At 73.5% G+C, this 56,257-nt stretch carries 55 protein-coding genes and 2 tRNA genes (1 of these 57 running past the window's edge); 30 read left to right on the top strand and 27 right to left on the bottom strand.

The window, feature by feature from the left end; translation table 11 throughout:
- The first annotated feature begins 72 nt into the window (after window positions 1-72).
- From FHX44_RS25320 to FHX44_RS25295, 6 genes are all read left to right on the top strand, one after another.
- Entirely contained in the window at window positions 73-576 is a 504-nt protein-coding gene (locus tag FHX44_RS25320) for a 2'-5' RNA ligase family protein (RefSeq protein WP_147258077.1), read from the top strand.
- A 51-nt stretch (window positions 577-627) separates the two neighbouring features.
- Entirely contained in the window at window positions 628-975 is a 348-nt protein-coding gene (locus tag FHX44_RS25315) for a YbaB/EbfC family nucleoid-associated protein (protein WP_170309037.1), read from the top strand.
- Window positions 975-1,271 (top strand): type VII secretion target, encoded by a 297-nt coding sequence (locus tag FHX44_RS25310; protein WP_147258075.1) that lies wholly within the window; start codon window positions 975-977, stop codon window positions 1,269-1,271. The genes FHX44_RS25315 and FHX44_RS25310 overlap by 1 nt, the downstream gene beginning before the upstream one ends.
- Window positions 1,268-2,170: a WXG100-like domain-containing protein gene (locus FHX44_RS25305; protein ID WP_147258074.1), complete on the top strand. Its 903-nt coding sequence runs from the start codon at window positions 1,268-1,270 to the stop codon at window positions 2,168-2,170. Before FHX44_RS25310 ends, FHX44_RS25305 begins: the two co-directional genes overlap by 4 nt.
- 101 nt (window positions 2,171-2,271) lie before the next feature.
- Window positions 2,272-2,715 (top strand): SRPBCC family protein, encoded by a 444-nt coding sequence (locus FHX44_RS25300; RefSeq protein ID WP_147258073.1) that lies wholly within the window; start codon window positions 2,272-2,274, stop codon window positions 2,713-2,715.
- Window positions 2,712-3,704, top strand: coding sequence for a carbohydrate kinase family protein (locus FHX44_RS25295; protein WP_342793513.1), 993 nt, complete (start codon window positions 2,712-2,714; stop codon window positions 3,702-3,704). The genes FHX44_RS25300 and FHX44_RS25295 overlap by 4 nt, the downstream gene beginning before the upstream one ends.
- A 1-nt stretch (window position 3,705) precedes the next feature.
- Here the strand turns inward: FHX44_RS25295 and FHX44_RS25290 are convergent, their stop codons facing one another.
- The 9 genes from FHX44_RS25290 to FHX44_RS25250 all read right to left on the bottom strand — a co-directional run bounded on the left by FHX44_RS25290 (window position 3,706) and on the right by FHX44_RS25250 (window position 15,114).
- Window positions 3,706-4,785, bottom strand: coding sequence for a DUF1565 domain-containing protein (locus FHX44_RS25290; protein WP_147258071.1), 1,080 nt, complete (start codon window positions 4,783-4,785; stop codon window positions 3,706-3,708).
- A complete protein-coding gene (locus FHX44_RS25285) occupies window positions 4,785-5,603 on the bottom strand; it encodes a glycoside hydrolase family 16 protein (protein WP_170309036.1) in 819 nt (272 codons plus the stop codon). Before FHX44_RS25285 ends, FHX44_RS25290 begins: the two co-directional genes overlap by 1 nt.
- A gap of 56 nt (window positions 5,604-5,659) precedes the next feature.
- Window positions 5,660-6,685: a PHP domain-containing protein gene (locus FHX44_RS25280; protein WP_147258069.1), complete on the bottom strand. Its 1,026-nt coding sequence runs from the start codon at window positions 6,683-6,685 to the stop codon at window positions 5,660-5,662.
- Between the two features lie 426 nt (window positions 6,686-7,111).
- On the bottom strand, window positions 7,112-8,653 hold the full coding sequence (locus FHX44_RS25275; RefSeq protein ID WP_170309035.1) for a CYTH and CHAD domain-containing protein: 1,542 nt from the start codon (window positions 8,651-8,653) through the stop codon (window positions 7,112-7,114).
- Between the two features lie 31 nt (window positions 8,654-8,684).
- On the bottom strand, window positions 8,685-10,124 hold the full coding sequence (locus FHX44_RS25270) for an AMP-binding protein (RefSeq protein WP_147258068.1): 1,440 nt from the start codon (window positions 10,122-10,124) through the stop codon (window positions 8,685-8,687).
- A complete protein-coding gene (locus FHX44_RS25265) occupies window positions 10,121-11,512 on the bottom strand; it encodes an FAD-binding oxidoreductase (protein WP_147258067.1) in 1,392 nt (463 codons plus the stop codon). The genes FHX44_RS25270 and FHX44_RS25265 overlap by 4 nt, the downstream gene beginning before the upstream one ends.
- An 11-nt stretch (window positions 11,513-11,523) precedes the next feature.
- Window positions 11,524-12,519, bottom strand: a complete 996-nt coding sequence (locus FHX44_RS25260) for an NAD(P)/FAD-dependent oxidoreductase (protein WP_246170579.1) — start codon at window positions 12,517-12,519, stop codon at window positions 11,524-11,526.
- Entirely contained in the window at window positions 12,480-13,418 is a 939-nt protein-coding gene (locus tag FHX44_RS25255; RefSeq protein ID WP_147258066.1) for an o-succinylbenzoate synthase, read from the bottom strand. The genes FHX44_RS25260 and FHX44_RS25255 overlap by 40 nt, the downstream gene beginning before the upstream one ends.
- A gap of 235 nt (window positions 13,419-13,653) precedes the next feature.
- Window positions 13,654-15,114, bottom strand: coding sequence for a flavin-containing monooxygenase (locus tag FHX44_RS25250; protein ID WP_147258065.1), 1,461 nt, complete (start codon window positions 15,112-15,114; stop codon window positions 13,654-13,656).
- Window positions 15,115-15,184: 70 nt separating this feature from the next.
- Between FHX44_RS25250 and FHX44_RS25245 the strand changes: the two genes are divergently transcribed.
- The 3 genes from FHX44_RS25245 to FHX44_RS25235 all read left to right on the top strand — a co-directional run bounded on the left by FHX44_RS25245 (window position 15,185) and on the right by FHX44_RS25235 (window position 17,756).
- A complete protein-coding gene (locus FHX44_RS25245; protein ID WP_147258064.1) occupies window positions 15,185-15,781 on the top strand; it encodes a TetR/AcrR family transcriptional regulator in 597 nt (198 codons plus the stop codon).
- Window positions 15,778-16,521, top strand: a complete 744-nt coding sequence (locus FHX44_RS25240) for a siderophore-interacting protein (RefSeq protein WP_147258063.1) — start codon at window positions 15,778-15,780, stop codon at window positions 16,519-16,521. Before FHX44_RS25245 ends, FHX44_RS25240 begins: the two co-directional genes overlap by 4 nt.
- Window positions 16,522-16,640: 119 nt before the next feature.
- Window positions 16,641-17,756 carry an IS630 family transposase gene (locus tag FHX44_RS25235; protein ID WP_147256888.1) on the top strand — a complete coding sequence of 372 codons (1,116 nt, stop codon included), beginning with the start codon at window positions 16,641-16,643 and terminating at the stop codon, window positions 17,754-17,756.
- A gap of 63 nt (window positions 17,757-17,819) precedes the next feature.
- Here the strand turns inward: FHX44_RS25235 and FHX44_RS25230 are convergent, their stop codons facing one another.
- Window positions 17,820-18,791 (bottom strand): IS481 family transposase, encoded by a 972-nt coding sequence (locus FHX44_RS25230; RefSeq protein WP_147258062.1) that lies wholly within the window; start codon window positions 18,789-18,791, stop codon window positions 17,820-17,822.
- A gap of 150 nt (window positions 18,792-18,941) precedes the next feature.
- Window positions 18,942-19,889, bottom strand: coding sequence for a helix-turn-helix transcriptional regulator (locus FHX44_RS25225; protein ID WP_147258061.1), 948 nt, complete (start codon window positions 19,887-19,889; stop codon window positions 18,942-18,944).
- Window positions 19,890-19,984: 95 nt separating this feature from the next.
- Between FHX44_RS25225 and FHX44_RS25220 the strand changes: the two genes are divergently transcribed.
- The 3 genes from FHX44_RS25220 (at window position 19,985) to FHX44_RS25210 (ending at window position 23,713) form a co-directional block, all read left to right on the top strand.
- Entirely contained in the window at window positions 19,985-20,407 is a 423-nt protein-coding gene (locus tag FHX44_RS25220; RefSeq protein ID WP_147258060.1) for a VOC family protein, read from the top strand.
- A gap of 88 nt (window positions 20,408-20,495) precedes the next feature.
- A complete protein-coding gene (locus FHX44_RS25215; protein ID WP_147258059.1) occupies window positions 20,496-21,758 on the top strand; it encodes a bifunctional glycosyltransferase family 2/GtrA family protein in 1,263 nt (420 codons plus the stop codon).
- Complete coding sequence (locus FHX44_RS25210; RefSeq protein ID WP_147258058.1) at window positions 21,755-23,713, top strand: ArnT family glycosyltransferase; 1,959 nt, start codon at window positions 21,755-21,757, stop codon at window positions 23,711-23,713. The genes FHX44_RS25215 and FHX44_RS25210 overlap by 4 nt, the downstream gene beginning before the upstream one ends.
- Window positions 23,714-23,781: 68 nt before the next feature.
- Here FHX44_RS25210 and FHX44_RS25205 read toward each other — a convergent pair whose 3' ends face one another.
- Window positions 23,782-24,438 carry a DUF2461 family protein gene (locus FHX44_RS25205; RefSeq protein ID WP_147258057.1) on the bottom strand — a complete coding sequence of 219 codons (657 nt, stop codon included), beginning with the start codon at window positions 24,436-24,438 and terminating at the stop codon, window positions 23,782-23,784.
- Between the two features lie 138 nt (window positions 24,439-24,576).
- Here FHX44_RS25205 and FHX44_RS25200 point away from each other — a divergent pair, with 138 nt between their 5' ends.
- The 11 genes from FHX44_RS25200 (at window position 24,577) to FHX44_RS25150 (ending at window position 36,765) form a co-directional block, all read left to right on the top strand.
- Window positions 24,577-25,317 (top strand): response regulator transcription factor, encoded by a 741-nt coding sequence (locus FHX44_RS25200; protein WP_147258056.1) that lies wholly within the window; start codon window positions 24,577-24,579, stop codon window positions 25,315-25,317.
- Entirely contained in the window at window positions 25,314-26,726 is a 1,413-nt protein-coding gene (locus tag FHX44_RS25195; RefSeq protein ID WP_342792940.1) for a sensor histidine kinase, read from the top strand. Before FHX44_RS25200 ends, FHX44_RS25195 begins: the two co-directional genes overlap by 4 nt.
- A gap of 80 nt (window positions 26,727-26,806) precedes the next feature.
- A complete protein-coding gene (locus tag FHX44_RS25190; RefSeq protein WP_425469152.1) occupies window positions 26,807-28,756 on the top strand; it encodes an ArnT family glycosyltransferase in 1,950 nt (649 codons plus the stop codon).
- A 170-nt stretch (window positions 28,757-28,926) separates the two neighbouring features.
- Window positions 28,927-30,657 (top strand): ArnT family glycosyltransferase, encoded by a 1,731-nt coding sequence (locus tag FHX44_RS25185; protein ID WP_147258054.1) that lies wholly within the window; start codon window positions 28,927-28,929, stop codon window positions 30,655-30,657.
- Between the two features lie 41 nt (window positions 30,658-30,698).
- Window positions 30,699-32,348: an AMP-binding protein gene (locus tag FHX44_RS25180; protein WP_147258053.1), complete on the top strand. Its 1,650-nt coding sequence runs from the start codon at window positions 30,699-30,701 to the stop codon at window positions 32,346-32,348.
- A 13-nt stretch (window positions 32,349-32,361) separates the two neighbouring features.
- Window positions 32,362-33,234 carry a ferredoxin family protein gene (locus tag FHX44_RS25175; RefSeq protein ID WP_147258052.1) on the top strand — a complete coding sequence of 291 codons (873 nt, stop codon included), beginning with the start codon at window positions 32,362-32,364 and terminating at the stop codon, window positions 33,232-33,234.
- Window positions 33,235-33,281: 47 nt separating this feature from the next.
- Window positions 33,282-33,785 carry a DnaJ domain-containing protein gene (locus tag FHX44_RS44275; protein ID WP_147258051.1) on the top strand — a complete coding sequence of 168 codons (504 nt, stop codon included), beginning with the start codon at window positions 33,282-33,284 and terminating at the stop codon, window positions 33,783-33,785.
- Complete coding sequence (locus tag FHX44_RS25165; RefSeq protein ID WP_147258050.1) at window positions 33,779-34,228, top strand: Hsp20/alpha crystallin family protein; 450 nt, start codon at window positions 33,779-33,781, stop codon at window positions 34,226-34,228. The genes FHX44_RS44275 and FHX44_RS25165 overlap by 7 nt, the downstream gene beginning before the upstream one ends.
- 41 nt (window positions 34,229-34,269) lie before the next feature.
- Window positions 34,270-34,572, top strand: a complete 303-nt coding sequence (locus tag FHX44_RS25160; protein WP_147258049.1) for a hypothetical protein — start codon at window positions 34,270-34,272, stop codon at window positions 34,570-34,572.
- A 115-nt stretch (window positions 34,573-34,687) separates the two neighbouring features.
- Window positions 34,688-35,194 carry a PH domain-containing protein gene (locus FHX44_RS25155; RefSeq protein ID WP_147258048.1) on the top strand — a complete coding sequence of 169 codons (507 nt, stop codon included), beginning with the start codon at window positions 34,688-34,690 and terminating at the stop codon, window positions 35,192-35,194.
- Window positions 35,191-36,765 carry a PH domain-containing protein gene (locus FHX44_RS25150; protein ID WP_147258047.1) on the top strand — a complete coding sequence of 525 codons (1,575 nt, stop codon included), beginning with the start codon at window positions 35,191-35,193 and terminating at the stop codon, window positions 36,763-36,765. The genes FHX44_RS25155 and FHX44_RS25150 overlap by 4 nt, the downstream gene beginning before the upstream one ends.
- Window positions 36,766-36,774: 9 nt before the next feature.
- On the opposite strand, the gene FHX44_RS25145 is transcribed toward FHX44_RS25150, so the two are convergent.
- Window positions 36,775-37,707 carry a manganese catalase family protein gene (locus tag FHX44_RS25145; protein ID WP_147258046.1) on the bottom strand — a complete coding sequence of 311 codons (933 nt, stop codon included), beginning with the start codon at window positions 37,705-37,707 and terminating at the stop codon, window positions 36,775-36,777.
- A 166-nt stretch (window positions 37,708-37,873) separates the two neighbouring features.
- Window positions 37,874-39,421 (bottom strand): helicase HerA-like domain-containing protein, encoded by a 1,548-nt coding sequence (locus FHX44_RS25140; RefSeq protein ID WP_147258045.1) that lies wholly within the window; start codon window positions 39,419-39,421, stop codon window positions 37,874-37,876.
- A 102-nt stretch (window positions 39,422-39,523) separates the two neighbouring features.
- On the opposite strand from FHX44_RS25140, the gene orn reads away from it, so the two are divergent.
- The 3 genes from orn (at window position 39,524) to FHX44_RS25125 (ending at window position 40,418) form a co-directional block, all read left to right on the top strand.
- On the top strand, window positions 39,524-40,150 hold the full coding sequence (gene orn, locus FHX44_RS25135; protein WP_147258044.1) for an oligoribonuclease: 627 nt from the start codon (window positions 39,524-39,526) through the stop codon (window positions 40,148-40,150).
- A 39-nt stretch (window positions 40,151-40,189) separates the two neighbouring features.
- Window positions 40,190-40,265 (top strand) — tRNA-His (locus FHX44_RS25130).
- An 80-nt stretch (window positions 40,266-40,345) separates the two neighbouring features.
- Window positions 40,346-40,418, top strand: a tRNA-Lys gene (locus tag FHX44_RS25125).
- 493 nt (window positions 40,419-40,911) lie between these two features.
- Here FHX44_RS25125 and FHX44_RS42295 read toward each other — a convergent pair.
- The gene (locus FHX44_RS42295) at window positions 40,912-41,097 is read right to left on the bottom strand and encodes a sterol carrier protein domain-containing protein (RefSeq protein ID WP_170309033.1); all 186 of its coding nucleotides are present in this window, start codon (window positions 41,095-41,097) and stop codon (window positions 40,912-40,914) included.
- 28 nt (window positions 41,098-41,125) lie between these two features.
- On the opposite strand from FHX44_RS42295, the gene FHX44_RS25120 reads away from it, so the two are divergent.
- Window positions 41,126-41,533, top strand: coding sequence for a tautomerase family protein (locus tag FHX44_RS25120; protein ID WP_212612636.1), 408 nt, complete (start codon window positions 41,126-41,128; stop codon window positions 41,531-41,533).
- A gap of 79 nt (window positions 41,534-41,612) precedes the next feature.
- On the opposite strand, the gene FHX44_RS25115 is transcribed toward FHX44_RS25120, so the two are convergent.
- The 10 genes from FHX44_RS25115 to FHX44_RS25070 all read right to left on the bottom strand — a co-directional run bounded on the left by FHX44_RS25115 (window position 41,613) and on the right by FHX44_RS25070 (window position 49,655).
- Window positions 41,613-42,209, bottom strand: coding sequence for a dihydrofolate reductase family protein (locus FHX44_RS25115; RefSeq protein ID WP_147258042.1), 597 nt, complete (start codon window positions 42,207-42,209; stop codon window positions 41,613-41,615).
- A 9-nt stretch (window positions 42,210-42,218) separates the two neighbouring features.
- The gene (locus FHX44_RS25110; RefSeq protein ID WP_147258041.1) at window positions 42,219-42,611 is read right to left on the bottom strand and encodes a pyridoxamine 5'-phosphate oxidase family protein; all 393 of its coding nucleotides are present in this window, start codon (window positions 42,609-42,611) and stop codon (window positions 42,219-42,221) included.
- Between the two features lie 23 nt (window positions 42,612-42,634).
- Window positions 42,635-43,585 (bottom strand): NAD-dependent epimerase/dehydratase family protein, encoded by a 951-nt coding sequence (locus tag FHX44_RS25105; protein ID WP_147258040.1) that lies wholly within the window; start codon window positions 43,583-43,585, stop codon window positions 42,635-42,637.
- A 60-nt stretch (window positions 43,586-43,645) separates the two neighbouring features.
- The gene (locus FHX44_RS25100) at window positions 43,646-44,494 is read right to left on the bottom strand and encodes a helix-turn-helix domain-containing protein (RefSeq protein ID WP_147258039.1); all 849 of its coding nucleotides are present in this window, start codon (window positions 44,492-44,494) and stop codon (window positions 43,646-43,648) included.
- 117 nt (window positions 44,495-44,611) lie between these two features.
- Window positions 44,612-45,001 carry an SgcJ/EcaC family oxidoreductase gene (locus FHX44_RS25095; protein WP_147258038.1) on the bottom strand — a complete coding sequence of 130 codons (390 nt, stop codon included), beginning with the start codon at window positions 44,999-45,001 and terminating at the stop codon, window positions 44,612-44,614.
- Window positions 45,002-45,148: 147 nt separating this feature from the next.
- Window positions 45,149-45,745 carry a PadR family transcriptional regulator gene (locus FHX44_RS25090; protein WP_147258037.1) on the bottom strand — a complete coding sequence of 199 codons (597 nt, stop codon included), beginning with the start codon at window positions 45,743-45,745 and terminating at the stop codon, window positions 45,149-45,151.
- 57 nt (window positions 45,746-45,802) lie between these two features.
- The gene (locus FHX44_RS25085; RefSeq protein WP_212612635.1) at window positions 45,803-46,693 is read right to left on the bottom strand and encodes a TIGR03086 family metal-binding protein; all 891 of its coding nucleotides are present in this window, start codon (window positions 46,691-46,693) and stop codon (window positions 45,803-45,805) included.
- Between the two features lie 40 nt (window positions 46,694-46,733).
- Window positions 46,734-47,714, bottom strand: a complete 981-nt coding sequence (locus FHX44_RS25080; protein WP_147261446.1) for an ABC transporter substrate-binding protein — start codon at window positions 47,712-47,714, stop codon at window positions 46,734-46,736.
- A 142-nt stretch (window positions 47,715-47,856) separates the two neighbouring features.
- On the bottom strand, window positions 47,857-48,876 hold the full coding sequence (locus tag FHX44_RS25075) for an ABC transporter permease (RefSeq protein ID WP_147258036.1): 1,020 nt from the start codon (window positions 48,874-48,876) through the stop codon (window positions 47,857-47,859).
- On the bottom strand, window positions 48,873-49,655 hold the full coding sequence (locus FHX44_RS25070) for an ATP-binding cassette domain-containing protein (protein WP_246170578.1): 783 nt from the start codon (window positions 49,653-49,655) through the stop codon (window positions 48,873-48,875). Before FHX44_RS25070 ends, FHX44_RS25075 begins: the two co-directional genes overlap by 4 nt.
- Before the next feature lie 241 nt (window positions 49,656-49,896).
- On the opposite strand from FHX44_RS25070, the gene FHX44_RS25065 reads away from it, so the two are divergent.
- Window positions 49,897-51,057, top strand: coding sequence for a hypothetical protein (locus tag FHX44_RS25065; protein WP_246170577.1), 1,161 nt, complete (start codon window positions 49,897-49,899; stop codon window positions 51,055-51,057).
- A gap of 1,185 nt (window positions 51,058-52,242) precedes the next feature.
- On the opposite strand, the gene FHX44_RS25060 is transcribed toward FHX44_RS25065, so the two are convergent.
- The gene (locus FHX44_RS25060) at window positions 52,243-53,256 is read right to left on the bottom strand and encodes a TerC family protein (protein ID WP_147258034.1); all 1,014 of its coding nucleotides are present in this window, start codon (window positions 53,254-53,256) and stop codon (window positions 52,243-52,245) included.
- 127 nt (window positions 53,257-53,383) lie between these two features.
- On the opposite strand from FHX44_RS25060, the gene FHX44_RS25055 reads away from it, so the two are divergent.
- The gene (locus FHX44_RS25055; RefSeq protein WP_147258033.1) at window positions 53,384-54,301 is read left to right on the top strand and encodes a sucrase ferredoxin; all 918 of its coding nucleotides are present in this window, start codon (window positions 53,384-53,386) and stop codon (window positions 54,299-54,301) included.
- 197 nt (window positions 54,302-54,498) lie between these two features.
- On the opposite strand, the gene FHX44_RS25050 is transcribed toward FHX44_RS25055, so the two are convergent.
- Entirely contained in the window at window positions 54,499-55,608 is a 1,110-nt protein-coding gene (locus FHX44_RS25050) for an App1 family protein phosphatidate phosphatase (RefSeq protein WP_147258032.1), read from the bottom strand.
- Between the two features lie 62 nt (window positions 55,609-55,670).
- Here FHX44_RS25050 and FHX44_RS25045 point away from each other — a divergent pair, with 62 nt between their 5' ends.
- Window positions 55,671-56,257 carry the 5' portion of an HAD hydrolase-like protein gene (locus FHX44_RS25045; RefSeq protein WP_246170576.1) on the top strand. The gene runs 91 nt beyond the window's last position, so 587 of the gene's 678 nt are visible here — the first part of the coding sequence; its start codon is at window positions 55,671-55,673; its stop codon lies off the right edge, out of view.

Below are 56,257 nucleotides of genomic sequence, written 5' to 3'. Positions count from 1 at the left end.
CATCGGGTGGGCATCCCCACCCCGCTGCGCCCGTGGGGCCGGCTCCGGGCCTGACCGGCCTACCCTCGACACGTGCGCCTGTCCGTGGCGGTGCGGCCGCCCGCCGACGTGGTCGAGGTGCTCGGCCGGCTGCGTCGGGAGCCCGTCCGTGGCGTGACGTGGTCGGTGCCCGAGCAGTGGATCGTGAAGCTGCGCCCGCTCGGGCATGTGCCGGAACACGTCCTGGATCCCCTGGTCACGGCGCTGGCCGACGAGCTGGCGGGCGTGCCTCCGGTGCGCTGCACCCTCGGCCCGGCCACCCGCAGGCTGGGCGGGCAGTGGCTCGGCGCACCGGTCTCCGGGCTGGACGACCTCGCCGCGCTCGTGTTCGACGCGACGACCGGTCTGGTGCCGGTCACCCACCCGCAGCCGTTCGAGGCCGACGTCGTGCTCGCCAGGGGCCGGGTGCCGGCGGCGCTCGCAGGCGAGCCGGTGGCGGCGGAGTGGACGGCTCGCGAGGTCGCCCTCGTGGCGGACCGTTCCGCTCCTCGCAGGCCGCTCCTGGAAGACCTCACCGCGTTCCGGTTGACCGGCTGAGTTGTTCGAAACGGCCCCGCGGAGATGGGGTCGCCGCTTACCGTCCCACCCATGGACGGACGCGAGTGGCTCGACGACTACCGGAACCGCCTCGAGGACGTCCGGGCGCGGGCGGCCCGGGCCGAGCGGGCGCTGGCCGCCGTGGCGGGCGCGGCAACGAGCCGGGACGGGGCGGTCGTCGTCACCGTCGATCAGGCAGGCGCCCTGCAGCACCTCGAGCTCACCGAGCACGCCGAGGTCCTCTCCCGCAAGGAGCTCGCCGCCACCGTGGTCGACACCGCGCGGCGGGCGCGCGAGGAGGCCGCCCGGCAGGCCGAGGCGGCGCTGGTGCCCGTTTTCGGCGAGCGCAGCGCGGCCATGGAGGTGTTCCGCTCCCACCTCGCCCTGCCGGAGCGGTGATGGACGGCTTCCGGGTCGACGACGGGGCCCTCTCCCGGCACGCGCAGGACGTCGACGCGCTCACCGCCCGGCTGCGCAACGCCGCGGGCGCCGGCACGCCGCTGGGGCTCGGTGCCTACGGGTTGATCGGGCAGGTGTTCGCGGCAGCGGCCGTCGACGCCACCGCCACCGCGTCGCGGTCGGTCGCCCGGCTCGCCGAGGGGGGCCAGGCGATCGGCGACGGCGTGCGGGCCGCCGTCCGCGACTACCAGGAGGCCGAACGGCGCGTCGCGGCGCCGTTCGGCACGGGCCGATGACCGAGCAGCCGGGCGCCAACCCGCTCGTGGTGCTGCCCGAGAACGAGGACGCCCAACCGCTCGACAACTTCGAAGGCGGCGGGGTCGTGTCGAGCTGGGCGGACCTGAACGCCGCCCTCTCCGCCGAGCACGTCGACCCGCTCCAGGTGGTCTACACGGCCGCCGGCGCCGGCCTCGACACGCTCGGCGCGATCGAGAACCCGCTCGACAGCCTGTTCTCGGCCGGTGTCGGCTGGCTGATCGAGCACGTCTGGTTCCTGCACGAGCCGCTCGACGCGCTCGCGGGCGACCCCACGCAGATCACCGCGCAGGCCCAGACCTGGCACAAGGTCGGCGGCGAGCTCGGCGCGGTCGCGCAGGACCACCGCGCGGCCGCCGCGGCGATCAGCGCGTGGGAGGGCATGGCCGGCGACGGCTACCGCGGGGCCGTCGACCGGTTCGGTGGCGCCCTCGAGCAGGCAGGGCGGGACGCCACCCAGCTCGCCGACCTCATCCTCAGCACCGGTGCCCAGGTGGGCACCGTGCGGGCCCTCGTCCGCGACCAGATCGCGGCATGGGTGAGCGAGGCGATCCAGACCGCCATCTACGCGGGCGTCGCGGCGCTGATCAGCGCCGGTGGCGCGCTGGGCGTCGGCGCGGTGCGGCTGATCTGGAGTGCGCTCGACCTCGCCGACAGCATCTACCGGACGATCAGGCGGCTGCTCGACGCCATGACCCTCGCCGGTGGCACGGCGGCACAGCTCAGCGGCGCGATCCAGCAGACCGCTACCGCGGTCCAGGCGGCGATGCCGACCGTGAAGGAGATCAACGATGCCGCCGACGAGCTGCATGCCGGCGCCGTGATCGAGACCGGCAAGCAGCTCACGGGGGCCGAGCAACAGCAGCGTGGGTGGGGCTAGTGCTCCCCGCCAGAGGCACTGGCGCCGCGGTCGACATCCGCGGGACGCGGCCTCGGGCCCCGGCGTGACCCCGGGCGCGGTCCGGCGGCAGGATTGGCGCCATGGCACAGGTGACGGCGCGGACCGAGCGCACGATCGACGCCCCCGCTGAGCGGGTGCGCGCGGCGCTCGCCGACTACGAGAAGGTGCGGCGGGCGATCCTCACCGACCACTACCGGGACTACCGCGTGGAGGCGGGCGGCCAGGGCGGAGGCACTCGCGTGCACTGGCTCCTGCAGGCCACGAACAAGCGGGTGCGCGACCAGCTCGTGGAGGTCACCACGCCCGGCGACGACCGGATCGTCGAGAAGGACGCGAACTCGAGCATGGTCACCACCTGGACCGTCACGCCCGCGGGGCCCGACCGCAGCGTCGTCGCCGTCGAGAGCAGCTGGAAGGGCGCGGGCGGCATCGGCGGCTTCTTCGAGCGCACCTTCGCCCCCAAGGGCCTGCAGCGGATCCACGACGGCGTGCTGGAGAACCTCGCGACCTCGCTGCGCGACTGAGCCGAAGGGGACCCGCCATCAGCACACCGATCGAGAACGGGATCGTCGCCGTCGCGGGCGAGGCGCTCGTCGACCTGGTCCCGGCGCCCGTCGGCGACTACATCGAGGCCGCCCCGGGCGGGAGCCCCGCGAACGTGGCGGTGGCGCTCGCCCGGCTCGGGGTTCCTGCGCGGCTGCTCGCCCGCATCGCCGACGACATGCTCGGCCGCCGCATCCGCGAGCACCTCACCGTCAACGGCGTGCAGCTCGACCACGCCGTCGCCGCGGCCGAACAGACGTCGCTCGCGATGGTGGCGGTCGGGCCGGACGGCGGGGCGAGCTACGACTTCCGGGTCACCGGCACGGCCGACTGGCAGTGGACCGCCGACGAACTCGACGGGGCCCTCGACGGGCCGGTCGTCGCGCTGCACTCCGGCTCGCTCGCGCTCACCACACCACCGGGCGCGGCCGTGCTGCGCGAGCTGATCTCGCGGGCGGCGGCGTCGGTGACGATCAGCTACGACCCGAACTGCCGCCCCCTGCTCATGGGCGAGCCGGCCGGCGTGCTGCCGGGCGTGCACGAGCTGCTGGCCGTCGCCGACGTGGTGAAGGTCAGCGCCGAGGACCTGGAGTGGCTCGTACCGGGCACCTCGCCACAGGACGTGATCGAGGACTGGCTCGCCCGCGGCCCGGCGATCGTCGCCGTCACGCTCGGCGGGGAGGGTGTGCTGGCCGGCACCGCATCCGGCGTACGCACCCGGCGCCCCGGGGTGCCCGTCACCGTGATCGACACCGTCGGCGCGGGCGACACGTTCTCCGCCGCCCTGCTCGCCGGGCTGCACCGGCGCGGGCTGCTCGGCGCCGCAGCCCGCCCCGCGCTGCGTGGTGTCGACGCCGAGACGTTCGACGCCCTGCTCGACGAGGCCGCGCTCGCCGCCGCGATCACCTGCAGCCGCCGGGGGGCCGACCCGCCCACGGCGGACGACCTGCTCTCCCGTCGCCCCGGCTGACTCAGCAGGGCGCCCTGGGGTCGCCGATCGTGTCCTTGAAGGTGCCGACGGCGTCGCCGCCGACGTTGCCGCGCATCAGGTTGCCGCAGATCGTCCCGTGCGGCCCGAACTCCTGGACCTTGATGCCGCCGCGGGCGTTGTCGGTGATCACGTTGTGGAGGACGTCGTTGCCCACGGCGTCACCGGGCCGGTCGCCGCCGATGCGGACGCCGGCCGCGGCGTTGTGGTGGATGACGTTGAACCGGAACGTGTTGGACGGCCCGCGGGAGTCCATCGCGCCGGAGTTGCCGTTGCGCGGCCCCTGCCCCGTGCAGAGGTTGTGGGCGACGTCGTTGTCGCGCGCGGCCTCCTTGATGTCGACGCACTCGCCGGCCCGGGTGTCGATGGCGTTGCCGTGCACCGCGTTGCCGTTGCTCCCGTCCGGCTCGGGCGTGGGGTTGCGGTCGAGCTGCTCGGGGGCGGTGCCGATGTAGACGCCCTCGCCGTTCTGGCCGGTGCCGGTGTTCGGCACCGTGAAGTCCCACATGCCGCACGGCCCGATCGTGTTGCGGGTGACGAGGCTGCCGGTCGTGAAGTACTTCATGCGGACGCATTCGCCGCCGAGGTTCGCGAGGAGCATTCCGTCGATCGTGGTGCCGCTGAGTCCGCGATGCGCGACCGTGCTCTGCACCCAGATCGCCCGGCCGCGGAAGCACTCCTTGACGAGCGCGTCGCAGACCTTCCCGTCGATGGTGAAGCCGCGCAGTGTGGTGTCGTCGTGCTGGACCTCGAACACCCGCTGGGAGGTGTCCGCACCCCGCAGCACGGCGCTGCGGGGCCCGGTCACGGTGACACCGGGGCGCACGGTGACGACGTGCTCGTCGTACGTCCCCGGGCGCAGCACCACGGTCTCGCCCGGCTGAGCCGCCGCGAGCGCCCGGGCGATCGTGCGGAAGGGGGCGGCGACCGAACCCGTGCCGGTGCCGTCGTCGCCCAACGCCGGGTCCACCTGGTAGGTGCCCGGAGCATCCGCCATCACGGTTGTCGGTCCGGCGAGAACGCCGCAGAGGGCGACGAGCGCGATCGCCCCGATCCTGGTCATCACCGCAGACGTCTCGGGGCGCGTTCGGGGAAGTCGTCCGGCTGGCCGGTGGCCGGGTCACCGGGGGCGAGGGACAGCTCGGCCGGCTCGCTCTCCGGCAATGCCCACTGCATGGCCCAGTCCATGTGCATCGCGGCCGGGCCGCCTGCCGGCGGGAAGTAGTCCAGCTGCATGGTCATGTTCATCGGCCGGGGCGGGAACTTCTCGGTGTCGGTGTTGGCGTACCACTCCTCGCCGTTCACGTAGGCGGTGATCTTCTCCGGGGTCCATTCGAGTGCGTAGGCCGACCACTGCGTCGCGTCGTGCCGCACGGACCCGTGGTCCTGGTCGTTGTCCGGCCCGTAGTGCAGGAAGAAGTCGGTCTCCTGCCGGTCGTCGGACAGGATCTCCATCCAGTCGATCTCGCCCCCCACCGGGAAGTCCTCGGCGACCGGCCAGAGCAGCAGCAGCGCGTTCAGCCCGCCGGACGCCGCCTCGGAGCGCACGCACGCCTCCCAGCGCCCGTAGCGCTGCCCGGGGTGCCAGCTCATCGCGCCCGTCGTGCCGTCCCGGGTCGCGGAGATCGTGACGACGCCGTCGGCCACCGAGATCGCCTCCGGGGTGCGGATCCCCTTCTTGTCGTGGCCCGGCTCGGGGCCGTACGGGTGCCAGTCGCCGGGCAGACCGTCGGAGAAGTCGGAGCGCCGGGTCGGCTCACCCCAGCCGTAGCGCTCGGCGGCCGTCGTGGCGCACTCGGACGGGTCGGCAGGCGCAGGCTCGGCCTGGCCGGCAGCCAACACGGCGCACGTACTGACGATCGCCGGCAGCAAAACGGACATCTGCACCACTGACACCTCCAGCCCCATTGGAACCGGGCGGAGGGCGTGGCGCGAGATCAGCCACGCGTACGGGTGAGAAGCCTTTCCGCGGGCCAGGTGTTCATGATCCGCTCGGTGGGCACCTCGCACTCGGCGGCGCGCTCGCAGCCGTTGCGCAGCCAGTCGAGCTGGCCGGGGGCGTGGGCGTCGGTGTCGATCGTGAAGTGGCACCCGGCATCGAGCGCGAGGCGCAGCAACCGCTTCGGCGGGTCGAGCCGCTCCGGCCGCGAGTTCACCTCCACCGCCACCCCGCGCTCGGCGCACGCCGCGAACACCGCGTCCGCGTCGAACTGGGACTCCGGCCGTTTCCGGTTTCCGGTGACCATCCGGCCCGTGCAGTGCCCGAGCACGTCGACGTGCGGGTTGTCGATGGCGGTGAGCATCCGCTCGGTCATCTCGGCGCGCGGCATCCGCAGCTTCGAGTGCACCGAGGCGACCACGACGTCCAGCTGGGCGAGCAGGTCCTCGTCCTGGTCGAGGGACCCGTCCTCGTTGATGTCGACCTCGATGCCGGTGAGCACCCGGAACCCGGTACCCAGCTCAGCGTTGAGCTCCGCGATGTCCTCCAGCTGGGCCCGCAGCCGGTCCGCGGACAGGCCGTTCGCGACGGTCAGCCGCGGCGAGTGGTCGGTGATCACCAGGTAGTCGTGGCCGAGCGCCTGCGCCGTCTCGACCATCTCCCGCAGGGGCGACCCGCCGTCGGAGGCGTCGGTGTGGCTGTGGCAGTCCCCGCAGATCGCCTCCAGCAGCCCCTCCGCGGCCCGGTCGAGCGGCGACGGCTCGATCGCCTCGAGCTTCTGCAGGTACGCCGGGGGTTCACCGCGCACCGACTCCGCCACGCACTTCGCCGTGACCTCCCCGACCCCCTTGAGCCGAACCAGCTCCCCCGTGCGCACGAGTTGCGCGATCTCCTCCGGGTCACGCCGGCGCAGCACCGCGGCCGCAGTGCGGAAGGCCCTGACCCGGTAGGTCGACTCGTGCGCGCGCTCGAGCAGGAAGGCGATCCGCCGCAGGTCGGCAACGGCATCCCGGGTCTCGGTCACGCCCGCGATCGTCGCACGGCCCCCCGTCACCGCGTCCGAACGCCGGACTCACCGCGCCCGATCACAAGACTCACCGCGCCCGATCGCAAGACTCGCCGTGCGGGAACGCAAGACTCGCCGCGCAGGAACGCAAGACTCGCGGGCGAGTCCGGCACTCCAACACGGTGAGTCCGACGTCTCGACACGGCGAGTTCGGCGTTCCTGCGCGGCGAGTCCGACGTCTCGGCACGGCGAGCCCGGCGTTCCTGCGCGGCGAGTCCGACGTCTCGGCACGGCGAGCCCGGCGTTCCTGCGCGGCGAGTCCGACGTCTCGACACGGCGAGTCCGGCGTTCCTGCGCGGCGAGTCCGGCGTTCGTGCGTGGCGAGTCCGGCGTTCGTGCGTGGCGAGTCCGACGTTCCTGCACGCCTGGCGACGCCGTAGGTTGTCAGCCGAGCCAGCGGCGGTTGCGGGGGCGCCAGGCCGTCGCCCACAGGTCCGGCAGCTGCGCCTCGATCTCCGCGGCGCGGGCGGCATCGCGGCCGTGCAGGACGCCGAACGCGAAGCCGTTCTCCCCCTTCCCGGACGCCTGGGTGGCGAGCTCGCGGAGGGCGTCGCGGGCCACCACGGTGTCCTGGTGCTCACCGAGGGCGTCCTGGAACCCCTTGAGCTCCTTCGCGAACCGCTTCGCGTCCTTCCCGACCGCCGGCCGGGCGACCTCGGTGGCGTAGCGCAGCCGCTTGCCTGCCTTCCTGGCGTCGTGAACCGCGATGTCCCGCTCCTCGGCCGGAACGGCGGGATCGACCGCCACCTCTACCGCGCGGGACAGCCGCCGTGCCGCCCGCGCGACGTGCGCGGGCAGCTCCTTGCGGGCGGGTCGCGCCGCGCGCTTCGTGAGCGGGGGGTCCTGCAGCAGGTCGTCGAGATCGCGGCGCAGGCGGGCGTACTCGTCGCCGTCCAGCGCGCTGAGCACGGCCGCAGCGGCCTCCCCCTCCACGCGCGCGTAGTGCCGGGTGACCTGCGCCTGCACCGGCCCGAGCAGCAGCTCCGGTTTCAAGCCGCCGAGTCCGTCGCGGATCCGCTCGTGCAACACCTCGGCGTCGCGGGCCGGGGCGAGCGAGCGGGCGAGCTCCCGCAGGGAGTCCACGACCGGCTCGGTGCGCTCGCGGTCCACCAGCCGCCGGTAGGACTGCAGCGCGCTGCGCAAACGCCGCGCGGCCACCCGCAGCTGGTGCACGGAGTCCGGCTCGCCGCGCCGGGCACGCAGGTCCTCGGCGGCGAGCCGATCGACCTGCGCGGCCAGGTACTCGACGAGTGCCGCGCCCGCGGTCCCGGGCTTCATGCGCTTCCCACCCGACCCGCGCCGCTGCCGGGCGGGCGGGCGCAACAGGCGGTCCAGCTCGGCCTCCGCCGACGTCGTCGCGGGCTTCAGCCCGGCCTCGCCGAGCCGCCGCTCGAGCGCCTCGGCGAGCCCGCCGTCGGACATGTCGTGGGCGTGCACCTCGGTCCACGCCGCGCCCTCGGTGGACGAGCCGAGCGTGGCGACCGTGACGTGGTCGTGGACCACCGTGGCGAGCAGGCGGTCGTCCTCGCCCAGCAGCCGCGAACCCGTCCGCACCCGGCGGACCTGGCCGGAGGGGCGCAGCTCGCCGTCCCGCACGACGCCGCGCACCAGCTCGGCCAGCTCACTCGGCACGTCCGGGACCGGCGGTGCGTCGGGGGCGAGCGGGACGCGCAGCTCCTCGCCGCGGTCGTCGTCCGGGAAGTCGAGCCGCCAGTGCGGCTGCTCGCCGTCGGTCCGGTGCACGGCGAGCGTGATCCCGGCCGCGGCGAGCCGGTGGTCCGCGGTGTCGAAGCGCTCGACCTCGAGTACCTGCTGCGGAACGGCGTCCTCGCGGTGGACCCCGGGAAGCGCGTCGAGCCGGGGACTGCCGGCCTCGGCGGCTCCGCGGAAGGTGCGGCTCTCGGTGCGGGTCGTCGTGTCCGTCATCCGATCAGGGTGCCCCAAAGAGGCGGCCCAATCACTCCCGCGGAAGGCGGGACTTCTGCACCTTCCCCATGTCGTTGCGCGGGAGCGCCTCGGTGAACCGGACCTCGCGCGGCCGCTTGTGCGGCGCGAGCAGCGCGGCGACGTGGTCGATCAGCTCTCGCTCCTCCGGCGCGGTGCCCGCGGGCACGACGTGCGCGACGATCCGTTCCCCGAGGTCGGGGTCCGGCACCCCGACAACTGCGGCCTCAGCCACAGCGGGGTGCTCGAGCAGCGCGTTCTCGATCTCGCCCGCACCGATCTTGTACCCACCGGACTTGATCAGGTCGGTGGCGCTGCGGCCGACGATCGCGAGCGCGCCGCTCTCGGTCCAGCGGCCGATGTCCCCGGTGGCGAACCAGCCGTCCGCGGTGTGCGCGGCGGCCGTGGCGTCGGGGCGGTTGAGGTAGCCGGTGAACAGGCTGGGCCCGCGCACCTCGATCGCGCCCAGCCCGTCGTCCTCGCCGCTGCGCTGTCGGCTCGGGCCGCCGGGGCCGGCAAGCGGCGCGAGCCGGATCTCGGTGCCGCGCAGAGGCCGGCCCACGGCGCCGACCTCGGGCTCGTCGGCGGCCCGCGCCGCGGTGAGGATCAGCGTCTCGGTGAGCCCGTAGCGCTCGCGCACGGCGAGGCCGGTGGCACGGTGGATCCGGGCGTGGTCGACGGCCGTGAGCGCGGCCGACCCGGACACGAGCAGCCGCGCCCGGCCGATCTCCTTCGCCGACTCCGGGTCGGACTCGAGCTGGCCGGCGAGCCGGTGGTACTGCGTCGGCACGCCGAACACCATCGACGCGCCCGCCGCGGCCAGCACCGGCGCGTCGAGCCTGCCAATGTGGTGCAGGCTCCCGCCGCGCCGCAGCGGGCCGAGCACGCCCAGCACCAGACCGTGCACGTGGAACAGCGGCAGGGCGTGGGCGAGCAGGTCGTCGGACGTCCAGTCCCACGCCTCGGCGAGCGCGTCGAGGTCGTACGCCACGGCGCTGCGCGGCAGCACGGCGCCCTTCGGCGGCCCGGTGGTGCCGGACGTGTAGATCACGAGCGCCGGGACGTCGGGCGGCGGCTCGTGCGCCGGTACCGGCCCGGCCGCTGTGAGGTCGACGTCCAGCCGCGGCAGCGCCGCGAGCGGACCGGGCAGGGGCGCACCGGGCGCGGCCAGCACGAGGTCGGGCGCGCAGTCGCCGACGACGTGCCCGAGCTCCCGCTCCCCCAGCTTCGGGTTCACCGGCACCGCCGCGACGCCCGCGAGCAGCGCCGCCGTGACCCCGACGGCCGTGTGGATCGTCGGCGTGGCGTGCACGGCGACGCGCTGCCGCCCCGCGAGCGAGCCCGCGAGCGCCCCTGCGGCGCCTGCGAGCCGGCGGTAGGTCAGCGCGTCGTCGCCGAACCGCAGCGCGGGCCGGTCGTCCGGGTCGAGGAGGGCGGGGAACAGCGGAGTCACGAAACCACCTTGCCGGGGTTGAGGATCCCGTGCGGATCCAGTGCCTGCTTCACCGCGCGTTGCAGCGCGAGGACCTCGGGGCCGAGCTCGGCGCGCATGCCCGGCAGCTTCAGCAGGCCGACGCCGTGCTCCCCGGTGACGGTGCCGCCGAGGGCGAGCGCGGCGTCGACGATGTCGTCGAACGCGGCCTGCGCGCGCCGCTTCGCGGGCTCGTCGCCGTGCGGGGTGATGAGCAGCGGGTGCAGGTTCCCGTCGCCCGCGTGCGCGATGTTGGCGATCAGCACGTCGTGGCGCGCCGCGATCTCCTCGACGCGGGCGAGCATCTCGGCGAGGCGTGCGCGCGGGAGGCAGACGTCCTCGGTGAGCATCGCGTCGCCGCGCTGTTCGAGGGCCGGATAGGCCAGGCGGCGGGCGTCGAAGAGCGCGTCGGCCTCCACCGGGTCGGTCGAGAAGACCGCGTCCCGGGCGCCTGCCGCCTCGAACTCCGCGTGGATCGCCGCTGCCTCCTGCTCCGCAGCGGGCTCGGGGAGGTCGGTCTGGGCGAGCAGGAGCGCGGCCGCGTCCTCTGGCAGGCCTGCGTGCTTCCAGGAGTTGACGGCGTGCAGGCACACGCGGTCGATCAGCTCGAACGCCGAGGGCTGGAGCCCGCGCGCCGTGACCCGGGAGACCGCGTCGCCCGCTGCGGTGAGCGTGTCGAAGAAGCCGACGACCGTGCGCGGGGTGCCGGTGCGCAGCGGGCGCAGCCGCACGGTGATCTCGGTGATCACCCCGAGGGTGCCCTCCGAGCCGACCATCAGCCCGGCGAGGTCGTAGCCTGCCACGCCCTTCGCGGTGCGCCGCCCGACCCGCACCACGTCGCCCGCCGCCGTCACGACCTCGAGGGCGAGCACGTAGTCGCGCGTGACGCCGTACTTCACGCAGCAGAGGCCGCCTGCGTTGGTGGCGACGTTGCCGCCGATGGTCGACCACGGGGAGCTCGCGGGGTCCGGCGGGTACCACAGGCCGCGCTCCGCGGCGGCCGCGCGCAGGTCGTCGTTGACCACACCCGGCTGCACGACGGCGAGCCGCTCGGCCTCGTCGATCTCGACGATCTCGCGCATCCGCTCGGTGGACAGCACCACGCACCCGTCGACCGCGTTCGCCCCGCCGGACAGGCCGGTTCCGGCGCCGCGCGGCACCAGCGGGCGCACGTGCCGGGCGCACGCTGCGACCACCGCGGCGACCTCGGCCGTGCTCCGCGGGCGGACCACCGCAGCCGCCCGCCCGTAGGCGGCCCACTCGGCCTCGTCGTGCAGGAAGGGCGCCACGACGTCCGGGTCGACGAGCACGCGGTCGGCCGGGAGCGCGGCGAGGAGGTCGGCGACGAGTGGATCAGCAGGGGCGGGCACAGCTCAGCACGCTAACCCGCGGGACGGCCGCGCCGCACCCACTCGGCGAGCTCCGTTCCCAGCAGGTGGCCCGAGCGCCACGCCGTCTCCACGCGGGGGCTGCCCCAGCCGTCGCCCGCCAGCCCGATGCCGTCCGCGGTGAGGTGGAACGGCTCGTCGCGGGTCCCGTCCGGCGACGCGTGCGGCCAGTGGTGAGCCAGCGTCCACGCGGGCGCGCTGCGGACGCCGAGCAGCTCCCGCAGCGCGTCGAGCACGGGCCCGATCGCGCCGTCCGGGTCGGCCTCATGGGCGCGGGCGACGGCGGCCGTCGTGTGGGCGACCAGGACGGGGGCGCCGTCGCCGCGCCGCCTGCCGTCGTCGGCGATCAGGGTGAGCACCGGGTGGTCGTTGACGAACGCGGCGGGCAGCTCCGCCCACTCCCGAACGGCCCACCCGGCGGCGACCGCGATCGCGGGCCGCCACCCGCGTCCGGTCAGCCGGGCGGCAGCGGGGTGGCCGGGCTCGAGGAGCCGAAGCGCCTGCGGGTCGGGCATCGCGAGGACGACGGCGTCGGCGGGCTCGCCGTCGACGATCGGGCCGGGGCCGACCCGGCGCACCTCGCGGCCGAGCTCGACGGTGAGCCCGGCGGCCAGCTCGGCCACGAGCCCGCCCAGCCCGCCGGGAGCCGCCCACCGCTGCGGCCCGGGCGCGCGGTCGCGGGTGCCGCCGCTCAGCACGGCGAGCTCGGACGTCCACGGCCGGGCGAGCCCCGCGGCCTCCCAGCGCCGCACCACCTGCTCGAAGCCGGGGTCCCGCACCGTGAAGTAGGCCGCGCCGAGATCCACCGGGCGTCCGGCGACGACGTGGCCGCCCATCCGCCCGCCGACCCCGCCCGCCCGTTCCACCAGCCGCACGGGCACGCCCGCCGCCGCCAGCTCGGCCGCGCAGGCCGTCCCGGCGATGCCCGCGCCCACGACCACGACCGCCATCAGACCGCGGCGGCGACGCGGGCGAGCCGGTCCTGCCACCAACGCACCCGGTCCAGTCCGGCGGCGACGTCCGAGCGTCGCACGGGCTCGGGCGCGCGCCGGGGCACCGGCAGCCAGCCGTCGCGGGGCCGGATCGGGTCGTCGACGACGTCGGCGGTGAGCAGCGCGCCCGTGCCGAGACCGCACGCCATGTCCAGCCTCGGCAGCGCCCCGGCCAGCGCCAGCTCGGCGGCCATGCCGACGCTCGTCTCCAGCGCCGACGACACCACGCACGGCAGCCCGCACGCCTCCGCCACCGCGAGGGCCCTGCGCACGCCGCCGAGCGGGGCGACCTTGAGCACCGCGACATCCGCCGCGCCGGCCACCGCCACCCGCAGCGGGTCCTCGGCCCTGCGGATCGACTCGTCCGCGGCGATCGGCACGTCGACCTTGCGCCGGACCGCCGCCAGCTCGTCGACGGTCCGGCAGGGCTGCTCGACGTACTGCAGCCCGCCCGCCGCGCGATCCAGCGCGGAGATCGCGCTGACGGCCTCGTCCACGGTCCATGCGGCGTTGGCGTCCACCCGGACCGCGCCGGCCGGGCCGAGCGCGTCGCGCACCGCGGCCACCCGCTCCAGGTCGGCAGGCAGCGAGCCGGGCCCGTCGGCGACCTTGACCTTGGCCGTGGCGCACCCCGACGCCCGCACGATCTCCTGCGCCCGGTCCGGCCCGACGGCCGGCACGATGCAGTTCACCGGGACCCGGTCGCGCACCGGTTCCGGCCAGCCCTCCTCGGCCGCCTCCCGGGCCGCAGCGAGCCACGGTGCCGACTCCTTGTCGTCGTAGTCGGCGAACGGGCAGAACTCCCCCCACCCCGCCGGGCCCTCGATCAGAACGCCCTCCCGGACGGTGATCCCGCGGAACCGGGTGGTCAGCGGGATGGCGTAGACGTCGAGCACCGCCCGACCCTACGTGCGCCCAACCCCGGCCCGCGGACTCACCGCGTCGGAACGCCCGACTCGCCTGTCCGAACGTCGGACTCGCGGTGTCGGAACGTCGGACTCGCCGTGTCGGAACGTCGGACTCGCCGCATCGAATGCCCGACTCGCCAGCGAGTCCTGCGTTCGAGCACGGCGAGTCTCGCGTTCGAGCACCGCGAGTCTCGCGTTCGAGCACCGCGAGTCTCGCGTTCGGCTACGCGATCAGCTCGTGGTCGGACGGGCGGACCTTGCGGGTGCGGCGGCGGAAGTCGAAGGTGTAGCCCGGCCAGAGGGTGCGGTTGCGGCCGTCGTCGTCGAGGTACCAGCTGGCGCAGCCGCCCGCGGCCCACACCGACCCGTCGAGCCGGCCCTGCAGCCTGGCGTTGTAGGCCTCCTGGCGGTCCCGGCGGGTGTCCAGGGCCACCGCGCCGTGCTCGTCGAGCACGCGCAGCGCGTCCATCACGTAGTTCAGCTGCGACTCGATCATGAAGACCATCGAGCTGTGCCCGAGCCCGGTGTTCGGGCCGGTGAGCACGAACAGGTTCGGGAACCCGGCGATCGTCGTGCCCAGGAAGCCCTCGACGGCGCCCTGGTCGGCAAGCCGCACGCCGTCGCGGCCGGTGATCGGCACCGACTTGCCCAGCCCGGCCCCGACCCTGAACCCGGTGCCGAAGATGATCGTGTCGACCTCGTGCTCGACACCGTCGGCCGTCACCACCGCGTTCGGCGTGACCCGCACGATCTTCTCGGTGACGACGTCGACGTTCGGCTGCTTCAGCGCGGGGTAGTAGTCGTTGGACATCAGGATGCGCTTGCAGCCGATCGTGAAGTCCGGGGTGACCTTGGCCTCCAGATCGGGCCGGTCGGCGAAAACCCGGTGCAGGTAGGCGCGGGCGAACCGCTCCACGATGGCCATCCGCCGCGGCTTCAGGAACCCGCTGACGAGCGCCTCGTTGCGGGCGTAGATCAGCGCGCGTTGCAGCTTCTGCACTCCCGGCACGGCCCGGTAGAGCCTGCGCATCGCGGCGGGGACCGGCCGGTCCGGCTTCGGCAGCACCCAGGGTGCGGTGCGCTGGAACAGCGCGAGCGACGCCACCCGCGGCTGGATCGCGGGGACGAACTGGATCGCGCTCGCCCCCGTGCCGATCACCGCGACCCGACGGCCGGTCAGGTCGTGGTCGTGGCGCCACTGCGCGGAGTGGAACACCGTGCCGGCGAACTCGTCGATGCCCGGGAGGTCGGGCACGGACGGCTCGTGCAGCGCCCCGGTGCCCCACACGACGACGCGCGCGTGCACCTGGCTGCCGTCCGCGAGCTCCAGCTCCCAGCCCTTCCCGGCCCAGCGGGCCGCGGTGACCGCCGCGCCGAAGCGGATCCGGTCCCGCAGGGCGAAGCGGTCGGCGACGCGCTCCAGGTAGGCGCGGATCTCCGGCTGCCGGGCGAAGGTGCGCGTCCAGTGCGGGTTGGGCGCGAAGGAGAACGAGTACAGGTGGGACTGCACGTCGCACGCGCAGCCCGGGTAGGTGTTGTCGCGCCAGGTGCCGCCGAGCGTGTCACCCTTCTCCAGGATCAGGAAATCCGGGCGGCCTGCCTCGCGCAACCGCACAGCGGCACCGAGCCCCGCGAACCCGCTGCCCACTATCGCGACGTCCACCCGCTCCACGTTCTCGGTCATGTGCGGCTCCTCCCGACGGGTTACCGCCGGTAAGTTACCACGAGTAAGTTACCTCCGGTAGGGTCTCGCCGTGGACACCCGTGCGCCCCGGCGCCGCGTCGGCCGGGCCGAGCGCGAGCGCCAGATCCTCGACGCGGCCGTCGCCGTGTTCGGCGAGCGCGGCTACCAGAACGCCTCGATGGACCAGGTCGCCGAGCGCGTCGGCGTCACGAAGCCGGTGCTCTACACGCACTTCGGGTCCAAGGAGGGACTCCTGCTGGCCTGCATCGCGCGAGCGCGGGCCGAGCTGCTCGACGTCACGTCGGCGGCGGCGACGTCGGCGTCCACCCCGGAGGAGATGCTGCGCCGGGGCACGCTCGCGTTCTTCGACTACCTGGAGAGCCAGGCCCCGGCGTGGAGGCTGATGTACGCGGAGTCGGCGGTCGCGGGCGATGCGATCGAGGAGATCCGCGCCCAGCAGACCGACTTCATCGCGGCGCTGCTCGCCGCCCAGGCCCCGGACGCCGAACCCCAGCGCCTCACCGGGTGGGCCCAGGTCATCGTCGGCGCGTGCGAGCGGCTGGCCCTGTGGCGCGACCGCTCCGGCATCACCGGCGAGCAGGCCACCGGCTACCTCATGGACCTCGTCTGGACCGGCCTCGGGAACAGGGCACAATCCGCTCGATGAGTACGACGGCACCCCGGCTGTTGCAGGTGCGGCGCAGCGAGCGGATCACCCCGCGGATGATCCGCGTGACGCTCGCGGGCGACGAGCTCGCCGGGTTCGGCGGCGAGGGCCCGGACCGGCGGATCAAGATGTTCTTCCCGGTCGCGGGCCAGCAGCGGCCTGCTGTACCGAGGGCGACGTCCGGCGGCCCCCTGTGGCCTGCCGGCGAGCCGCGCCCCGCGATCCGCACCTACACGGTGCGCCGGTACGACCCGGCGGCCGGCGAGCTCGACGTCGACTTCGTGCTGCACGAGGGCCACGGCCCGGCCGCGGCGTGGGCGCGCGACGCGCGACCCGGCGCGTGGGTCGGCGTCTCCGAACCCGGGGGCCGCTACGAGCCGGACCCGGCCGCCGACTTCCACGTCGTGATCGGCGACGAGACCGCGCTCCCCGCCGTCGCCACCGTGCTCGCCGCCCTGCCCGCCGACGTGCCGGCGCTGGCGTTCCTCGAGGTCGCCGACGCCGACGAGGAGCAGCAGCTGCCCGGCGCGGCGCGGGTGCAGTGGGTGCATCGCGGTGCCGCCGAACCGGGCGAGCCGCTGGCCGCCGCGGTGCGGGCCGCGGCGTTCCCGGCGGGGAGCGGACAGGCGTGGCTGTCGGGCGAGTCGGCCTGCGTGCGCGACCTGCGCAAGCACCTGCTCGACGAACGCGGGCTGGACCGCAGGCGCATCTACGCCACGGGCTACTGGCGGGCTCGCTAGTGCGTTGACCACGAACGTTCACCGGGTTGGCGACACGCCGGGCAGCGTCCCGGGCGTGGAGTCGCGTTGATCCCACTCTCGGTCCCGACGTGAGGTCGGGATCGAGGGTTGAGGTCTGGATGGCAGAACCGGTCAGAGCGCGCAGGCTCACCGATGCGGAGGGCCAGCGGTTGACCCAGATCGTGCGCCGGGGCAAGCACGGCTCGATCCGGGTCCGCCGAGCGATGATCATCATGGCGTCGTCGTCGGGTACTCCGGTCCCGGCGATCGCCCGGCTGGTCGCCGCGGATGAGGACACGGTCCGGGACGTGATCCACGCGTTCAACCGGCGGGGGTTGGCCGCGCTGGACCCTCAGTGGGCGGGAGGCCGTCCCCGCCTGATCAGCGATGAGGACATCGAGTTCGTCATCGCGACGGCCACCACTCGCCCGCGCAAGCTCGGGCGCCCGTTCACCCGCTGGAGCTTGCGCAAGCTCGCCGCGTATCTGGCCGAGCACCCGGACCGACCGATACGGATTGGGTACGAGCGGCTGCGTCAACTGCTGCGTGAGCGGCGGGTGTCGTTCCAGCGGACCCGGACCTGGAAGGAGTCGCGCGACCCGGACAAGGACGCCAAGCTGGACCGGATCGAGGAAGTGACCGCCAAGTTCCCGAACCGGTGCTTCGCGTTCGACCAGTTCGGGCCGCTGTCGATCCGCCCCTGCCACGGCTCCACCTGGGCGCTCGAGTCCAAACCGACCCGGCTGCCCGCGACCTACACTCGCACGCACGGCATCCGCTACTTCCACGGCTGCTACAGCCTCGGCGATGACCAGCTCTGGGGTGTCATCCGGCGCCGCAAAGGCGGCGACCACACCCTCGCCGCACTCAAATCGATCCGAGCCGCCCGACCCGACGGCGCACCCATCTACGTGATCCTGGACAACCTGTCGGCGAACAAGACACCGAAGATCCGGGCGTGGGCGGCCCGCAACAAGGTCGAGCTGTGTTTCACCCCGACTTACGCCTCTTGGGCCAATCCGATCGAGGCCCAGTTCGGGCCGCTGCGGACCTTCGTCATGGGCGCCTCGAACCACCCCAACCACACCGTCCTGGCCCGCGAGCTGCACGCCTACCTGCGTTGGCGCAACGCCAACGCCCGCCACCCCGACGTCCTCGCGGCCCAGCGCCGCGAACGAGCCCGGGTCCGCAGCGAACGCCAACAACGCTGGGGCCGACCCCGCGCCGCCGCATGATCAAACCCGGCGAACGTATGTGGTCAACGCACTAGGTGTACTGACTCGGGAGGTTGTTGACTGTCATGCGGCGAGTCGGGTGATCGGAGGGCGGCCGCCGAGGGCGGAGTGGGCGCGTCGAGTGTTGTAGTGCTCGACCCAGCTGTCCAGGGCGGTGAGCCGGTCGTGGTTGGACAGCCAGGGTTGGGCGTAGGCGAACTCGGTCAGCAGGGTGCGGTTGAGCCGTTCAGCTTTGCCGTTGGTCCAGGGGCAGCCGGGTTTGGTGAACCGGCGCCGGATCCCGAGCGCGACACACACCGCCCGCCAGTCCTGCCCGATCCGGTAGACCTTGGCGTTGTCGGTCAGGACCCGCAGCACTCGCACGCCGTGCTCACGGAACCAGGCCACGGCCCGGTGCAGGAACCCGGCGCAGGTGGTGTCGCGTTCGTCGGGCAGCGCTTCGATGTAGGCCAGCCGGGAGTGGTCATCGACCGCGACGTGCAGGTAGTCGTAGCCGATCCCGCGCCCGATTCCGCGCCCGATTCCGCTCTGGCGGGCTTCTCGGCGCCCGCGCAGCCGCCAGCCGCCGCCGTCAGGGACCCGGCCCAACTTCTTGACATCGATGTGGATCAGATCCCCGGGGTGGGGGCGTTCGTAGCGGATCCCGCAGTGGCGGCGCCGGACCGGTGCGCCGGTGATCGGGTCGATCGCGGCCAGGTGCGGCACCTGGTGGCGGGCCAGCACCCGGCCGACGGTGGAGGCGACCAGGCCGAGCTCGCCGGCCAGGAACACCGCTCCCCGATGCGCGGTGGCTCGCAACTCGAGGATGCGGTCCTCGATCTGTGCGGCGACGCGGTTCGGGCTGGTGTGCGGCCGCGACGAGCGGTCGGCAAGTCCGTCCCAGCCCTCCTCGCGGTAGCGGCGGACCCACTTGTGCACCGTCGCTCGGGAGACGCCGAGTTGCTCGGCGATCCGCGCCGCTGGCCACCCGGCGAGGAAGCGTTCGACGATGAGCCGCCGCGCAAAGACGGTGGTGCGGGCGTTACGGTGCGCCACGAGGACCTCCTGGCCTGGAGCGAGTGCGTGAGACACACCCACTCCGCCCGGAGGTCCTCCCTCGATCAAGCCGACACGCTGACCGAACTGTCAACAACGTCCTGAGTCGCTACAGCTAGGCGAGCACGGTTCGCCGATCGCCCGCAGCGATCATCGATCCCCGTAGCGCGCGACGAGCTCGGTGCCGAGCCGGGCGAGCTCAGCACGCACCGGCGCCGGGCCCACGACCTCGACGAGCACCCCCCAGCCCGCGAGGTGCCGGGCGATCGACAACGGCGTGTCCGCCGCCACCCGCGCCTCCACCCGACCGTCGTCGTGCGGACCGCCGATCTCGCAGTGGCGGCCGAACTGCCCGCGGAGCACCTGCACGTACCGGGCGTCGACGAGCACCGTCGCCCAGGTCCGCGACCGGCGCTGCTCCACTTCCTCGACCACCCGGTCCCAGGCCGCTGCCAGGTCGAGGCCCGGGCGGTGCTCGGCGTCGAGGTCGGTCACGGCGGCCTCGGCGATCCGGTCGACGCGGAACGTGCGCTGCCCGCGCTCGGTGCCGGCCACCAGGTACCAGGTGTCGTCCTTGTCGACGAGGCCCCACGGGTCGACGAGTCGTTCCGTGCGCTCGCCCGCCCGGCTCGCGTACGTCAGCTGGAGCTTGCGGCGCGCGACGATCGCGGACTGCAGGATCCCGACGAGCTGCGGGCGGCGCCGGTCGGCCTCGCCCCACGGCACAGGGTCGACGAGAACGGCGGTCGCGGCCGCCTCCGCGTCGGCGCGGAAAGTGCCGGGGAGGGCGCGCACGAGCTTGCGCAGCGCCGCCTTGGCCTCGGGGGACACCGAGGCCGCCGGCCCGACGAGGAGGAAGAGGGCCTGGACCTCAGGCACCGTGAGCCCGGTCAGATCGGTGCGCGCCCCGCCGACGAGCGTCCAGCCTCCGCCCCGCCCTGGCTGCGGGTAGACCGGGACGCCCGCGACCGAGAGCGCTTCGAGATCGCGGCGAGCCGTCGCGACGGACACCTCCAGCTCGGCGGCGACCTCGGCCGCCGTCACCCGTCCCCTCGCCTGCATCAGCAGCAGGATGGCCACGAGCCGATCGGCGCGCATGTCACCGATTCTCGCCGGAAAAGTGCTCAGAAGATGAGCACTTCAGCTCGCCACCATGGTCGTCGTCCACGACGAACCACCACGAAGGAGCAGCCGTGCTGCGAGGATTCGCGACCGTCTCGTACTTCGCCCAGGACCTGGAGGCCGCGACGCGCTGGTACACCGAGCTCGTGGGCGTCGAGCCGTACTTCAGCGTCCCTGGCCCGGACGGGAAGCCTGCTTACGTGGAGTTCCGCATCGGCGACTACCAGCACGAGCTCGGCCTGATCGATGCCCGCTTCGCCCCGCACCGGCACGGGGAGCCGTCAGGAGAGATCATCTTCTGGCACCTCGACGACGTGCACGCGGCCGTCGAGCGGCTGCTCGCCATGGGAGCACGGGTGCACGAGCCGATCACACCGAGGTCGGACGGGTTCGTCACCGCGTCGGTCGTCGATCCGTTCGGCAACATCCTCGGCGTGATGTACAACCCGCACTACCTGGAGATCCTGGGCGCTTCGAGCGCCTCCGCCGGGTGACCGGCCTCACCGCGGCTCGGGACGGGACACAGCTCGCACACACGATCGGCACAAGCAGCCGATAGGGCCCGGTCGAACGCTGGGCTCCATGAGCGTCGACACCGCACTCCGGCCTCCTCGGCACGGACGGTCCGAGCGCACCGTGCTCGACATCGTCGTGCCCGTCCACAACGAGGAGGTGGATCTCGAGCCGTCGGTCCGCCGGCTGCACGAGCACCTGTCCGGGCAGTTCCCCTTCCCGTTCCGCATCACGATCGCGGACAACGCGAGCACCGACGCCACGCCGCGGATCGCAGCACGGCTGGCCGCGGAGCTGCCGGACGTCACTGCGCTGCGGCTGGCCGACAAGGGCCGGGGCCGCGCGTTGCGGGAGGCCTGGTCGGCGTCGGACGCGCGGGTGCTGGCCTACTGCGACGTGGACCTGTCCACCGACCTGGCCGCACTGCTCCCGCTCGTCGCACCCCTGATCTCCGGGCACTCGGACCTCGCGATCGGCACGCGGCTCGCGCGCAGCTCGCGGGTGGTCCGCGGCGCCAAGCGGGAGTTCATCTCCCGCTCCTACAACCTGCTGCTGCGCGGCACCCTCGGCGCCGGCTTCTCGGACGCCCAGTGCGGGTTCAAGGCGATCCGCGCCGACGTTGCCCGGCGGCTGCTGCCGCTGGTGGAGGACGCCGGCTGGTTCTTCGACACCGAGTTGCTCGTGCTCGCCGAGCGGAGCGGGCTGCGCATCCACGAGGTGCCCGTCGACTGGGTCGACGACCCGGACAGCCGGGTCGACATCGTCGCGACCGCCATCGCCGACCTGAAGGGCATCGCCCGGCTCGGGCGCGCACTGGCGACCGGGCGGCTGCCGCTCGCCGAGCTGCGCGGCCGGCTCGGCCGGGACGCGCTGCCGACCTCGGTTCCCGGCGTGCCCACCGGCCTCCCCGGGCAGCTCGTGCGGTTCGCGGCGATCGGGGTGGCGAGCACCCTCGCCTACGCGCTGCTGTTCCTGCTGCTGCGCGAGCCGGTCGGGGCCTACGCGGCCAACCTGCTCGCCCTCGTCATCACGGCCGTCGGCAACACCGCGGCCAACCGGCGGCTCACGTTCGGGGTGCGCGGCTCGGCGGGCGCCGCCACCCACCAGCTGCAGGGGCTGATCGTCTTCGGGCTGGGTCTCGCGCTCACGAGCGGTGCCCTCGCCGCGCTGCACACGTGGGTGCCCACCGCGAGCCACGCCGTCGAGCTGCTGGTGCTGATCGTGGCGAACGCGCTGTCGACGCTGCTGCGGTTCGTCGCGTACCGCTCCTGGATCTTCCGCACGCACACCGCCCGCCCGGCCGCACCGGCCCGTCAGGAGACCTCGGCATGACCGCCACCCTCGCCACCGCAGGCCCGGCACCCGCCGCCGCGACCGAACGCCCGCGGCGCGGCCGCACGGAGCGGATCGCCCTCGCGGTCCTCCTCGTCGGCACCGCCGCGCTCTACCTGTGGAACCTCGGCGCCGAGGGCTGGGCCAACACCTACTACGCGGGCGCCGTCCGGGCGATGACGCAGAACTGGACCGCCTTCTTCTTCGGGTCCACCGACGCAGGCAACACCGTCACGGTCGACAAGCCACCCGCGTCGTTGTGGGTCATGGCGCTCTCGGCCCGGATCTTCGGGCTCTCCTCATGGAGCATGCTCGTGCCGCAGGCGCTGATGGGCGTCGGCGCGGTGGCCCTGCTGTACGCGGCCGTGCGCCGGGTCGCGAGCCCCGCCGCGGCGCTGCTCGCGGGCGGGGTGTTCGCGCTGACGCCGATCGCCGTGCTCATGTTCCGCTACAACAACCCGGACGCGCTGCTCGTCCTGCTGCTCGTCGCCGCCGCGTACGCCACGGTCCGCGCGATGGAGCGCGCATCCACGCGCTGGATCGTGCTCGCCGGGACGCTCGTCGGCTTCGCGTTCCTGGCCAAGATGATGCAGGCCTTCATCGTGGTCCCGGCGCTCGCGCTCGCCTACCTCGTGGCGGCTCCCACCGGGTTCTGGCGGCGGATCCGGCAGCTGCTCGCCGCAGGCCTCGCCGTCGTCGTGGGCGCGGGCTGGTGGGTGGCGATCGCGGAGCTGTGGCCCGCGAGCTCGCGGCCATACATCGGCGGTTCGGAGAACAACAGCGTCCTCGACCTCACGTTCGGTTACAACGGGCTCGGCCGGATCTTCGGCCAGGGTGGCGGTGGTCGCGGCGTGATGCAGCCGCCCGCCGGGATGGAGCCGCCGCCCGGCGCGGAGGCCGGACCGGGTGCCGGCGGAGGCTTCGGTGGCGCCGCAGGCTGGACGCGCCTGTTCGGGGAGCAGGTCGGTGGCCAGGTCTCGTGGCTGCTGCCCGCCGCGCTCGTGCTGCTGGTCGCCGGCCTGGTGCTGACGTGGCCCACCGCGCGCACGGACCGCCTGCGCGCATCCCTCCTGGTCTGGGGCGGCTGGACGGTCGTGACCGCGGCGGTGTTCAGCTTCGCCCAGGGGATCTTCCACCCCTACTACACCGTGGCCCTCGCCCCGGGCATCGCCGCGCTCGTCGGGATCGGCGGGGAGCAGCTGTGGCGGCGCAGGGCCACCTGGCCGGCCCGGATCACGCTCGCCGTGATCACGGCAGGCACCGCGGCCTGGGCGGTGGTGCTGCTCGCGCGCACGCCCGACTTCGTGCCGTGGCTGCGCTGGGTCGTGATCGCCGTGGCCGCGGTGGCCGTGCCCGCGCTGCTGATCGGAGCACGATGGCGCAGGCTCACCGCCGTCGCGGCGCTGGCCGTGCTGCTCACGGGAGGCGCCGCGCAGGTCGCCTACGCCGCCGACACGATCACGAGCACGCACAACGGCGGGAACCCGACGGCGGGCCCTGCCACGGCAGGCTCCGGCCCGGGCGGCGGTGTGCGCTTCGGTCCCGGCCCGGACGGCGCGCGGCGCGGCGACGGAGGCGCGGGAGGCGTCATCGTCCAGGGCGGCCCGGGCGGCGGCTTCGGCTCCCGGGGCAACCCGTCGGACCCCGAGCTCGTAGCGCTGCTGCAGAACGCCGGCACGAAGTGGGCGGCGGCCACCACGAGCGCGTCGAACAGCGCGGGCCTCGCCCTGGCCGGGGGCGTCGACGTGATGGGCATCGGCGGCTTCAACGGCGGGGACCCGGCGCCGACCCTGGAGCGGTTCCAGGCGCTCGTCGCGGCCGGTGAGGTGCACTACTTCATCGGCGGCGGCGGCCCGGTCGGCAACTCCGAGATCGCCAGCTGGGTGCAGGACAACTTCACCTCCACCACCGTGGGCGGCCGGCCCGTCTACGACCTGACCCAGCCGGCGGGCTGATCCCCCCTCCCGCCCACCGGCTGACGAGTGGCCGTGCCCCGTCCCTCCGGGGCACGGCCACTCACGGCTCACCCGGTCGGAGCCGGGCGCGGCCGCGGCGGCACCGGGTCGGCCGGGCCCACGTGCGTGTCCAACCAGGCCACCACCGGCGCCGCCGCCCGCCAGGCCGCACGGACCCACTCCAGCGGCTCGGCGGTGGAGAGCCACGGACCCGCCGGTCTCGTGGTGACGACCTGCAGCCCGAGCAGCTTGAGGAGGTCGATCCGCGCGTGGTCGCCCTTGAAGCCGCGGGGCGCACCGCGCAGGGAACGGCGACGGTCCACCCGGTGTGCCGCGAGCAGGCCCGGCAACCGCTCGCCCGCCGCTTCGAGCACCGCCACCCGGTAGCGGCGCAGCTGACCGGAGTCGAACATCCAGTGCCCCACCGCCGTGGTCAGGGCGGTGGCCGACAGCACGACGGTGAGGGCCGCGCCGCCCGGGCTGCTGCCCACCCCACCGGTGTCGGTGCGGTAGGGCGGGGCGGTGGGCCGAAAACGCCGGTTGCGGTGGGCGCGCAGCACCCGGATCGGCCCGAACTCGGGCTCCAGCTCCGCGGCGAGCGCGCGCATCGGCCCCTGCACGGCGGTGGCGTGGCGGTGGCCGTTCGCCTCCCAGAACGCCCGGGTGTTGTCGGCCTCGATCTCGGCGAGGAACGCCGTGGCGCCGCTGGGCCAGCCGGTGAACATGTCGTGCTCCTGTCGGTCGACGCGAGGTGGTGACCGGCATGGACGACGGCGGGGGCGCTCCGGTTCCCTCGAAGGCGCACAGGTTTCGCACAGGTTCCGCCCATCGGGGCCACAGCCACGCGCGCGAGCCTGGCTAGCATGGCGACGATGCGGGACACCGGACCTGAGCTGCGGCGGGCCGACGGTGGTCCGATCCGGGTTCTGGTGGTCGACGACGAGGCGTCGCTGTCGGAGCTGCTGTCGATGGCGCTGCGTTACGAGGGATGGGACGTGCGGACGGCCGCCGACGGCGCCGCCGCCGTCCGCACCGCCCGCGAGCACCGCCCCGACGCCGTCGTGCTCGACGTGATGCTCCCCGACTTCGACGGCCTCGAGGTCCTGCGCCGGCTGCGTGCCGAGGCCCCCGAGGTGCCGGTGCTGTTCCTCACCGCCCGCGACGCCGTGGAGGACCGCGTCGCCGGGCTCACCGCGGGCGGCGACGACTACGTCACGAAGCCGTTCAGCCTGGAGGAGCTGGTGGCGCGGCTGCGGGGGCTGCTGCGCCGCTCCCGGATGACCGCCGCCCGGCACGGCTCCGAGCTCGTGGTCGGCGACCTCGTGCTCGACGAGGACAGCCACGAGGTGCGCCGCGGTGACGACCTGATCGAGCTCACCGCCACCGAGTTCGAGCTCCTGCGCTACCTGATGCGCAACCCGAAGCGCGTGCTGTCCAAGGCCCAGATCCTCGACCGAGTCTGGAACTACGACTTCGGCGGCCAGTCCAACGTCGTCGAGCTCTACGTGTCCTACCTGCGCAAGAAGATCGACGCCGGGCGCGCACCGATGATCCACACCGTCCGGGGGGCGGGGTACGTGCTCAAGCCGGCGGCAGGCGGGTGATCCGCAACAGCTACTCGCTGCGCACCCGGCTGGTGGCCACCACGCTGCTGCTGCTGGCCATCGCATCGGCGCTCATCGCCGTCGTCACGACGATCTCGTTGCGCCAGTTCCTGATCCACCGCCTCGACGACCAGGTCCGCGCGTCCAACCGGGTGTTCATCCGCGCCGAGCCGGGTTCCCCGCCCGCGCTCGTGGTGCCCGACCGCGGTCCCCGTCCCCCGGACACCCTCACCGCGGTCATCCGCGACGGCGAGGTCGTCGCCGCGGCGGTGTTCCCGATCGGCGAGGACCCGCGGCCGGTGCCCGAGTCCGAGTACCCCGACCTCCTGGGCCTCCAGGACGGGAGACCACCGCGGAGCGTCGATCTCGGCGAGCTCGGCGACTTCCGCCTCCTCGCGACCCGCACCCCGTTGGGCGACGTCATCGTCAGCGGGCTGCCGGAGGCTCCCGTGCAGGCGACCGTGACATCGCTCGTGCTCATCGAGCTGGTCGTCACGGGCATTGCGCTGGCCGGGGCGGGCACCGCGGCGGCGATGGTCGTCCGGCGGGAGCTGCGCCCCCTGGAACGGGTGGCGGCGACGGCCGCACGGGTGAGCACGCTGCCGCTGGACCGCGGCGAGGTGTCGCTGGTCGAGCGCGTGCCGGACGTCGACCCGCGCACCGAGGTGGGGCAGGTCGGCAGCGCCCTCAACCGGATGCTGGACAACGTCGGGTCGGCCCTCGAGGTGCGGCACGAGAGCGAGATGCAGCTGCGCCAGTTCATCGCCGACGCGAGCCACGAGCTGCGCACCCCGCTCGCCGCGATCAGCGGGTACACCGAACTCACCCGCCGCGAGGAGCTCTCCGCCGACGTCGAGTACTCGCTCACCCGCATCGCCTCGCAGACCGAACGGATGACCGCGCTCGTCGAGGATCTCCTGCTGCTCGCCCGCCTCGACGCCGGCCGCCCCCTCGAACGCGGCGAGGTCGACCTCGCCCGGCTCGTCGTCGACGCCGTGGCCGACGCGCACGCGGCCGGCCCGGATCACCACTGGCAGCTCGCGGTGCCGGAGGAGCCGGTGGTGGTGCCCGGCGACGGCTCGCGGCTGGCCCAGGTGCTCGCCAACCTGCTGGCCAACGCCCGCACCCACACCCCACCCGGCACGAACGTGACGGTCGCGCTCGCCGCGGAGCGATCGTGTGCCCGGCTCTCGGTCACCGACGACGGCCCCGGCATCGCCCCCGACCTGCTGCCGCACATCTTCGAACGCTTCGCCCGCGGCTCGACCTCCCGCTCCCGCGACAACGGCAGCACCGGCCTCGGGCTGGCGATCGTGCGAGCAGTGATCGCAGCGCACGCGGGCAAGGTGGAAGCGGAGAGCACCCCAGGCCGCACGGTGTTCACGGTGAGCCTCCCGAGAGCGGCCTGAGCGCCACTGGAGTGTCGCCCACAGCTCGTGCACAGCCGCGGCACCGGGACGGCACAGCTCGCCGCACCAACCTCGGCACCGTGGCCACGACGATCTCCGTTCGCACCGAACCGCCTCCGGCAGCCCCGCTTCCCCGCCGCCCGCCGTGGGCTCGGTGGGCCGCGCTGCCCGGCCTGCTCGCCGGCACCGCGCTGCTCTACCTGTGGGGCCTGTCCGCGTCCGGGTGGGCCAACGCGTTCTACTCGGCGGCCGCGCAGGCAGGCGGCGAGAGCTGGACCGCATGGTTCTTCGGCTCCTCCGACGCCGCGAACGCGATCACCGTGGACAAGACGCCCGCCGCGCTGTGGGTCACCGGCCTGTCGGTGCGGCTCTTCGGGCTGAGCAGCTGGAGCATTCTCGTGCCGCAGGCGCTGATGGGCGTCGCCACGGTCGCGCTCCTGTACGCGACGGTGCGCCGCACGGCGGGCGCGGCGGCCGGGCTGCTGGCCGGCGCGGTCTGCGCGCTCACGCCGGTGGCGGTGCTGATGTTCCGGTTCAACAACCCGGACGCGCTGCTCACGCTGCTGCTGGTCGCCGCGACGTACGCTGTGCTGCGCGCGGTCGAGGCGGGCCGGACGCGCTGGCTGGTGCTCGCGGGCGTGCTCGTCGGGCTCGGGTTCCTGACCAAGATGCTGCAGGCGTTCCTCGTGCTGCCGGCGTTCACGGCCGTCTGGCTGCTGGCCGCCCCGGTCGGCCTCGCCCGACGGATGCGCGACCTGCTGCTCGCGGGCGTCGCCGTCCTCGTCAGCGCCGGCTGGTGGGTGCTCGCGGTGGACCTGTGGCCTGCGGACGCCCGGCCGTACATCGGCGGCTCCCAGACGAACAGCGTGCTCGAGCTGGTGCTCGGCTACAACGGCCTCGGTCGTCTCACCGGGGACGAGGTGGGCAGCGTCGCTCCCGGTCAGATGGGAGGCGGCGGCAGCTGGGGACCGACCGGCCTCACCCGCCTGTTCACCGGCAGCTATGCCGGGGACGCGTCCTGGCTGCTGCCCGCCGCGCTGGTGCTCCTCGGCGCGCTTCTGTGGTGGACGCGCCGGGAGCTGCGCACCGACCGGCTGCGCGCGGCGACGCTCACCTGGGGCGGGTGGCTCGTCGTGACCACCGGAGTCTTCAGCCTGATGGCCGGGATCTTCCACAGCTACTACCAGGTGGTGCTGGCGCCGGCGATCGGCGCGCTGGTCGGGATCGGGGCCGTGGAGCTCTGGCGGCGGCGCGCGCAGATCGCCGCCCGCGCCGTACTCGCCGTGGTGCTCGCGGGCACGGCGGCGTGGGCGGTCGTCCTCCTGAACCGCGCCGGCTGGCAGCCGTGGCTCGCGTGGACCGTGCTCGTACTCGCGCTGATCGGATCCGGCGGGCTGCTCGGCGTGCACCGGTTCGGTCGCGGGGCACGGGCGGGCGTGGTCGCCGTCGCGGTGGTGGCGGCGCTCGCGGCGCCGGCAGGCTGGTCGATCGCGACGGCGGCGACGCCGCACACCGGTGCCATCCCGTCCTCCGGTCCGCGGGACGCGCGCATGGGCGGCCCCGGCGGTGGCCGCGTGCTCGTCGGCGCACCCGGAGGCGGCCCCGCTGGTGGTGGGCCTGCCAGCGGTGGCACGCGGGGTGAGGGAGTCATGACGGGCGGAAACCTCCTGGGCGCCCCGACCCCGTCGGCCGAGCTCACCGCGCTCCTGCACCGCGATGCCGGCTCGTACACCTGGGCCGCGGCCACGATCGGCTCCAACAGCGCTGCGGGCTACCAGCTCGCGAGCGGCGAGCCGGTGATGGCGCTCGGCGGGTTCAACGGCACCGACCCCTTCCCCACGCTCGCGGGGTTCCAGCAGCTCGTCGCCGAAGGGCGGATCCACTACTTCGTCGGGGAGGCGGGCCGCAGCAACACGGCGAGCGGGGGCAGCGACGAAGCGCACCGGATCGGCCTGTGGGTGCAGGACGGCTTCACGCCGATCACGATCGGCGGCACGACGGTGTACGACCTGACGCAACCGAAGCTGTGAGCCTCCCGCTGACGGTCTCAGACTTCTCGTCGGCGATGCCGCTCGCGGACTCTCCGCTGCCGTTCGGCCACGCACCGGTCGTGTGAGACCACGTGCCCGGTCGGGCGAGGCGACCCTGGGTGCAGCACCGCCGGACACGGCGCGCCGACCAGCACCGGTGAGGAGGCTCCATGAGCGTTGTCGCCGATACCGTCCCCAACCTCCGTCCGGTCCGGCCGCCAGGGCCTGCGCGGCGCAAGCTCACCCGCTTCGAGCGCCGTGCATCGGCCGGCCTGCTGATCGGCACGGCGGCCCTCTACCTCTGGGACCTGGGGTCCGTCGGCTGGGGGAACATCTACTACGCGGGCGCGGTCCACGGCATGGCGCAGGACTGGACCGCGTTCCTCTTCGGTTCCACCGACGCCGGCAGCGTCGTCACCGTGGACATGCCGCCCGGCTCGCTCTGGGCCATGGCGCTGTCCGCGCGGATGTTCGGGCTCTCCTCGTGGAGCCTGCTCGTGCCCCAGGCGCTGATGGGGGTCGGCGCGGTGGCACTGCTCTGCGCCGCCGTGCGCCGGGTCACCACCTCCGGCGCCGGGCTCCTGGCCGGAGCGGCCCTTGCGCTCACGCCTGCGGCCGTCGCGACGTTCCGCTACAACGACCCGGACGCGCTGTTGGTGCTGCTCCTCGTCGCTGCGGCGTACGCCACGGTCCGTGCCGTCGAGGCCGCGCGACCGCGCTGGCTGCTCCTGGCCGGCGTGCTGGTCGGGCTCGCGTTCCTGACGAACCCGGCCCAGGCCCTCGTGCCGTTGCCCGCGCTCGCGCTGGCCTACCTGGTGGCCGCCCCGACCGGGTTCTGGCGACGGGTGCTGCACCTGCTGGCCGCGGGCGTCGCGGTCGTCGTCGCCGGTGCGTGGTGGTACGCACTCGTCGAGCTGCGGCCCTCCACGACGCGCCCCTACATCGGTGGTTCCCGGACCGACAGCGCCCTGGAGCTCGCGATGGGCGAGGGCGGCCTCGGGCGGTTCCTCGGCAGCGCCCCTGAGCTCGAGCGGATGACCGACGCGCGGAGCGCGGTGCTGGTCGGCTGGCTGCTGCCCGCCGCGCTCGCGCTGCTCCTGGTGGGGCTGTTGCTCAGGAGTCGCGCGCCCCGCACCGATGCCGCCCGCGCGTCGCTCCTGCTGTGGGGCGGCTGGACCGCGACCGCGGCGCTGGCCCTCGCCGTCAGCAGCTACAACTCGTACGACACCGTGGCGCTCGCACCCGGCGTCGCGGCGCTCGTCGGGATCGGCAGCGCAGTGCTGTGGGAGCGGCGGCGGAGGTGGGCAGGCCGCGGAACACTCGCGCTGCTCGTGGCCGGCACGGTGGCGTGGGCGTGGCTGCTGCTCGACCGGACGCCGGAGTTCGTGCCCCGGTGGGTCGTCGTCGCGGCGGCCGCGGTCGTGATCGGGGTCGTGCTGGTCGGCGCGGCCGTCAGGCGCCGGGGAGCCGCCGCTGTGGGAACCACCATGGCGCTGATGGCGCTGGCGGGACCTGCCGCCTACGCCGCACACATCACGGCCACGGAGGGCCAGGATGCGGGCGCGCACGGCCCGGCCGCCCCCGGTCCGGAGCTGCGAGAACTGCTCCGCTCGACCGGGAGGCAGTGGTCGGCCGCCACGGTCGGCACACAGAACAGCGCCACCCTCGCGCTCGCCAGCGACACCACCGTGATGGGCATCGGCGGCCTCTCCGGCAACGACCCCGCCCCCACCCTCGAGCAGTTCCAGGCCATCGTCGCGGCGGGCGAGGTGCGCTGGTTCGTCGACGCCGGCCCGGCCAGGGGCCGCGCCTCCGCGATCTCGACCTGGGTGCAGCAGACCTTCCAATCGACGACCGCCGACGACAGCACCGTCTACGACTTCGCGAAACCGAGGCCATGAGCGCACCTGCGTAGCCGACGCGTGCTTGCGAGACTGGGAGCGTGGTCGACGTCGCACGGGTTCTCGAGGTCGCGCGGTCGGGAGTGGAGCAGGCGGTCGGGTCCGCACGGGCGGTGGTGGCGCTGACCCGCAACGGCGTGGTCCGGCCGATCCGCCCGGACCGGCTGCTCGGCATGACGGCCGGCCTCGCCCGGTACGGCCTGACGATCACCGCGGGCTACACGGCGGGAGCGGTGCGGCACCCGGACCGCACCGCGATCGTCGACGACGCGGGCGCGCTCACGTTCGCCGAGCTGGCGACGTGGACCGATGCGGTCGCCCGCGGGCTCGCGGCGTCCGGCGTCGGGCCGGGCACGCGCCTCGGCCTGCTCTGCCGCAACCACCGCGGCGCCATCGCCGGCCAGATCGCCGGGGGCAAGCTGGGTGCCGATGCCGTGCTGCTGAACGTCGGGCTCTCCGCGACCCAGCTCCGCGAGGTCGCCGGCGAGCTGCGCCTGCACACGGTGGTGGCCGACGAGGAGTTCGAGCCTGCGCTCGCCGGCCTCCCGGGGCACGTCCGGGTCGTCACCGACACCGCACTCGGCGACCTCGACGGCCCCGGCCCGCTGCCGCGGCGGCCACCCGCCGGGCACACGATCGTGCTGACGTCCGGCACCACCGGCACCCCGAAGGGCGCGCGCCGCCCGCCGGTGCACAGCATCTCCCCCGCCGCCGCGATCCTCTCGGCGATCCCGCTGCGGGCAGGCGAGCCCGCGTTCATCGCCGCGCCCCTCCTGCACACATGGGGGTACGCGGCGCTGCAGCTCGCCGTGCTGCACGGCTCGCCGGTCGTGCTCGCCCGCAGGTACTCCCCCGCCGAGTTCCTGCGGATCGCCGAGGAGCACCGCGTCGACGCCGTCTTCGCGGTGCCGGTGATGCTGCAACGGGTGCTGGAGCTGCCCGCCGCCGATCTCGGGAAGGCCTGGTCGGAGCATCGCCCGCGGATCGTCGCGGTGAGCGGGTCGGCCCTGCCCGCCGCGCTGGCCACCACGTTCATGGACCGCTTCGGCGAGGTCCTCTACAACCTCTACGGCTCCACCGAGGTCTCGTGGGTGAGCATCGCGGGCCCGGCCGACCTGCGGGCCGCTCCCGGCACGGCGGGCCGCGCCCCCCTCGGCACCCGCCTGGTGATCCTCGGCGACGACGACCGCCCGGTCCCGCCGGGCACCGAGGGCCGCGTGTTCGTCCACAACGACATGCCGTTCGCCGGCTACACGCGCGATGGCGCCGACGTCGAGCGGCGCGGCCGGATGATCGGCACGGGCGACGTCGGCCGTCTCGACGAGCGCGGCCTGCTGCACCTCACCGGACGCGCCGACGACATGATCGTCTCTGGTGGGGAGAACGTGCATCCCGGCCCGGTCGAGGACCTCATCGCGGCCCGGCCCGAGGTCCGCGAGGCCGCCGTCACCGGCGTCCCGGACGACCAGTACGGCCAGCGGCTCGCCGCGTACGTCGTGCTGGAGCCGGGCGTCGAGGTGAGCGCCGACGACGTCCGCGGCTGGGTGCGCGCCGAGCTGAGCCGGTTCGCGGTGCCTCGGGACGTCGAGTTCGTCGACGAGCTGCCCCGCAACGCCACCGGGAAAGTGGTGCACCGCGAGCTGGGGGGCACCCGTGAGCGGAGTCACCCGACTGAGTTAGGTAAGGCTTAGGTACTGTTCGGGGGTGGACCCGGACGCGAGGTGGCAGCGGTGCAGCCTTCTCGCGCTCGCGCGCGACGAGCCGCTCGCCGGCACCGCGCCGCTGGCCCGTCGCTGGGTGTGCGTGGAGCAGCGCGGTGCATGGCCGACCGACCTCACGACCCATCCCGAGCCCGCGCTCGCCGCACTCGCCACCGCCCCCGGCTGGCGCCTGCTGCTGATCCGCCGCCCCGGGCGCCGCGGCGAGGTGGGTGCGCCCCTGCGGGTCTTCCTCGCCGACACCACGCCGGGCGCGACCCGCGCCACCACCTTCACGGTGGGCGACCCGGAGGAGCTCGCCGGCCTCGAGCTGCCCGGCCCCGACGAGCCGCTGCCCGGCGCGCCCGTCCACGACCCGCTGCTGCTGGTGTGCACCCACGGCAGGCGCGACCGCTGCTGCGCCGTGGACGGCCGGGCGCTCGCCCTCTCCATCGTCGACGCGGGCGAGCAGCACGTGTGGGAGTGCAGCCACCTCGGGGGCCACCGGTTCGCGCCCACCGCGCTCGTGCTGCCCACCGGCTACGCGTACGGCCGGCTCGACCCCGCCACGGCGATCGCGGCCCGCAAGGCCGCGTTCCCGGGGGAGGTCGACACCGCGGCGTGCCGCGGCCGCAGCACCTGGTCGCCGGCAGGGCAGATCGCCGAGCTGGCCGTCCGCGGCGCCACCGGCCTGCGCGACGCCGACGCCCTCCACGTCACCGACACGCCGGACGGCGCCGTCGTCACGGCACGCGACGGGCGACGCTGGGCGGTGGACGTGGCGCCGATCGTCGGCGCCCCGCGCCCGCTGTCCTGCGGCACCGACCCCTCCCCGTGGCAGTCGCTGCAGGCCACCGTCATCCGTATGCTTCCCGACTAACACTTGCTCCAGTCTTCACTGGAGATTTAGCCTTCTCCCCGCGAGAGATGGATTGCACCCGGGAGGCACGGGTGAACCTGTACCAGCTACTCGGAGTGGACGCGTCCGCCGACGGCACCGAGCTGGCGCGCGCCTACCGCCGCCGGCTCCGGCAGCTGCACCCGGACGTCCGCCACCCGACGGCGACCGATCCGGATCAGCCCGATCCACCGCCTGATCTCGCAGCAATCCAGCAGGCGTACCAGGTGCTGCGCGACCCGGCCAGGCGCGCGCTACGACGCCGACCTCCGGGCCCGCGCCGAGCATCGGCCGGCGGGCACGCCGGTACCGGTCGCCGTCCGACTGCACCGCAGGGAACGGGAGGAGCCCCTGATCCGGGTGGGACAGGTGCGCGTCGATCCGCTCCCACCCCGCCGGAGCGGCGGCAGCACTCGGTAGACCTCCACCGACAACTTCCGTCTTACCTCCTCTTGCAGGGCAGGAAGCCTGTAGTTACCATCGGAGATATCGGAGTGATCCGGATCACGAGAGGAGTGCCTCCGCGATGCTGATGCGCACCGATCCGTTCCGCGAGCTCGACCGGCTCACACGGCAGGTCCGCGGCGCCTCCCCCGGCGGCTGGTCCGGGCCCACCCCGATGCCGATGGACGCCTACCGCTCCGGCGACGAGTTCGTGGTGGCGTTCGACCTGCCCGGCGTGGACCCGGAGGCGATCGAGCTCGACGTCGAGCGCAACGTGCTCACCGTGAAGGCCGAGCGTCGCCCCGTCGCCGATCAGCAGGTCGAGATGCAGGTCGAGATGCAGGTCGCCGAACGCCCCGTCGGCGCGGTGTCCCGGCAGCTGTTCCTCGGCGACACCCTCGACGTGGACAACATCTCCGCCACCCTCGACGCCGGCGTGCTGACCCTGCGGATCCCGGTCGTCGAGGAGGCCAAGCCGCGCAAGATCGCCGTCGACGCGGCAGGCAGCCGGCAGAAGGAGATCAACGCCTGAAGGTGCAAGGGGGCAATGCCACCCCCAGGAGTTGACGTGCCATGACCGAACCCGTCGACACCACACTCCCGGCCGGACCGCCGCTGGCCGATCTCGTCTGCGCGGATCCGGAACTCCTGCGCGCCGAGTTCGATTCGATCATCGCCGCCAACTACGCCACCACCTCCGACGCCCTCGACCCGCGCCCGCCTCGGCGCCCGCCCTCCGGCGCCGCCGGGTACCACCCCTGGCCCGTACGCCCCCGCCGCCGCGCGGCATCGCCGGGAGAGCCGGGCGGGCCCGGCCATCCGCGACCACGGCCTCGGCAGCGCGGACCCCCGCGCCCCGTGCACCCACCCGTGTGATGACAGCGTCTCTGCAGGGGCTGGTGCGGCCACGACTCCTGTGGCGCACCAGCCCAGCTGCGTGCGGCGCGCGTCGCGTGCGGACCACCGTGCGTGGAGCGGGCAAACTCCTGGCATGTCCGCCGCGCCGATCGCCCTGCCGCTGCGTCCACCTGCCCACCAGGTGAGCCCGCGGGCCGTGCGGTGGTGGCGGATGCGTGCCCTGCTCACCGGGCTCGGGCTCGCCGCCCCGCAGGCCGTCGGGCTGGTGGTGCTCGCCGGGGACGCACCGGGCTGGCTCATGGCCACGACCGTGGCCACGCTGGTGGCCTGCCTCGTCTACGGGATCGCCGTACCGCCGCTGCTCTACCGGGTCCACCGCTGGGAGGTCACCCCCGAGGCCGTCTACACGCTGTCGGGCTGGCTGGTGCGGGAGTGGCGGATCGCGCCGATCTCGCGCGTGCAGACCGTCGACACCGAGCACGGGCCGCTTCAGCAGCTGCTGAAGCTCGCGAGCGTCACGGTCACCACGGCGTCGGCCCGCGGCCCGGTGACGATCCGCGGCCTCGACGAGGGAGCGGCCGCGGAGCTCGCCCGCCTGCTCACCGAGACCACGCAGGCGACCCCCGGGGACGCGACGTGACGCCCGGGCCCGACGAGCCGCCGTGGCGGCGGCTGGACAAGCGGATGCTCGCGGTGACGCCGCTGTCCGGGGCGGTCCGGCTGCTGCCGGTGGCGGTGGTGCTCCTTCTGACCGGGCAGGGCGACGCGGTCGGGCGGTTGTGGGTGCCGCTGGGCATCGCGCTGGCGCTCGTGCTCGGTGGGCTGGTGCGCTGGCGCACCACCCGGTACCGGCTCACCCCCGACCGGGTGGAGCTGCACACCGGGTGGCTGCGCCGCCAGCGCCGGTCGGTGCCCCGGGACCGGATCCGCACCGTCGACCTCACCGCGAAGCTGGTGCACCGCGTGTTCGGGCTCAGCGTCGTGCACGTGAGCGCGGCGTCCGGCTCGTCGTCGGAGAGCGGAGGGCTCGCCCTCGACGCCGTCAGCAAGGCGGAGGCCGACCGGCTGCGCCACGAGCTGCTGGACCGGTCCGCCGCGGTCGCGCCGCCGGCCGACGAGGGGGCGTCAGCGGGCGAATCGATGTCACAGCTGGCGAGCGCGCCATCGACAGGAGGCCCGGCGAGGCCGGCCGAGCGGCAGCGAGGTCGGGTGGACGAGCTGGCCCGGCTGCGGTGGTCGTGGTTGCGCTTCGCCCCGCTGACGTTCTCCTCGGTCGCCGGCGTCGGTGCGGTGTTCGCGGCCGTGTACAACCTGTTCGACGACCTCGGGGTGGACCCGCGGGACGTCCCCGCCGTCGACGAGGCCGCCCATCGCCTCACCGCCGCGCCGATCTGGGTGGGTGTGGGCGTCGTGGGCGCCCTGCTGCTCGTCGTCGCGGTCGTGGGCGCCCTGCTGCTCTTCGCCGAGCGCTGGTACGCCTACCGCCTCACGCGGGAGTTCACCACCGACGGCAGCGCGCTGCGGGTGCGACGTGGGCTCTTGACCCGCCGGTCGCTCTCGGTGTCGGAGCAGCGCCTGCGCGGAGCAGAGATCGTCGAGCCGCTGCTGCTGCGGGCAGGCCGGGGCGCCCAGACCCGGGCTCTGGCCACCGGCCTGTCCCGCGACCCCCAGGGCAGCGCCCTCCAACCACCCGCTCCGCGCAGGGAGGCGCACCGGGTGGCCGCGGTCGCGCTGCGGGAGCACCCCGAACTGGCCACGCTCGCCCCGCTGCTGCGCCACCCTCGCGCCGCGCTGCAACGCAGGCTGACCAGGGCCCTCCTACCGGCTTCGGCGCTCGTGGTGATCGCGTTCGTGGTCGGAGAGGTCGTGTCGGTCGCCTGGCTCGGGCCGGTGAGCCTCGTGCTGCTCCCGGTCGCCCTGCTGCTCGCGCTCGACCGCTACCGCAACCTCGGGCACCAGCTGACCGCCCGCTACCTGGTCACCCGCCATGGCTCGGTGCGGCGGCGGACGGTCGCGCTGCAGCGGACCGGCGTGATTGGCTGGACCTTCCGGCAGAGCGTGTTCCAACGCCGTGCCGGGCTCGTCGACGTGGAGGCGGTCACGGCGGCCGGGGCGGGCGGCTACCCGGTGCTCGACGTGGCCGCCCGGGACGGCGTGCTGCTGGCCGACGCGACGACCCCGGATCTGCTGACCCGGTTCACGACGTCATAGCGCGCCGTCTCAGCCGCTGGTCTTCAGCTCCTGTTCCGAGGTGGCCTGGATGAGCTGGAGCAGCGCCTCGTCCAGACCGGGCGCGAACTCCTCCGGCCGCTCCGGCGCCGTCTCGAGCGGCACGCCCTCGGGCCGGCCCATGTCCGTGCTCAGGGTCGTGCCGTCCTTGAACGCCGACGCCCCCTGCAGGATCTTGCCGGCCTCGCTGAGGTTGTCGGCGCTGAACAGGTACTGCTTCTCGCCCAGCCCCTGGTCGAGCAGCGTCTTGACCTCCGGGTAGCGCTCCGCCTTGGTCTTCGGGATCGGCAGCACCTTGCCCCAGTCCACCCCGAGGCTCTCGAGCGCCTTGGCATAGACGTTCTCGTGCGCCTGGTCACGGACGATCAGGTAGGAAACCGTCGACCGCGCGGTCTTGTTCGCGGTCATCTCGTAGATCCGGCACTTCTGCAGCCGCCCGGTCGACTCGAGCATCAGGTTGTACAGCAGGTCGAGAACCAGGTTGCCGCTGTTGTAGACGTAGGACCCCGACCACGGGTTGCCGACGGCGTCCACCGGCATGGCGCCCTGCGCGCCGACGAGGAAATGGTGGATGTTGCCGTTCGACAGCGCCGTCGACAGCGGTGTCGCGCCACCTGCCGCAGGCTCGTCGAGCGGGGCGGTGCTCGAACCCTGGTAGCGGGGAGATCCGTCGACGAGACGGGCGATCGTCGTCGCGATCAGCTCGACGTGGCTGATCTCCTCGGTGCCGACGCCGTAGAGGAGGTCGCGGTAGGGCTTGGCCTGGCCGTTGCCGCGGAAGTTGAAGCTCTGGAACAGGTACTGCATCATCGTGCGCATCTCGCCGAACTGACCACCCAGCCCTTCTTGCAGCGCATTCGCCGCCGCGGGGTCGGGCTCGTCCGGAACGATCTCATTGATCAGCCGCTGGACGTGCATGAACATCGAGCTGCCTCGCTTTCCGTCCGGTTGCGCGCTCTCGTTCTCCGTGCATGAGGCAGCACGGAGAATTGATCGAATTCGCATTCCACAATTTGTGGATCAGCGAGCGACTCACCGCTCGACAGCGCGATACCCCCGCGTGACGCGGGTTACACCTCGGGCAGCGCGGTCAGCGACGCCTGCGGGTGCCGAAGAGACCTCTGGTGATCTCGCGGCCCAGCGCGCTCGCCGCCGAGCGCAAGAACGACTTCACCACCGGCGAGCCGAGCACCTCGGCCACCATGCCCGGCTCCTCCCGGCGCCGCTCCGGCTCGGGCGCCGGGGGCGGCGGCGGGGCGTCAGCGGGTGCCGGTGCCGGCGCCGCGATCTTGGCCGTGAGCTTCTCGTACGCGGACTCGCGGTCGACGGTCTCGCCGTACTTCCCGAAGAGCGGGGACGCCTTCGCCGCCTCCGTGACGGCATCCGCGCCGATCGCGGCCATCAGCGAGCGCGGAGCGCGCATGCGGGCCCACGCCACCGGGGTGGGTGCACCCCGCTCGGAGAGCACCGTGACGATCGCCTCGCCGATGCCGAGCGACGTCAGCGCGTTCTCCATGTCGTAGACCGCGGTCTTCGGGTAGGTCCGCACGGTCTTGGACAGCGCGGACTGGTCCTCCGGCGTGAACGCGCGCAACGCGTGCTGGATCCGCGCGCCGAGCTGCGAGAGCACCTCGTTCGGGATGTCCGTGGGCAGCTGGGTGCAGAAGAACACCCCGACGCCCTTCGACCGGATCAGCTTCACGGTCTGCTCGATGCGCTCCAGGAACGCCTTCGAGGCACCGTCGAAGAGCAGGTGCGCCTCGTCGAGGAAGAACACGAGCTTCGGCTTGTCGAGGTCACCGGCCTCCGGCAGCTCCTCGAAGAGCTCCGCGAGCAGCCACATGAGGAACGTCGACCACAGCCGCGGGTTGGCCTGCTGGTCCGAGAGCTCCAGCAGCGTGACGACGCCCTTGCCGTCGACCTGACGCATGAGGTCGGCCGGGTCGAACTCCGGCTCGCCGAAGAAGTCGTCGCCGCCCTGCGCCTCCAGGTTCACCAGCGCCCGCAGGATCACCCCCGCCGTGGCCGAGGAGACCCCGCCGATGCCCTTGAGATCGGCCTTGCCCTCGTCGGAGGTGAGGTGCTGGATGACGGCGCGCAGGTCCTTGGTGTCCAGCAGCGGCAGCCCCCGCTGATCGGCCCAGTGGAAGATCAGCCCGAGGGTGGACTCCTGGGTGTCGTTCAGGTCGAGCACCTTGCTCAGCAGGATCGGGCCGAACTGCGTGAGGGTGGCCCGGATCGGCACCGCCGTGCTGCCGCCACCGAGCGACATGAACTCGACCGGGTACGCCGTGGGCGTCCAGTCGTCGCCGGTCTCCGCGGCCCGGGCCTCGATCTTCGGCCCGCCCTCGCCGGGGCGCGCCATCCCGGAGAGGTCGCCCTTGATGTCCGAGAGCAGGACGGGCACGCCCGCCGCCGACAGCTGCTCGGCGATCCCCTGCAACGTCTTGGTCTTGCCGGTGCCGGTGGCGCCCGCGACGAGGCCGTGGCGGTTGAGCGTCGCGAACGGGATCCGCACCCGGGCAGCGGAATCGGGCGCGCCGTCGACGAGGACGCAACCCAGCTCGAGGGCCGCCCCCTCGGTCGCGTACCCAGCGGCGATCTCCTGCGCGGCGGTGCGGGCGGCCGTGTTCTCCACGGCGAGGCAGCGTACAGCCGAGAACGGGCTCCGAACCGATCTCCGAACGACGACACGCTCCGGAGCAGGACCTCCGCCCGCCCGTGGGCATAGTGTGGCGCCGTGACCGACCGTCTGGTGTGGATCGACTGCGAGATGACCGGGCTCGACCTCGGGCGCGACGCGCTCATCGAGATCGCCGTACTCGTCACCGACGGCGACCTCAGGGTGCTCGGCGAAGGCGTCGACCTCGTCATCCACGCCGACGAGACCGCCCTCGCCGGCATGCCCGAGGTCGTGCGCGAGATGCACGAGCGATCCGGGCTCACCGACGCGGTGCGCGCCTCCACCGTGACCATCGCGGAGGCCGAGCAGTTCGCGCTCGACTACGTGCGCCGGCACGTGCCCGACCCCCGCAGCGCCCCGCTCGCCGGCAACTCGATCGCCACCGACCGCGCGTTCCTCTCCCGCGACATGCCGGCACTCGACGGCTACCTGCACTACCGCATGGTCGACGTCAGCTCCGTCAAGGAGCTCGCGCGGCGCTGGTACCCCCGCGTGTTCTACGCGAAGCCGGAGAAGGGCCTCGCCCACCGCGCCCTCGCCGACATCATGGAGTCGATCCGCGAACTCGAGTACTACCGCCGCACCCTGTTCGTGGCCCCTCCCGGACCGACCACCGAGGCCGCCCAGGCCGTCGCCGCGAGCCTCCCGGCAACCCGCTTCGAGGTCCCGCAGACCCCACGCTAAGCTTGATGTCGCATCCCCGGTCCAGGCCGGGAACGCATGGTGGGTGTAGCTCAGCTGGTAGAGCACCTGGTTGTGGTCCAGGAAGTCGCGGGTTCAAGTCCCGTCACTCACCCCATGCCGAGGCACCCCCGCCGCACGGCCTCCGGAAGCGCGTGTTAGCGTTTCCGGGCGCCGAGCGGGAGGGCGCAACGGCAGGCGCCGCTAGCTCAATTGGCAGAGCAGCTGGCTCTTAACCAGCGGGTTCGGGGTTCGAGTCCCTGGCGGCGCACGGGCGAGTGGGCGAGGTGTGTTCGCGGAAAGCGCGAACCTGCCTCGCCCGTCGTTTTTTCTGGGGGCGCAGCCCCCAGACCCCACCCGGAGGGGCTTCGCCCCCCGGACCCCCCGTCCCGGGCACCCAGGTTCCGCAGAAACCTCACGGCGCAGCACGCACGAGGCGTCCGGGAAAGCGCGAACCCGCCTCGCCCGTCGCTTTTTCTGGGGGCGCAGCCCCCAGACCCCACCCGGAGGGGCTTCGCCCCCCGGACCCCCCGTCCCGGGCACCCAGGTTCCGCACCCCTTCACGGCGCACCCCTTCACGGCGCACCCCTTCACGCCGCAGCACGCACGAGGCGTCCCGGAAAGCGCGAACCCGCCTCGCCCGTCGCGTTTCTGGGACCCAGCACCCGGACCGGCGAACCCGGGGTGCCACGACATCAACCCCGGGCCGGTCCGGCCCGAGCCGGGACGGCGCACCCACAACAGGCCCCACCGCGCCTGGATCGTCAGCCAACCGGTTCCGGCACCGGGAAGAGCTGGAGCGCGCGTTCGACGGCGGCCCGGTCGCCCTCCAGGCTCACGGCGCCGGACTCCTCGGCGGCGGCGAGGGTGAGCCGGCCGGCCAGCAACGCGGAGAAGGTATCGGGGTCGCTGCGCAACACCGCGTCGCCGGACTCGGGCTCGCATCGCACCGCCTGCAACTCGCTGTCAGCGACGACGATGCCGATTTTGATGATCGAAGCTCCGGTCGGAGCCGACGCAGGGACCAAGCAGAAGCTGATGCGGCAGGTCAGCGATGCGATCGAGGAGGCCTACCACTTCCAGGACGTCCGCGTGTGGCTGCGGGAGTACCCGGCCGAGAACGTCGCCCAGGACGGGCGGGTCGGAGCCGAGCCGCCCCGGCCGATGTGCTTCCTGGAGGCTCCCGAGCTGAACAGCATCGACGCCCGACGCGCGATGGCTGCCAGAATCCATGCGGCGGTGAGCGAGGCCTATTCCGGCCTGGCCAACACCGACGAGACACTCATCATGATGAACCACTATCCGCTGGAGATGGCCGGATTCGCCGGACGCCTGCAGTCCGACGACCCGGAGATCGTCGACGCCCTCAGGCAGCTCAACGGCTAGCCACCGTCGCGTGAGTGTGGCGAGCCGCAACTGGCCGGCTCGCCACACACGGCCATGTAGGAACCGCAGACGACCGGGGTCAGCGTTTGATCGTGTAGTGCAGGTGCAGCACGCGGTCGCCCTGGACCACCTGGTCGGGATCGTCGAGGAGCACCGTCCCGGTGTGGCCGCCGAAGAAGCGCACGCCTTCGCCCATGACCACCGGGACGACGTCCATCGCGACCTCGTCGACCAGTCCTGCCGAGAACGCCTGCCCGCCGACGTCGCCGGCGGTCACCGCGACGAGACCGTCGCCCGCGAGCTTCTTGGCGAGCGCGATGCCCGCCTCGACCGAGTCGGCGGTGTGGAACGGCGCGTCCGGGTGGTCGGCGAGCCACTCCTGCGGCAGGGGCCGGTGGGTGACGACGACCAGCTGCTCCCCGGCGGCCGGCTTGCCGTCCCAGCCGTTCGTGGTGTCGAACAGGTGACGGCCGATCACCGTGACGTCGATGGCGTCCCAGAACGGCTGGACGTACGCGGCGGAGGTCCGCGAGACGTTGAACGTCCAGCCGCTCGGCCGGGCGGACAACTCGGTGTCTCCGTTGAAGTACCAGTCGAACAACGGCCCGACCGTGTCATCGGGGTAGGCGATGTAGCCGTCCACCGAGACGACCGCCTGTATGACGACCCTGGCCATCTGCGCTCCTCAGCCGAACGTCGGGACGGTCACGTGCGCCGGTTCCACGAGGTACGCCTCGCGCTCCTCGCCCCGCGGGTACGGGCCGCCGGTGTACTTGGCGAAGATGCGGTCGACGATCTCCCAGCCCGCATCGCCACCGATGCGTTTCACGACGTGACCACGGACGAGAACGCTGCGTACCAGGTCCTCCCGGTCGGTCACGGAGATCGCGATGCGATCGTCCGCCGCAAGGTTGCGGCCCTTGCGCGAGTGGGGCGAGGTGAAGAACACGAGGTGGTCACCCTCGATGTCGATCATCACCGGAACCGAGTGCGGCGCGCCGTCGGGCAGGAGCGTGGCGACGTGGGCGAGGTTCGGGCCGGCGAAAAGGGCGCGGGCCTCGTCGTCGAGTGCGGTCATGCTGGTCCTTCCCCAGGTCTGGGCTAGCGATCGTGGGCCCGCAGCCAGGCGACGTAGTCCGGTACGGCACGGTCGACGTCGTACTCCGGCCGGAAGCCGGTGTCCGCCCGCAGGCGGGTGATGTCGAGGTAGTTGTCCGGGGGCCGGTCGGGATTGCGACCCTCCGGCAGGGTGATGTCCGCGCCGGGAACGGCGGCGTTGATCGCGTCGACGACCTCGCGGTACGGCACGAGCCGTCCGCTGGAGACGTTGTAGACGCGGTGCCCGAGGCGGTCCGCGAGCATGAGCAGCGCGATGGCCCGCCCGCAGTCCTTCACGTAGCAGAGGTCGGTGGCGTCCTCGGCGTACGCGGGCGGACGGGGCGGGGTGAGATCGGGGTCCTCGCCCCAGACCGCCGCGCTGATCAGGCGGGGCAGCGGGGTGAAGGGGTTGTCGGGCACGCCGAGGGGGCCCCAGATGGTGCCGATCCGCAGGCTCACCGTCTCGAACCCGGCGCTGTCGCCGGTCAGCGCGGCGAACAGTTCCGCGGTCTTCTTGAACACCGGGATCTGGTGCGCCGCCACCACGGGCAGCGGGGCGTCCTCGCGCAGCGGGACCTCGTCCACGCCCATGTACACGGCGATGCTGCTGGCGACGGAGAACCGACGCACCCCCCACACCGTCGCCGCCTTCAGCGCGTTGAGCAGGCCGATGGCGTCGGCGCGGAGGTACTCGACCGGGTCGGGCAGGTCGTAGCGGGCCGCCGCGAGGTGCACGATGCCGGTGATCTCGTGCCGCTTCCCGATGTCGAGGAAGGCCGCCTCGTCCGTGGTGTCCAGCGGCTCGACCACGACCCGGCCTGCGGGCTCGTCGGCGAGGTGGTCGGGCAGCCGGGTGGACCGGTGCGCGGTGAGCACGACGGACTCACCCATGTCGAGCAGCGCCCGTGCGGTGTGCGACCCGATGGAACCCATGCCGCCGGTGATGAGGATCATCCGCAGCCCTCCGACCCGTGATGCTGCGTGATCGCGTCGCCCAGTCGCATGATCTCGACGCTAGGCGGGAACCGGCCGCCGCTCTTGTACGGAACGGCCATCCACGCCCCGGAGCATCGGGACGTAGGACGCGGCGTGGTCGTGCCCGCAGGAGCACGCCGCGCCGTACTGCGCGAGCACCTCGCCGGGCGTTGCGCCCAGTAACCTGCGGCACTCGCGGCTGAGGTGTGCCTGGTCGTGGTACCCGGCCTCGACGGCCCACCGTGCGAGACCGGCGTCCGAGCCCCCCTGCAGGGCGACCGATGCCTGAACGCGGGCGATGAATCCCTGGAACCGCAGGATGCGGTGCAGCTCCTTGGGGCCGACGCCGACCGCTGCCCGGCAGCGGCGCCGCAACTGGCGCTCGGAGATCGACAGCAACGCGGGCAGGGCGGCCGTCCCGCGGCCGTGCCAGGGCATGAGGTTCCGGACGGCCTCGTCCACCAACGGGTCCGGTTCGCCGGCGGACCGCGCGAGGAACGACTGGAGCTGACCCAGCGCGACCCGCGGGGTCACGGCGTCCCCGAGGGCGTCCGTCAGGCGGCCCAGGTCACGCCAGAGGTCGGTACCCGCGACGTCCTGATCGACCAGCTCGTCGGCCGGCATCCCGGCGAGACCACCGACCACACCCGGGCGCAGCCGCACCCCGACGACCGTGCCTCCCGCCGGGATCTCCCGGTACGTCGCCGCGGTCAGGGGCCCGAGCAGCCGGGGCTGCTCACCGAGCACGCAACGCACGTCGGCGCCGCCGTGTGGCACGTGTCGCTGCGCCACCGGCCGGTCGCCCACCTGTTGGATCCAGACGGACGATGCGAACGCGGCGAGCGCAGGCGTCGGCGGGCGCTCGACGTAGGACGATTCCCCGGTCACCCCGCCATCCTGCCGACCCGGCGCAGATCGACCTATGCCTCGGCTCCCCCGGCGCGACGGAGTCGCGCCGGGGGGCGTTCCCGGGCCCGCCGCGCGGCACCCCGGAGGACCGTCAGGTCACCGCTGCGCTCTCGTGTTCTGGAACGCGGCGATCTTCCAGTCGCCCTCGTCGCACACCAGCACGAACGAGACGATCGATGCCCGGTCGGCGGGCTGGTCCTCCTGCCCCGGCGGGCGGGTGCCGCCCGTGGCGAGCACGTGCGCGACGTCCGCGCCCAGGTACCGGACCGGAACGGCGGCCGTCGGCGGCTCCATCCGGAAGCCGCGCAGCGGGCCGGCGAACAGCGCGCGGTGGCCCTCCTCGATGGCGGTGCGGCCGCGCACGACGGTGCCGTCGAACACGACGTAGGTGGCGTCGGTCGTGAACAGGTCGGCGTAGGCGGTGGCGTCGCCGTCGTTCCAGGCGGCGGCGAGGCGGGTCAAGGTGTCCTCGACGGACGTGGGCATGTCGGGTTCCTTCCGATGAGTGTGGGTCGGCGCGACCGCGACGCCGTACCCTCACCGGTGCAGTTCCCGTGGAGCGCGGCTGCGGTCGCCGAAGCGGTTCCGGCCCGGGCGAGGGCGGGGCAACGCCTCCGCCCGGGCCGCTCTCGGCTACGTCACGGGCGGTACCTCCAGCTCCCGGATGTCGGCCGGCCAGTCGAGCCGGCCGCTGTCGATGTCGGCGAGCAACCCGGCCACCCAGTCGCGTTCGGCCGCGAGGCGCGCGATCTCGAACTCGGTCTCCACGAGCAGCAGGCGCGGCAGGTGCACGACCTCGGCGAGCGCTGCCCGCGCGCCGTCGATCCGCCGGTGCAGCTCGGCTCGGCGCACGTCGAGCGCGGCCCGCGCCTGCGGCACCGGCAGGCAGGCCAGGAACGACAGAGCGGCGACGAACAGCGTGGCGTCCGGGTCGGGGTGCTCGAGCAGCCGCCGCACCCGCTCCACCAGCTCGGCCCGGCCGGCGTCGGTGAGTCCGTACACGGTGCGCTCGGGACGTCCCTCCGTCCGATCGGTGCGCACCACCTCGATCAGCTCGGCGCGCAGCAGCCGCTCGACGGCGTGGTACATGCTGCGCGGCAGCCCGGTCACGAAGTCCTTGTGCGTGTCGACCATCAGCCGGTGCATCTCGTACGTGTGCCTCGGCCCCGTCATGAGCAGGGCGAGCACCGTGAGCGCCGGCAGGTCCCGGTCGGCGCGCTGCAAGGACATCACCACCTCCTAGTGCAGATTGCAGTATGGCTGTCTGCACTAGGAGGTGTCACCCCTTCACGTAGGACAGCTTCTCCGCGACCCGTCCGTCCCGCACCGTGAACACGTCCACGCCCCGGACGTGCCCGTCGCCCCACTCGTAGCGCCACCGCTGACGACCCGGTCCCCCGCCGGGACGATCTCCTCGACGGTGAACCGCGCGTCCGGCGCCCCGGTGAACAGGGACGTCCACGCCGACCGCACCGCGGCCGCCCCGACGTGGCGCGTGCCGTCCGGCGCCGTGGTGTCCTCGAAGACGCAGTCCGGCGTCATCGCCGCCATGATCGCGTCGACGTCCTTCGCGCCGAACGCGGCGTTGAACCGCTGCACCGCGGCGAGGGCCGGACTCCGGCCGAACATCGCGAGCAGCTCGTCCTGCGGGCCTGCGGCGTCCGGCAGCGCGGCACGGGGCCCGATGACGCCCACGCGCCGGTAGAGCGGCTCGATCGACGCGAACCACTCGCGGACGGTCGCGACGGCGTCCGCGTCGAGCGCGGAGTCGTCGCCGAGCGCCTGCCCGAGGTCCCAGGCGTGCACCAGGTGGTCGGCCGCGAGCTGCATGACGTACTCCTGGCCCGGCACGTCGCCGAACGACAGGTGCACCGTCCGGGTCAGGGCCTCGCCGGACTCGACGGCGGACACGGCCCGCGGCGCGGCGTCGTCCACCGCCGCGACCGGATCGGCGCCGAGCAGGTCCCCGGCGAACCGGTCACCGACCTCGGCGATCGTGGCGCCGTCGAGGAGGGGCGGGGCCCACCGCTCCTCCTCGACGAGATGCCGGACCAGCGCGCGGACGTCCCAGCCCGCGCACGGGGTCGGCGCGGTCCACCGGTCGCCGACGCGGTGGACGCGCGCGGTGAACTCCGCCGAGGCACGGCGGTACAGCTCGCGGGCGTCGAGGGTGGTCATGGTGACCTCTCGCAGCCCGCTGCTGCGACGTTATGCCGGATCAGCAGGCCGTCTTGTAGAAGTACTGCGAGTTCGCGTCCATGTCGGCCTGGGTGAGCGCGATCAGATCGGTCTGGATCTCCCGCTGCACCGGCTTGCCCTCGATCGCGGCGACGACCTGCTGCACGCCCTGGCGCCCGATCGTGGCGGGGTCCTGCGCGATCAGGGCCGACACCTCCCCGGCGCGCAGGTCCTCGACCTGGTTCGGGCTCGCGTCGAACCCGACGAGGCGCACCTGCTCGGTCTTTCCCGCGTTGCGCAGGCCGGTGGCCGCGCCCTCGCCGGAGTTGAGGTTGGTGGCGAACACGGCGGCGAGATCCGGGTCGCTGGACAGCTTCGCCGACACCTTCTGCGCCGCCACCGCCGGCTGGTTGTCGGTGTACTCCTGCCCCAGGTAGGTGATGCCGGGGTGCTTGGCGATCTCCTCCTCGAACCCCCGGGCCCGGGCGTCGGTGGTGGAGGTGCCTGCCTTCGTGTTGAGCACCATCACCTTGCCCGTGTCCCCGATCAGCTGCGCCACGGTCTGCGCGGCGAGCCGCCCGCCCTGCTCGTTGTTCGAGGACACCGTCGACAACGCCACCGACTCGTCCTGCAGCCGGGTGTCGACCTCGACGACCTTGATACCCGCGCCCTTGAGCTGGGTCATCGGGTTGGCGAGCGCGACGTCGTCGGTGGGCGCGATCAGCACGCCCGCCGGACGGGTGGCGAGCACGCCCGTGACGATCGGGGTCTGCAGCGCCGCCTCGAACTGGTCGGGGGCCTGCGTGGTGAGCTGGTAGCCCAGCTTGGCCGCCTCCTCCTGGGCGCCGCACTCCATCGAGATGTAGAACGGCTCGGCCTTGACGCCCGGCAGCAGCACCAGGTTCTTGTTGGCCGGGGGCTCCGCCTGACCCCCCTGGTTCTGCCCGATCGTCCCGCTGCCACCGCAGCCGGCGGTGATCAGCGCGATCGCTGCCGCCACCGCCGCCGTACCCACCCGCATGCGGCTCATCGCACGGCCTCGCTGCGCTCGGCCGGCGCTTCGCGCGGCCGCTGTGACAGCTCATACCCGCCCCGGGCCTCCTCCGTCGACCCTTCCATCCCCCACAGTGATTCGCTCGCACGCTCGCTCATGGCGCTCCTCCTCATCGGCTGTCCCGAGACCGCCGTCGTACCTGGTCGAACCACACCGCGGCCACCAGCACCGCGCTGATCGCCACCGGCTGCCAGAACTGCTGCACCCCGACGATCACGAATCCCTTCGTGAGCACCGCCGGGATGAACACACCGATCACCGTTCCGAACACGGTGCCGACCCCGCCGAACAGGCTCGTGCCGCCCAGCACGACGGCGGCGATCGCGTTCAGGTTGTCGGTCGAGTGCCCGCTGATCGTGGTCGTGCCGAAGTACGCGAGCGACATGAAGCCGGCCAGGCCGGACAGCAGCCCGACCCCGGTGTAGACGCGCACGAGGTGCCCCTGGACCGGGATCCCGGCCCGGCGGGCGGCCTCCGCGTTCGATCCCACCGCGAACGTGCGCCGCCCGAACCGCGTGGTGTGCAGCAGCCAGGCACCCGCCAGCGTCACGACGGCGGCGAGCGCGACCATGTGCGGCACCTGCGCGGTCTGGCCGAACCCGAGCCCGTCGCGCAGGACCCGCGGCACGGTCCGCACGTCCACGCCGTCGGTGATCAGCTGGGCCGCGCCGAGCGCGGCGCCGAACGACCCGAGCGTGACGATCAGCGGGGGGATCCGTGCCCTGGCCACCAGCATCCCGTTGAGGAGGCCCCACGCTCCCCCGCCCGCGAGCGCGCCGAGCAGCCCGAGCAGCACCACACCGACGCCCGCGTCGGAGGAGTCCCCGCCGGACAGCGCCTCCATCAGCGTGGCCCCGACGACGCCGGAGAACACCAGCACCGATCCGACGGACAGGTCGATGCCCGCCGTGATGATCACGAACGTCATCCCGACCGCGAGCACCAGCAGCACCGACGCCTCGATCAGCAGCGTTTGCAGGGTGAACAGGGTGGGGAACGCGTCCGGGCGCAGCGCGCTGAACAGCACGCACAGCGCCACCAGCACCAGCGCGATCCAGAACGTGGACACACCGGCCAGCCGCTGGAACGCCGGGCGCTGGGTGGGAACCCCGACCTCGGTGTCGGTCACCGCTCCTCCTCGTGCACGAGCGCGCCGGTCATGGCGCCGACCAGCTGCTCGAGCGTGGCGTCGGCCGCGGTGAACCGGGCCACCCGCGCCCCGAGGCGCAGCACCTCGATGCGGTCGGCCACGGCCAGCACCTCCGGCATGTTGTGGCTGATGAGCACCACCGCGACGCCCGTGTCGCGCACCCGGCGGATGACGTCGAGCACCCGCTCGCGCTGCAGGACACCGAGCGCGGCCGTCGGCTCGTCGAGGAACACCACCCGGCTCGCCCACACCACCGAGCGGGCCACCGCGACGCTCTGGCGCTGGCCGCCGGACAGCGACCCGATCGGCACGTCGATGTCCTGCAGCGTCACCCCGAGGCGCGCGAACTGATCGGCGGCCTGCCGGCGCATCTCGGCCTTGTCGAGCATGCCGAGCGCGCCCAGCAGCCCGGGGCGGCGCAGCTCGCGGCCGAGGAACAGGTTGGCGGCGGGATCGAGGTCGGGCGCGACGGCGAGGTCCTGGTAGGCGGTCTCGATCCCGTGGGCGCGCGCGGCGCCCGGCGAGTCCAGCACGACCGGCGCGCCTTCGATGAGGATCTCCCCTGCGTCCGGTTGCTCGACCCCGGACAGGCATTTGACCAGCGTGGACTTGCCGGCCCCGTTGTCGCCGATGAGGGCGACGACCTCGCCGGCCGCGAGGTCGAACGACGCCCCGCGCAGCGCCTGCACGGACCCGTAGCTCTTGCGCAGCTCGCGCGCCTGCAGCAGCGGGGGTGCCCCGTTGCCCGATCCCGTCACCCGCGCCCCCGATCCTCGACGATCCGGCGCCCTAGCTTGGACCTCCCGAGCCGTTCTGTCGATCATTCGACGTCCGTCTGCGACGACGCACGCGATCCCACCGCCGGCAGCGCGCCCGATCGGACGGCGACGCCGCCGCCTCCCCGGCCCGTTGGCGTCGTGACCGGAGGCACCGCGCTGGACGCCGCCGGGAGCTCCTGACGCCGGTCCGGGAGGATCGTCGCAACGAGAGGAGCTCGCGATGACTGCGGCCGGGAGCGCGCCACGGGCCGGCGCTCCGGCATGGCCCCGGATCGCGCACCTGCTCGCGCCGGCAGGCGTCTACCTCGGCGTCCGGGCGGTGGGCGTCGCCGTGCTCGCTCTCATGGCAGGCGGGTCGCGACTGGTTCCCGAGCTCACCAGCTGGGACGCGTCGTGGCTGCTCGCAATCGCCGAGCACGGGTACGACGGCGTCCCGACCGACATGCTCGACGCGTTCGGCAACCACACCCCCGACACGCCGGTCGGCTTCTTCCCGGGCTATCCGGCGCTCGTCGCCGCGGTCGGCGTGCTGACGGGCGGCGACCTCGTCGTCGCGGGGCTGCTCGTCGCGGCGGCCGCAGGTGTGGCCGCCGCATACGGGACGACCCGGCTCGGGGAGCTCGTGCCCGGCGGGTCCCGGCGCACCGGCCTGCTGCTCACGGCCCTCTTCGCCGCCACCCCGATGAGCGTCGTGCTGTCGATGGCCTACACCGAGGCGCTCTTCTGCGCGTTGGTGGTGTGGGCACTGGTCGGTGTGCTGCGCGAGCAGTGGCTGCTCGCCGGGCTCTGCGCGGCGGCCGCCGGGCTCGTGCGGCCCACCGGCTCGGCCGTGGTGGGCGCCGTCGGCCTGGCCGCGCTCGCCGCCGTGCTCACCCGCCGCGGCGGCTGGCGACCGTGGGTGGGCGGCCTGCTCGCCACGACCGGCCTCATCGGATACCTCGGCTGGGTCGCCGCGCGCACCGGAGCGCTCGACGGCTGGTTCCGCATCCAGCGCGGCGGCTGGGGCTGGTACCTCGACGGGGGCGCCGCAACGGCCCGCTACATCGGGAGGGTGCTCGCCGACGGCGAGCGCGTGTTCGACGCCGTCACGGTGCTCGCCCTCATCGGCAGCCTCGTCCTGCTCGGCCTCGCGGTGACGCAGCGGATGCCGTGGCCGCTGGTCGCGTACAGCGCACTCGTGGTGCTGCCCGTGTGGGGCACCCACGGGCTGATGAACGCGAAGCTGCGACTGCTCGTCCCGGCGTTCGTGCTGCTGCTCCCGGTGGCCTCCGGCCTGGCCCGGCGCCGGCCGGGCACGGCCGTGGCCGTGGTGGTCGCAGCGGCGCTCGCGTCGGCGTGGTTCGGCGGCTACGCCCTGACGATCTGGCAGTACGGGATCTAGTGCTTCCGAACTCGGTGCCGCCGGGCCGAGCCGGCTCCGCACGATCAGGTCGCGGCGTGGGGTCGACGTGACCATGCAAGCTCGCTCCGCAGCGCCCGCCACGACTGGACGCGACAACGGGACGTCGGCGTCACCGGCTGCCGCGCCGGCCGGATCCCCTGATCACGAGTGTTCGGCGCTGCTGCCGACACCCGTTCCCGTGGTTGCGCCGAAGACACTCGCGATCTCGGCGCTCATGATCCGCTGTGGCGGGTGCTCATGGTCGTGGGAGCAGCCATGGGCAACCGACAGTTCGGATCATGCGCGCCTCGGCCGGTGAGGCCATTGCGCCATCTCACCCTCCGGGCGAGAGCGCGGTGAGCCCGTCGATCGGGCCCCATCGAGTCGGCCTGGTCCGGCGGGGTTCCGGTGGGCGCGCCGTTCCCGGCCCGGGCCACACGGCGGACGCCCACTCTTCGGGGCCTCCCGCGTGGTCCCGCGGTTCGCGTCGCACCCCTCACCTGTGCGAGGTGGCCGGGTTGGGTTCACTACCGACCTCCGGGGTTGCGTGGGCTGCCGTCCCCGGCCTGGGGCACGCCCGTTCACGACGAGATCGTCACTGCCGGGTGCCACGCCACCGGCGGTGGTCCCGACCCCTCCCATTCAACCCTCCCCTGCAGCGCCACGGTGAGATCACCGCCGGATCCGGGCCGCGGCCGGCCCTCATGAGCAGCGGAAACGGGACATCAGCTGTACCGGGAGGCTGTTGCCTGATCGGCGCGAGGTGCCGTCAACGATCAAGGCGAGATGGTGGCCAGTTGATCTTCGAGAGCGACCATCCGCCCTTGATCGCCACCCTCGCGACCCGGCTGACCCCTCGTTTCGGTCGCACATGGTCGTCACTGCAGCCAGGGGGAAACCGACCAGGCGGACCATCACGACAGGTGCCCAGGTCGAGCGCAGCTCGATCTCGCAACGCCCTCCCGGCGCGGGGCAGGGCGGCCTGAGCCGGGGACGGCGCGCCCACGAGACAGATCAGTCACACCCCGGGAGCGGAACGCACCCCCGGCCGTGATCAGGGACTCGGCGCGCAACCCGGGGTCAGATCCGCCGACCGCGCACCGACCCGCCGATCACGACGACGTCGGCCGCAGCGGCGGGAAGGCCTCCACACACGGGCACAACAACCGGCAGCTGAACCACCTGCTAGTGCTCCCGCCGCTCGTCGGCCGTCGTGGGCTTGTGCGCCCGCAGCGAGCCCGCGTGGGCCGTCAGGGTGGGGTCGCGCCGGGTCTTGATCAGGCTCGCCACGGTGACGATCACCAGCACGCCGATGATGACGGCGAGGCTGACCGGGGTGGAGATCTCGGGGACGGCGGTGGAGATGTCCTCGTGGGCCCAGTGCAGGATCAGCTTGACCCCGATGAAGCCGAGGATGATCGCCAGCCCGGTGGAGAGGTAGACGAGCCGGTCGAGCAGGCCCTTCACCAGGAAGTACAGGGCGCGCAGGCCCAGCAGCGCGAACGCGTTGGCAACGAACACGATGTAGGGCTCCGCGGTGACGCCGAAGACAGCCGGGATCGAGTCGAGCGCGAACAGCAGGTCGATGCTGCCGATGGCCAGCAGGACGATGAAGAGCGGCGTGACCATCCGGCGACCGTCGACCCGCGTGAAAATCCTGCCCCCGACGTAGTCGTCGGTGATCGGCAGCGCCCGGCGGGCTGTGCGCACGACCGCGTTGTCCTCGACGTCGGGATCCTCGTCGCGGTGCCGGAACAGCTGCACCGCCGTGTAGATCAGCAGCAGGCCGAACAGCAGGAACATGAACGAGAACAGCGACAGCAACGTGGCGCCGAGCGCGATGAAGATCGCGCGCATGATCAGCGCGAGGATGATGCCGAACGTCAGCACCTTGTGCTGGTGCTCCTCGGGCACCGCGAAGGTCGTCATGATGATCACGAAGACGAACAGGTTGTCGACCGAGAGGCTCTTCTCGACGATGTAGCCGGCGAAGTACTGGGTGCCGAAGTCCCCGCCGTAGGCCATCGCGAACCACACACCGAACGCAACCGCCACGAGGATGTAGAAGATCGACCAGGCGGTGGCCTCCCGGAAACCGACCCGATGCGGCCGCGCTGCGGCCAGCACCAGGTCGAGTGCGAGGAGCACGACGACCAGACCGATCGTCACCGCCCAGGTGAGCCAGCTGATCTCCAGCACCGAGCCTCCGCCTCAGTCGATCTTCATTACCATCTCTTTACCACTGGCCCCACCGAGGGTAGCGGAAGCGGGGTTCCACGATCGTTGGACCGGATGGACCAGCAGCCTTGTGGGTAGCCTTGCCCTGATGAAGGAGGCCGTGACGGACGGCTGGCCCCGCTGCTCGCTCACCGCGGGCACGGCGGGTGACCCGCTGGAGGGCACCGCGCCGCAGGCGGACCGGTGGCTGCTGGTCGAGCATCCCGGGCCGTGGCCCTCGCAAGCCCTCACCACGCTGCCGGCCGACGTGACCGACGCCCTCTCGGACTGGGAGGGGCGCGTGGTGCTCGTACGGCGTCCGGGCCGGGCCCGCCGGGTCGCGCCTCGCCGCTGGTTCCGCGTGGACGCGCGGCCGGGCCACGAGTCGGTCCGCACCGGTACGTACGGCCTCGAGTCGGAGCTGGTCTCGGCCGTCGACACGCCCGGGAAGCGCTACGACGGTCCCCTGGCCCTCGTCTGCAGCCACGGCCGGCACGACACCTGCTGCGCGGTGCGCGGCCGCGCCGTCGCCGCGGCGCTCGCCGCCGCCGATCCGGAGCCGGTCTGGGAATGCAGCCACGTCGGCGGGTGCCGATTCGCACCGGCCGTCGTGCTGCTCCCGCACGGCTACGCGCTCGGTGGGCTCGACCCGGCAGGTGCCCCCGCCGCGCTCGCCGCCTACCGCGCCGGGCGGCTCGAGCCGGCCGCCGTGCGCGGCCGGTCGGCGATGCCGCCCGCGGTGCAGGCCGCGCAACACCACGCCCGCCTGGCCACGGGCGCCACCGGGGTGGACGACCTGCGGCTCGTGCACGTCGTGCGCGACGACCTCCCGGACGGCAGCACGGACTGGCACGTCGAGCTCGCCGATCCGGACTGCTCGGTGCTGCTGCGGGAGCGGTACGTCGCCGCCGGACGCCCGCTGACGTGCGCGGCCACGACTCCCGGCCGGATGCGGATCTTCGAGCTGCAGAAGCTCCGCGCCAACCGCCGGTCCCACCCCGCCGAAACGCACGACTCGCCGTGCTGATACGCACGACTCGCCGTGCTGACACGCAAGACTCGCGGGTGAGTCCGACGTCCCGACACGGCGAGTCCGACATCCCAACACGGCGAGTCCGACGTCCCGACACGGCGAGTCCGACATACCGACACGGCGAGTCCGACATACCGACACGTTGAGTCCGACATACCGGCGCGGCGGGTCCGACATTCCGGCGCGGCGAGTCAGCCGGACTGCACGTCGTCGAGCGCGGCGGCGTCGAGCAGGCCCAGCTGGGCCGCGTGCGCGGCGATCTGCAGGCTGTCGTCGACGGCGAGCATCGGCACCCCCGCCGCGGTGACCTCGGCGGCCAGCGCGTCCACCTCGGCGAGCCGGCCGGGGAGGGCGTGCCGGGTGCGGCGGATGTACACGGCGCGGATGCGCTCCGGGAACTCGCGGGCGAGCCCCGCGTAGATCTCCGGGTCGAGCTGGCCGCTGTCGCCCACGAGAACGAGCCCGAGCAGCGGGTGCTCCTCGAGCATCCGCCGGACGAGCCCGCCCTTGTGCTCCTGCGCACCGATCCGGAACAGGCCGCTGTGCGACGGCCCCCAGTCGGTCAGCAGCAGCGGGCCGAGCGGGAACCGCCGCAGCGCGATGAACTCCAGCAGCATCTCGTGCAGGTTCCACGGGCTCGTCGAGACGTAGATGACGGGCCGGGGCGGGCCGTCGGCCGGCTCCACGAGCGCGCGGTAGAGCGCCGCCGCACCGGGCAGGGGCGTGCGGTCGCGCACCGGGGTGAGCAGGGTCGCACGCACGAACTCGATCCCCCGGGTCAGGCCGGTCTCCAGGATCGTGTCGTCCACGTCGCTGACCAGGCCGATCGGCACCGCCGGATCGACCACCAGCACCTGCGCCGACACCGCGGCCCCGTCGCGCAGCCGCAGCTCGAACGCGTGCCACCCGGGGCGCAGCGGCTCGGCGACGTCGAGCACGGCGTCGAGGTAGCCGTCGCGGTCGGCGCGGATCTGGGCCGCCACGCCGGGGCCGTTGACCGCGACCACCGCGCCCGGGACCTCGACGGTGAGGAAGCGCGCGATGGTCGCCCGCAGCACCGCCCGCCGCGACCGCGGGGTCGGTTCCGGCGCCTCCGGCACGCCGACCGCGGGCGCCGCGGCCTCCGGCCTGCCGAGCACGACCCGGCCGCCCACCCGCACCCGCCGGGTGGTGCCGTGCCCGATGAACGGCACGATCATCGGCAGGTGCCGGCCCCGGACGCGCAGGGTGAGCAGCACCCCCGCCTGCACGACGCTCTCGACCACCATCGCGGCCCCGACCACCAGCTTGCGCAGCTGCACGACGCAGACCTACCGCACGCCGCACACCGGGGCCACCTCGGGCCCCACGTAGCATGCGATCAGTGCGCACCGTCCTCCTCGACCTCGACGGCACCCTCGTCGACTCGGCGTCCACGATCGTCGAGCACCTGGCCGCGGCCATCGCCGAAGTCGGCTTCCCGGTGCCCGACGCCGCGCGGCTGCGCCTGCTGGTCGGCCCGCCGTTCGAGACGGCCCTGCCCGAGCTCGGCCTGACCGAGGAACAGACGGCGGCCGCCATCGTCGCCTACCGGACCTCCTACGACGCGGTCGCGGCCACGGTCACGCCCGTGTACCCGGGGATCCCCGAGCTGCTGGAACGGCTGCACGACGACGGGTTCCGCCTCGCCACCGCGACCTCCAAGCCCGAGGAGCTGGCGCGCAAGATCGTCGCGGGCACGGGGCTCGCGAGCCACCTCGACCTCGTCGGTGGTGCCGACCACGTGGCCGGCCGGGTGGGCAAGGCCGCCGTCGTCGGCTCGGTGCTCGAGCGGCTCGGCCTCGACCCCGCGCTCGCCCCTGTGGTGCTGGTCGGCGACCGGCACCACGACGTCGAGGGCGCCGCGGCGCACGGCGTGCCGACGATCGGCGTCACCTGGGGTTACGCCGAGCCCGGTGAGCTGGCCGGCGC

It is taken from the genome of Pseudonocardia hierapolitana (assembly GCF_007994075.1).
Taxonomy (GTDB): Bacteria; Actinomycetota; Actinomycetes; order Mycobacteriales; family Pseudonocardiaceae; genus Pseudonocardia; species Pseudonocardia hierapolitana.
This window is presented reverse-complemented; position numbering and strand designations above follow the sequence as displayed.

Coding starts and splice junctions, on each gene's coding strand:
- FHX44_RS25155 (WP_147258048.1), top strand. CDS start 34,688: ATGTCCGCCGCGCCGATCGCCCTGCCGCTGCGTCCACCTGCCCACCAG.
- FHX44_RS25250 (WP_147258065.1), bottom strand. CDS start 15,114: ATGACCGAGAACGTGGAGCGGGTGGACGTCGCGATAGTGGGCAGCGGG.
- FHX44_RS25160 (WP_147258049.1), top strand. CDS start 34,270: ATGACCGAACCCGTCGACACCACACTCCCGGCCGGACCGCCGCTGGCC.
- FHX44_RS44275 (WP_147258051.1), top strand. CDS start 33,282: ATGGATTGCACCCGGGAGGCACGGGTGAACCTGTACCAGCTACTCGGA.
- FHX44_RS25185 (WP_147258054.1), top strand. CDS start 28,927: ATGAGCGTTGTCGCCGATACCGTCCCCAACCTCCGTCCGGTCCGGCCG.
- FHX44_RS25115 (WP_147258042.1), bottom strand. CDS start 42,209: ATGGCCAGGGTCGTCATACAGGCGGTCGTCTCGGTGGACGGCTACATC.
- FHX44_RS25110 (WP_147258041.1), bottom strand. CDS start 42,611: ATGACCGCACTCGACGACGAGGCCCGCGCCCTTTTCGCCGGCCCGAAC.
- FHX44_RS25235 (WP_147256888.1), top strand. CDS start 16,641: ATGGCAGAACCGGTCAGAGCGCGCAGGCTCACCGATGCGGAGGGCCAG.
- FHX44_RS25165 (WP_147258050.1), top strand. CDS start 33,779: ATGCTGATGCGCACCGATCCGTTCCGCGAGCTCGACCGGCTCACACGG.
- FHX44_RS25285 (WP_170309036.1), bottom strand. CDS start 5,603: ATGTCCGTTTTGCTGCCGGCGATCGTCAGTACGTGCGCCGTGTTGGCT.
- FHX44_RS25095 (WP_147258038.1), bottom strand. CDS start 45,001: ATGCCCACGTCCGTCGAGGACACCTTGACCCGCCTCGCCGCCGCCTGG.
- FHX44_RS25310 (WP_147258075.1), top strand. CDS start 975: ATGGACGGCTTCCGGGTCGACGACGGGGCCCTCTCCCGGCACGCGCAG.
- FHX44_RS25200 (WP_147258056.1), top strand. CDS start 24,577: ATGGCGACGATGCGGGACACCGGACCTGAGCTGCGGCGGGCCGACGGT.
- FHX44_RS25210 (WP_147258058.1), top strand. CDS start 21,755: ATGACCGCCACCCTCGCCACCGCAGGCCCGGCACCCGCCGCCGCGACC.
- FHX44_RS25315 (WP_170309037.1), top strand. CDS start 628: ATGGACGGACGCGAGTGGCTCGACGACTACCGGAACCGCCTCGAGGAC.
- FHX44_RS25225 (WP_147258061.1), bottom strand. CDS start 19,889: ATGCGCGCCGATCGGCTCGTGGCCATCCTGCTGCTGATGCAGGCGAGG.
- FHX44_RS25145 (WP_147258046.1), bottom strand. CDS start 37,707: ATGTTCATGCACGTCCAGCGGCTGATCAATGAGATCGTTCCGGACGAG.
- FHX44_RS25105 (WP_147258040.1), bottom strand. CDS start 43,585: ATGATCCTCATCACCGGCGGCATGGGTTCCATCGGGTCGCACACCGCA.
- FHX44_RS25205 (WP_147258057.1), bottom strand. CDS start 24,438: ATGTTCACCGGCTGGCCCAGCGGCGCCACGGCGTTCCTCGCCGAGATC.
- FHX44_RS25290 (WP_147258071.1), bottom strand. CDS start 4,785: ATGACCAGGATCGGGGCGATCGCGCTCGTCGCCCTCTGCGGCGTTCTC.
- FHX44_RS25085 (WP_212612635.1), bottom strand. CDS start 46,693: ATGACCACCCTCGACGCCCGCGAGCTGTACCGCCGTGCCTCGGCGGAG.
- FHX44_RS25215 (WP_147258059.1), top strand. CDS start 20,496: ATGAGCGTCGACACCGCACTCCGGCCTCCTCGGCACGGACGGTCCGAG.
- FHX44_RS25090 (WP_147258037.1), bottom strand. CDS start 45,745: ATGTCCTTGCAGCGCGCCGACCGGGACCTGCCGGCGCTCACGGTGCTC.
- FHX44_RS25305 (WP_147258074.1), top strand. CDS start 1,268: ATGACCGAGCAGCCGGGCGCCAACCCGCTCGTGGTGCTGCCCGAGAAC.
- FHX44_RS25275 (WP_170309035.1), bottom strand. CDS start 8,653: ATGACGGACACGACGACCCGCACCGAGAGCCGCACCTTCCGCGGAGCC.
- FHX44_RS25300 (WP_147258073.1), top strand. CDS start 2,272: ATGGCACAGGTGACGGCGCGGACCGAGCGCACGATCGACGCCCCCGCT.
- FHX44_RS25065 (WP_246170577.1), top strand. CDS start 49,897: ATGACTGCGGCCGGGAGCGCGCCACGGGCCGGCGCTCCGGCATGGCCC.
- FHX44_RS25080 (WP_147261446.1), bottom strand. CDS start 47,714: ATGCGGGTGGGTACGGCGGCGGTGGCGGCAGCGATCGCGCTGATCACC.
- FHX44_RS25240 (WP_147258063.1), top strand. CDS start 15,778: ATGAGTACGACGGCACCCCGGCTGTTGCAGGTGCGGCGCAGCGAGCGG.
- FHX44_RS25120 (WP_212612636.1), top strand. CDS start 41,126: ATGCCGATTTTGATGATCGAAGCTCCGGTCGGAGCCGACGCAGGGACC.
- FHX44_RS25055 (WP_147258033.1), top strand. CDS start 53,384: ATGAAGGAGGCCGTGACGGACGGCTGGCCCCGCTGCTCGCTCACCGCG.